Genomic DNA, 57,671 nt, shown 5'->3' on the forward strand with positions numbered 1-57,671 from the left:
GACGTCATCGGTCGTGATGCGGCCCCGCACGTCGCTACCTGTCGTGTCCGGGGGTGATATGACCGGGATGCCGGAAGCAGTCGGTGGTGTGATCATTCACCATCCCCACGGCCTGCATGAAGGCATAGCAAATGGTCGGCCCCACGAACTTGAACCCCCGCGCCCGCAGCGCCTTGCTCATCGCCTCGGAGGCAGGGGTGCGGGCGGGCACTTCGGCCAGCGAGCGCCAGACATTGACCCGGGGTTCGCCGCCGACGAACTGCCACAGCCACTCGACCGGATCCACCCCTTCCGCCTCGAGCGCCAGCCATGCCCGCGCGTTGCTGACCGCCGCCTCGATCTTGGCACGGTTGCGGATGATACCGGGATCGGACATCAGTGCGGCGCGCTTCGCGTCGTCCCAGCGCACGATCAGGGCCGGGTCGAAGCCATCGAACACCTCCCGGTAGCGCGCACGTTTTCTCAGCACCGTGATCCACGACAGGCCGGCCTGGGCCCCGTCGAGCACCAGCGCCTCGAACAGCGCGCGCGCGTCGCGCACCGGAACGCCCCATTCGCGATCGTGATAGTCGATATACAGCGGATCGTCCGACACCCAGGCACAACGCGTGTTCATGACAGATCTCCCAGCGCCGCGGCGAGCATCGGCGCCACGCTCACTGCATTGCTCGGATGGGCGATGCAATCGGTACTCCACACTGCGCCGACGCCGGCCCCCAGTACGGTCTGCAGGGCCCCCTCGGCGAACAGCGCATGGGTGACCGCCACATCGACCGATGCGGCACCGGCTGCCAGCAAGCGTTCGGCCGCGCGCGCCAGGGTCTGCCCGCTGCTCGCCACATCGTCGATCAGCACCACCTCGCGTCCGGCCACCGCCAGCTCCGGCAGGGCGATGTCGACCTCCCGATCGCCATGGCGCTGCTTGGCGCACACCGCATACTCGAAGCCGTGCCGTGCGGCGGCAGCGGCCACCCACTGCGCCGCCTCGGCGTCGGGCCCGATCAGCACCGCACCCGGACGGCGCGCGGCAATGAACTCGGCGAGCAGGGGCGCCGCCGACAGCGCGATCGCGTGCTGCGCCGGAACGGCATCGGACAGTCGGGTCACGCGGTGCAGGTGCGGATCCACGGTGATCACCGCATCGAACAAGGACGCGAGAAAACGGCCGATCACCCGTTGGCTGACCGCTTCACCCGGCGCAAACGCCATGTCCTGCCGCATGTAGGCCAGATAGGGCGCAACGAGGCCGAGGCGCCGCGCCCCCAGGGTGCGCGCCGTGTGTGCGACCAGCAGCAGCTCGACCAGTTTCTCGTCGGGCGCATTGAGCCCGCGCAACAGCACCACCCGCGCGGGCAGCGCCGGCGGCAGCTGCAGCTTGAGCTCACCATCGGGAAAACGATGACGCTGCACCAACACCGCGCCCATCCCCGCCGCATCGGCAATCCGCCGGGCGAGCCGTTGCTCGTCCTCGAAGTACAACAGCAAACCATCCATGCTCGGAACCCCCTTAACGGCGCGGACTGCCGTCCGCCAAACCGCTGCCGCGACCATCCCGTTGCGGACGCACGGGGCACAGCGGGCCGGATCGGCACCCGGCGCCCCGTCCATCCAGAATGCCTAGCCTACACCCGCGCGCTCGCGCGAGCACGGTGCGGGCGCGGCCGCCATCGACGAGCGCGATGCGATTCGGGCTCGCACTGCCCCGCCGCATCGCGTAGCATCGCAGCCCTCTCCCGTCGCACCATTGCTCACCATGCGTCTTGCGCCCGCCCGCGCCTGCGGAATCGATTTTGGCACCTCCAACTCCACCGTCGGCTGGCTGCGCCCCGGTGCCGCCACCCTGCTCGCGCTCGAGGGCGACAGGCCGACCCTGCCTTCGGCGGTGTTCTTCAACGCCGACGAAGACACCACCTGCTTCGGCCGCGAGGCGCTCGCCGAATACCTCGACGGCTACGAGGGGCGCCTGATGCGCGCGCTCAAGAGCCTGCTCGGCAGCAGCCTGATCGACGGCCATACCGAAGTCCACGGCCGCGCCTTGCCTTTCCGCCAGCTCCTGGCCAGCTTCATCGGCGAACTCAAGCTGCGCGCCGAGACTCGGGCCGGACGCCCGTTCGATCATGCGGTGTTCGGTCGCCCGGTGCACTTCGTCGATGATAACGACGAATCCGACCGCAAGGCGCAGGACACCCTGGAGGCGATCGCACGGCAGGTGGGCTTTCGCGAGGTGAGCTTCGAGTTCGAGCCGATCGGCGCCGCACTGCATTACGAGAACTCGCTCGAGCGCGAGGAGCTGGTGCTGGTCGCGGACATCGGCGGCGGCACCGCCGACTTCTCGCTGGTACGCCTGTCGCCGGAGCGCGCCCAGGCCGAGGATCGCCGCGAAGACCTGCTCGGCAACGCCGGGGTGCATATCGGCGGCACCGACTTCGACCGCGCGCTCAGCCTCGAATGCGTGATGCCGCTGCTCGGCTATCGCGGGAAAATGAAGAACGGCGCCGAGATCCCGTCGAGCATCTTCTTTCAGCTCGCCACCTGGCACACGATCAATTTTGCCTACAGCCGGCAGGTCAGCGCCGACCTGCAGCACATCTATCGCGACGCGACCGCACGCGAGGAACTCGATCGCCTGTCACGCCTGATCAGCCGCCGCGAGGGGCACTGGCTGGCGCTGCAGGTCGAACAGGCGAAGATCGATCTGTCGGCAAGCGCCGAGGCCACCCTGCTGCTGGACAGGCTGGAACCCGGCCTGAGTCACGCCATCACCCGCGAGGCCTTCACCCTCGCCACCCGTGTGCTGGTCGACCGGGTCGCCGCGACCGTGAGCACCCTCCTCGACCAGTCGGGGGTGGCGCGGGATCGAGTCGATACGGTGTACTTCACCGGCGGTGCGAGCGGCGTGGCGCAATTGCGCACGCGCATCGCTGCCGAGCTGCCGCAGGCACGCAGTGTGGAAGGAGATCTGTACGGGAGCATCGGGGCCGGGCTGGCGGTCCAGGCGGCACGGCGCTACGGCTGAACCGGGCTGGCACCCGGCCACGGCATCTCCGGTGGCAGCGCCCCGGAGATGCCGCGTTTCTCAAGCGCCGGTCGCCGCTGCAGGCAGCGCAATCATGTTGTCGGTGCTGTACTGATAATCGTGGAACACATGTTCGGCCGACAGGATCTGGTAGCTGCCGTCCGCGCTCCTGTGCGTGGTGTCCTTGAGCCGGTAGGTGTAGTGGCCACAGGTCCAGCAGTCGAAGTTGCGCATGTGGGTGCACAGGCAGGTCTTGTCCCACACCCGGATCTTGGCCGCATCGGGGTGCTCCGCCACTTCGCGGTTGTAGGCATCGATGTACTGGCAGTTGCCCTTGGCGTCGAGCAGATAGCCGAAGGCTTCGCAATTCGGACGGATGCCGCTGCCGATCGCCGGGCTGTTCTTGAGCATGCGCATCGGGTAGCCGGTGGGGGAAATGCCGTTGACCTCGATGTCTTCAGCACTGGCCTTGAAATACTCCTGCTGAGCCTCCTCGGGCAGGCCGCATTCGTGGGTCACGGTAAACCGGGTCGCGACCTGGACGGCTGCCGCGCCGTTCTCGAGGAACCTGACCGCATCGGTGCCGGTGAAGATGCCGCCGGCCGGAATCAGCGGGATGTCGAGGTGCTCGGCCCGCAGCCAGGCGTGGATCTCGGCCACGATGGTGGCGAGGTCATACTGCGCCCAGTCCATGCCGAAGCCGAGGTGGCCGCCGGCCAGCGGGCCTTCGACCACGACGTAGTCGGGCATACGGCCGGTGCGGGCGTTCTTCTTGAGAAACAGCTGCAGCGCGCGCAGCGAGGACACGATGATGCCCAGCTTGACGTCATTGAAGCGCGGATGATCCTGAATCAGCGCAAACGAGCCCAGGTGCAGACCCGCTGCCAGCGTGATGCCGTCGATACCATGATCCATCGCCGCCAGCAGCCGTGCCCGCAGGGTGTCCTTGGGGCTGTTCATGGTCAGTTTTTCCATGCAGTTGATGAACACCAGACCAGGGCCGCGCTTGGCCTCCATGGTCCTGCCCACATGCATGGCGGTGGCCTCGGCCAGCAGGCCGAGATCGAACTGCACCACCGACTTGTCGGAATTGGCGACGTTGAACTTGTACTGCTTGAGCTTGTTCTTGACGAACTTGGTGTTGAAGCGCCGGTCGGAAACGGTCGGCACCATCGCATCGGAAATGTGACCGATGCCACCAAGGCGCGCGGCCTCGAGGGAGAGCTCGGCGGTCGAAATGTCGACGCCCATGCCGCCTACCATGATCGGCACCAGTTCGTGGGAACCGAGCCGCAGGCGAAAATCATCCACACGCTTCATTACTTGGGTGTCCGTTTTGACGCAGTTCGCCATTATCGCCCAGCCGCGCCGCCGATGGCAGCGTGCACAGCGCGCAAGAAGCAAAAGATGCACGAAAACGAGGCATGGACGCCATCCATCGCGTCATCCGTCAGCGATCGCTGCGGACCGTCCTGGTCACCACGGGCCTGCAGCCGATCCTGGACGCAACGGAACCGGACTTCCCGCCGTCGCGCCGGCCAAGGCCGTCCGGACCGTCTGACTCAAGCGCAATCATGCCGATACGTCACGCGACGCGGCATTGTGTTCGAAGAATGATGTCCTGTGCCGGCAATTGACGAAGAAGCTGTTGCCCGCCGGGAAGCTCACTCCACCGTCACACTTTTCGCCAGGTTCCGCGGCTTGTCGACATCGGTGCCCTTCACCAGCGCGGCGTGATACGACAACAGTTGCAGCGGAATCACGTGCAGCACCGGCGACAGCATGCCGTAGTGCTCCGGCAGGTGCAGGATGTGCACGCCTTCGGACTCGGGGATTTCACTGCCGGCATCGGCGAACACGTAGAGCTCGCCACCGCGGGCGCGGACTTCCTGCAGGTTGGACTTGAGCTTTTCCAGCAGCTCGTCGGCCGGCGACACCGCGATCACCGGCATGTCCTTGTCCACCAGCGCCAGCGGCCCGTGCTTGAGTTCGCCGGCGGCGTAGGCTTCGGCATGGATGTAGGAGATTTCCTTGAGCTTGAGCGCCCCTTCCATCGCGATCGGCCAGTGGCGACCGCGCCCGAGAAAGAGCGCATGTTCCTTGCTCGCAAAGCGCTGCGCCCAGCGCTCGATCTCCGGCTCCAGTTCGAGCACCTTCTGCACCGCCACCGGCAGGTGGCGCAAGGCGATGAGATGGCGGTTCTCTTCGGCTTCCGGCAAGCGGCCATTGATCTTCGCCAGCGCCAGGGTCAGCAGCGCGAGCGCGGCGAGCTGGGTGGTGAAAGCCTTGGTCGATGCGACCCCGATCTCGGGACCGGCGCGGGTGACGAAGCGCAGTGCCGCCTCGCGCACGATGGCCGATTCGGGCACGTTGCAGATCGCCAGTGTGCGCTCCATGCCGAGCGCCTTGGCGTGCTTCAGTGCCGCCAGGGTGTCGGCGGTTTCACCCGACTGGGAGATGACCACTACCAGGGTTTCGCTGTCCGGGACCGATTCGCGATACCGGTACTCGCTGGCGATTTCGACCGTACACGGGATCTTCGCCACCGACTCAAGCCAGTAGCGCGCCACCAGCCCGGCGTGAAAGCTGGTGCCGCAGGCGAGCACCAGCACCCGCTTGACGCCGTCGAACACTTCGGCGGCGCGGGCACCGAAGTGCAGCGGCGTGATCGAGCCGCCGCCGGCGATCAGCTCGAGCGTGTTGCCCAGCGCCTGCGGCTGCTCGAAGATTTCCTTCTGCATGTAGTGTCGATACTGGCCGAGTTCGACCGCATCGGCCGACAGACTGGAGATATGCACTTCGCGCTCGACCGGCGAGCCGTCGGGGAGCATCACGCGGTAGCTGTCGCGACGCAGCTCGGCCAGATCGCCGTCCTCCAGATACACCACCTTGCGCGTGACCTGCAGCAGTGCGGCGGTATCGGACGCCGCATACATGCCGTCGTCACCGATGCCGAGCAACAGCGGCGAGCCGCGGCGGGCCACGATGATGCGCAGCGGATCGGCCTCCGAGACCACGCCGATGGCGTAGGCCCCGACCAGCTCGTTGGTCGCAAGCCGGACGGCTTCGAACAGATCGGGCGTCGACGCGAGTTTGTGATGGATCAGATGGGCGATCGCCTCGGTGTCGGTTTCGGACGAGAACACGTAGCCGCGCGCCTCGAGCGCGAGCTTGATCGACGCGAAGTTCTCGATGATGCCGTTGTGCACCACCGCCAGCCCCGCCGAGATGTGCGGGTGGGCGTTGCGTTCGGACGGCACGCCATGGGTGGCCCAGCGCGTGTGGGCGATCCCGACGTTGGCCGCCAGTTTGCGCGCATCGGCCAGCGCAGCGAGTTCGGCGACCCGTCCGGCCGCGCGCAGGCGCGTCAGCTCACCCGCCAACACGGCGATACCGGCCGAATCGTAACCACGGTACTCGAGCTTGCGCAGGCCTTCGAGCAACATGGGCACGACGTTGTTGGTGGCGATTGCAGTAACGATTCCGCACATGGCGCTGATCCTCAGGGCGTTGGCCGACAGCGGGGCTGTCGAACGGTTTATTTGTTCTTGACCGGTTTCTTCCAGCCGGCAATGCTGAACTGCCTCGCGCGCGACACGGTGAGCTGTTCGGGCGGCGCATCCTTGGTGAGCGTGGTTCCGGCACCGAGCGTGGCCCCGCGCCCGACCCGCACCGGCGCCACCAGCTGGGTATCGGAACCGATGAAGACGTCGTCCTCGATCACCGTGCGGAACTTGTTGGCGCCGTCGTAGTTGCAGGTGATGGTGCCCGCGCCGATATTGACCCGCCGCCCCACGTCGGCGTCGCCCACATAGGCGAGGTGATTGGCCTTGGAGTGGTCAGCGATGACGCTATTCTTGATCTCGACGAAATTGCCGACATGCACGTCCGCACCGAGGACGGTGCCGGGACGGGTTCGGGCATAGGGGCCGATGACGCAGTCGGCACCCATGGTGGTGCTGTCGAGATGCGAGAACGGGGCCACGCGGGTACCCGCGCCGATACGGGTATCGCGGATCACGCAGTTGGCGCCGATACGCACGCCGTCGGCAAGCTCCACGCGGCCTTCGAACACGCAATTGACGTCGATCTCGACGTCGCAGCCGCACACCAGCTCGCCGCGCACATCGATGCGCGCCGGGTCGATCAGGGTCACGCCCTCGTCGAGCAGGCGGCGGGCGATGGCGGCCTGATGCACGCGCTCGAGTTCGGCCAGCTGCGGCTTGCTGTTCACCCCGAGCGTCTCGGTCACCGCGTCCGGCTGCACGGAGACGATTTCGATATCCTCGGCCACCGCCATGCCGATGATGTCGGTCAGGTAATACTCGCCCTGGGCGTTGTCGTTGCCGAGCCGGCCCAGCCAATCACGCAGACGGACGACCGGTGCCACCAGAATGCCGGTGTTGACCTCGCGCACCTTGCGCTCGTTCGCGCTGGCGTCCTTTTCCTCGACGATGCGGACCACCCGCCCCGCCGCATCGCGCAGGATGCGGCCGTAACCGGTGGGGTCGTCCAGCTCCACGGTGAGCAGCGCCAGCCGGCGCTCCGCGGCTGCCGCCACCAGCCGGGTCAGGGTCGGCACGCCGATCAGCGGGACATCGCCGTAGAGCACCAGCGCCAGCGCACCGTCGCTCAGGTGTGGCAGCGCCTGCTGCACCGCATGGCCGGTGCCCAGCTGCGGCTCCTGCCGCGCCCAGGCCAGATCGGGGGCATCGAGCCGCTCGCGCACGACTTCGCCGCCATGGCCATAGACCACGCAGATGCGCCTTGCGTCGAGTGCACGGGCCGCCGTCAACACATGGGTCAACATCGGCTTGCCGGCAATCGGCTGCAGCACCTTGGGCAGGGCCGAACGCATGCGCTTGCCTTGACCGGCGGCGAGAATCACGACTTCCATGGGAAATTCCGGGAACTTGGTCGGGCCGATTCTAACATGTGGCATGGATCCGCTCCGTGACCTCCTCCATGTTGCGGATGCGATACGGCACGGTGCAGCACCGCGCGGTCCGCCCCCAGGATCCAACTTTAGTCACACACCTGAGGCTAGAATGCTCATGCTGCAACGCAACTCATACCAAGGGCCAGACATGGAACACACCGTTCATTCGCTCATTCAGAACCGTGTCTTCGACGAGATTCAGGTCGGTGACTTTGCACAGCTCGTGCGCACCTTGCGCCCCGAGGATATCCACCTGTTCGCGGCGATGTCCGGCGACGTCAATCCGACCCACGTCGACCCCGAATTCGCGCGTTCGAGCCAGTTTCGCGAAGTCGTCGGCCACAGCATGTGGGGCAGTACGCTGATCTCCACCGTGCTCGGGACCGAATTCCCCGGGCCCGGCACGGTGTATGTGTCGCAGGGCTTGAACTTCTGGCGCCCGATCACCATCGGCGACACGCTGACCATCTCCGTCACCTGCCGGGAAAAGTACGAGCACAATCACCACATCGTATTCGACTGCCTGGCGGTCAACCAGGACGGGCTCAAGGTCATCGACGGCAGTGCCGAAGTTGCCGCCCCGACCGAAAAGATCTCGCGCCCGCGCGTGGTGCTGCCCGAGGTCACGATTTCCGACCGCGAATTGCGTTACCGCCATCTGCTGTCCGTCACCGCCGGCCTGTCGCCGATCCCGATCGCGGTCGCCCATCCGTGCGATGCCGAATCGCTGCGGGGCCCGATCCAGGCTGCGCATGCGGGGCTGGTCGATCCGATCCTGGTCGGTCCGGAAGCCAAGATCCGGGCGCTGGCGGAGGAGCTCGGTCTCGATCTGAAGGGTTTTCGCATCGTCGACGTGCCGCACAGCCACGCCGCGGCCGAAACCGCGGTCGCCCTGTGTCGCGACGGCGGCATCGAGGCGCTGATGAAAGGTTCGCTGCACACCGACGAACTGATGAGCGCGGTGGTATCCAAAACCAGCGGCCTGCGCACTGCCCGCCGGATCAGCCATGTGTTTCTCGCCGACGTACCGACCTATCCGCACCCGCTGATGATCACCGACGCCGCGATCAACATTCTGCCGACGCTGGAAGACAAGGTCGACATCATCCAGAACGCGATCGAACTCGGTCACATGCTCGGACTCGCCGAACCGAAAGTCGCGATCCTGGCCGCGGTGGAGACGGTGAATTCGAAGATGCGCTCGACCATCGACGCTGCCGCGCTGTGCAAGATGGCCGATCGCCGGCAGATTACCGGCGGCCTGCTCGATGGTCCGCTCGCATTCGACAATGCGGTGTCGCTGGTTGCGGCCAAGACCAAAGGCATCCGGTCGGCGGTCGCCGGCAATGCCGACATTCTGGTGGTGCCGGACCTCGAATCCGGGAACATGGTCGCCAAACAGCTGGAGTATCTCGCCGATGCGCTGATGGCCGGGGTCGTGCTCGGTGCGCGGGTGCCGATCGTGCTGACCAGCCGTGCCGACACCGCCGAAACCCGCGCCGCCTCGTGCGCAATCGCGCAGCTCATGGCCCACCGCAAGCGCGAGGCATCCAAACTATGAAGTCTGTTCTTGTGCTCAACGCGGGCTCCTCGAGCCTGAAATTCGCGCTGTTCGCGCTGGAGCCGACGCTCGCCGCCACGCCGGCGCTATCGGGCCAGATCGACGGCATCGGCGCCACGCCGGAGCTGACCGCCAAGGATGCGAACGGCGAGCGCCACCATGAGCCGGTCGCCACCCGGGGCGACACGGGCGAACAGCATCGCGATGCCCTGACCCACCTGTTCCGTTGGCTTGGCGCCCACAACCCGGAGCTCGAAATCGCCGCCGCCGGCCACCGGGTGGTGCATGGCGGCGATCTGTACAGCGCCCCGGTCAAGCTGAGCGAGGCGCTGCTGCGCGAACTCGACACCTTCGTTCCGCTCGCGCCCCTGCATCAGCCCCACAATCTGCGCGCGGTACGGGCGGTCGCCACGCTGATGCCGAACATCCCGCAGGTCGGCTGCTTCGACACCGCGTTCCACCGCACCCAGCCCGCCGTCGCCCAGGCGTTCGCGTTGCCGCGGGCAATCACCGCCGAAGGGATCAAGCGCTACGGCTTTCATGGACTTTCCTACGATTACGTGGCGCGCAAGTTGCCCGACATCATCGGCGAGCGCGCCCATGGCGCGGTCGTCATCGCCCACCTCGGCAACGGTGCCTCGATGTGCGCCCTGCGCAACGGCAAGAGCGTGGCGTCCACGATGGGCTTCACTGCGGTCGAAGGCCTGATGATGGGCACCCGCACCGGCACGCTCGATCCCGGTGTCATGCTGTACCTGATGGAACAGAAGGGCATGGGCGTGAAAGCGCTCACCCACCTGCTGTACAAGGAGTCCGGCCTGCTCGGCGTGTCCGGCATCAGCCAGGACATGCGCACGCTGCTCGCCTCGCATGCGCCGGAAGCGAAGGAGGCCGTCGACCTGTTCTGCTACCGCATCGCCCGCGAACTCGGATCGCTGGCGGCAGCGGCCGGCGGCCTCGACGCCCTCGTGTTCACCGGCGGAATCGGCGAACACGCCGCACAGGTCCGGGAAAAGGTCGCGGCGTTGTCGGGCTGGATCGGCGTTGGCATCGACAGCGACGCCAACGCCGCACACGCCGCGCGGATCGACAGCCCGGACAGCCGGGTTGCGGTCGCGGTGGTGCCGACCAACGAGGAAGGCATGATCGCGCGCTACACGGTCGAAGTCCTCGCCCTCTGACCAGCATTCAGCCGGTCAGCGCATCGAACAGCAGCTTGACGCCCGCGAGTCCGAGCATGGCGGTCGAGAAAAAGAAGAAGGGCCGCTCGGGAATGCGTGCCAGCAGGCGCATTCCCAGCCATACCCCGAGCGGCACCAGTGGCAAGAGCACTGCCGACATCAGCAGTGTGTCGCGGCTGAACAGATCGAGCTGCAGATAGAAGGGCAGCTTGGCCAGGTTGATCGCGGCGAAGAAGAATACCGAGGTCGCCACGAAGCGCTCCCTGGGCAGGCCACGGCCAAGGAGATAGATCAGCAGGGGTGGTCCGCCGGCGTGCGACAGCGTGCTGGTAAAGCCTGCGCCAGCGCCGCATACCCCAGCCCAGACGCGCGGCACGGTCGTTCCGGCGGCCGGCGCGGCTCTTCCCCGGCGCAGCAGACGATCCGCCGCAAACAGTACCGAGATCAAGCCCAACGCACCCAGCACCATCCGGTCGGACATCACGCCGAAGGCCAGCGCGCCCAGCGCGATGCCGAGCAGGGCGGCCGGGATCAGGATCTTCAGCTCGTCCCAAGCGGCCTTCCCCCGCCACGCGCGGATGCCGACCATGTCCATCGCGATCAGGATGGGCAGCACCACCGCCACCGCGTCGCGCGGCGGAATCCACATCGACATGAAAGGCACCGCCAACCCGCCGAGCGATCCACCGAGACCGGATTTGGAAATACCGGTCAGCAAGATGGCAATGGCGGTCACGATCCAGCCGCCGACATCCATTTCCATGCACCGCCCCCTGAAAAATCAAGGGCGACCCGAAGGTCGCCCTTGCCAAATCTGCGGCCGACTTCAGTCAGCCGCGGCTGATTGCGCCTAGCGCGGAAGAACGCTCGATCCCATCAGGAACAGGTCGACCTCGCGCGCAGCCTGGCGCCCCTCGCGAATCGCCCAGACCACCAGCGACTGGCCGCGACGCACGTCGCCGGCGGCGAACACCTTGTCCACGTTGGTGGCGTAACAACCTTCACCTTCGGTGGTCGCCCTGGCATTGCCTCGTGCGTCCTTGTCGACACCGAAGTTCTCCAGCACGCCGCCAACCGGATTGGTGAAACCCATGGCAAGGAACACGCGTTCAGCGGGGAAAATCTCCTCGCTGCCGGGCACCTCGGACATCCGTCCGCCCTTCCACTCGAGACGAACGGTACGCACGCCGGTCAGCTTGCCGTTCTCGCCAACGAACTCCTTGGTGCCGATCGCGTATTCGCGCTGCGTGTCGCCCTCGACATGCGAGGAGGAGGTGCGCAGCTTGATCGGCCAGTACGGCCAGGTCAACGCCTTGTTCTCGTGCTCGGGCGGCTGCGGCATGACTTCGAACTGAGTCACCGACTTCGCCCCATGACGATAACTGGTGCCGACACAGTCGGACCCGGTGTCGCCACCGCCGATCACCACCACGTCGCAGCCGGCGGCGGAAATCGGGTTGGATGCGCCACCCGCGACCTGCTTGTTCTGCGGAATCAGGAACTCGAGGGCAAAGTGCACCCCGTCCAGCTCACGCCCCGGCACCGGCAGATCGCGCGGCACTTCCGAGCCGCCTGCGAGCACGACGGCATCGAAGTCCTGCTTGAGCTGATCCGCCGTCACCACTTCCTTGGCATCGCAAATGATGCCGGCGGGCATCGCCCCGGTTCCGACCAGCACGCCGGTGCGGAAACTGACGCCTTCGGCGACCATCTGTTCCATCCGACGGTCGATCAGGTTCTTTTCCATCTTGAAGTCGGGAATGCCGTAACGCAACAGACCGCCGATACGGTCGTTCTTCTCGAACACGGTCACATCATGACCGGCACGCGCCAGTTGTTGTGCTGCTGCGAGACCGGCCGGGCCGGAACCAACCACCGCGACCTTCTTGCCGGTCCGCACGGCGGCCGGCTGCGGCAGCACCCAGCCCTCTTCCCAGGCCTTGTCGATGATCGCATGCTCGATCGACTTGATCCCGACCGGGTCGGAGTTGATGTTGAGTGTGCACGCCGCCTCACAAGGCGCCGGACAGATACGGCCGGTGAACTCGGGGAAGTTGTTGGTGGAGTGCAGCACCTCGATGGCCTGCTTCCACTGTCCGCGATAGACCAGATCGTTCCAGTCCGGAATGATGTTGTTGACCGGGCAACCACTGTTACAGAACGGAATGCCGCAGTCCATGCAGCGTGCCCCCTGCACCGCGGCCTGCTCGTCGGAGAGACGGAGGATGAACTCTCGGTAGCTCTTCAGGCGCTGCGGTACGGGCTCGTACGCCTCCGACAGACGCTGATATTCCAGAAATCCGGTGGGCTTGCCCATTTTTACGCGGCCTCCAGTTGCTGCTGACGCTGCTCGGCCATCTCGGCGAGCGCACGACGATATTCATGTGGCATCACCTTGGCGAACTTGGTCCGCCAGATGCTCCAGTGGTCGAGGATCTCCCGGGCGCGAAGGCTGCCGGTGAACCGGGCATGGCGCTCGATCAGGCCCTTGATGATGAGCTCGTCGCCCATCGTCAGGTGGTCGATATCCACCCGGCCGAGACCTTCGAGATCATCTCCCGATTCGGAACCCTTGCGCGCCTCGAACTCTTCGGGCAGCGGCTCGAGCGACACCTGCGCCATATTGCACCGCTGCTCGAAGGTGCCATCCTCGTCGAGCACATAGGCCACGCCTCCGGACATGCCGGCGGCAAAATTGCGGCCGGTCTGCCCCAGCACGACCACCGTGCCGCCAGTCATGTACTCGCAGCCGTGGTCGCCGACACCCTCGACCACCGCGGTGGCCCCGGAGTTACGCACCGCAAAACGTTCGCCGCCGACGCCAGCCAGATAGACCTCACCTTCGGTCGCACCGTAGAGCACGGTATTGCCGATGATGATGTTGTCCGAGCTTGCGCCGCGGAACTCGGCCTGCGGGCGCACGATGATGCGACCGCCCGACAGGCCCTTGCCGACATAGTCGTTGCCCTCGCCGACCAGCTCGAGGGTCACGCCGCGGGCGAGGAAAGCGCCGAAGGCCTGCCCCGCCGTACCGGTCAGGCGGACGTGGATGGTGTCGTCGGGCAGACCCGCGTGACCGTACTTCTCCGCCACCCGGCCAGACAGCATCGCCCCCACGGTACGGTTGATGTTGCGTACCGGCAGGTCGATGGAGACGCGTTCGCCCTTGTCGAGCGCAGGCCCGGCAAGCGCGACGAGTTGATTGTCGAGCGCCTTCTCGAGGCCGTGATCCTGCGTTTCGGTATGCAGGCGCGGCACGCTGGCCGGCACATTGGGACGATAGAAGATGCGCGAGTAATCGAGCCCCTTCGCCTTCCAGTGCTCGAGGCCCTTCTTGATGTCGAGCAGGTCGGCACGGCCGATGAGGTCGTCGAACTTGCGGATGCCCACCTGCGCCATCAGCTCGCGGACCTCTTCGGCAATGAAGAAGAAGAAGTTCACCACATGCTCGGGCTGGCCGGTGAAGCGCTTGCGCAATACCGGATCCTGGGTGGCGACCCCCACCGGACAGGTGTTGAGATGGCACTTGCGCATCATGATGCAGCCTTCGACGACCAGCGGTGCGGTCGCGAAACCGAACTCGTCGGCGCCGAGCAGTGCGCCGATCACCACGTCGCGGCCGGTCTTGATCTGCCCGTCGACCTGCAGCCGGATACGGCTGCGCAGGCGGTTCAGCACCAGGGTCTGCTGGGTCTCGGCGAGACCCAGCTCCCACGGCGAACCGGCATGCTTGATCGACGACCACGGCGAGGCACCGGTGCCGCCGTCATGGCCGGCGATCACGATATGGTCGGCCTTGGCCTTGGCCACCCCCGCCGCAACGGTACCGACACCGATCTCGGACACCAGCTTGACCGAGATGTCGGCGCGCGAATTGGCGTTCTTGAGGTCGTGGATCAGTTGCGCCAGATCCTCGATCGAGTAGATGTCGTGGTGCGGCGGCGGCGAGATCAGGCCGACCCCCGGCACCGAATGACGCAGGTAGCCGATGTACTCGGACACCTTGTGCCCGGGCAACTGGCCGCCCTCGCCCGGCTTGGCGCCCTGGGCCATCTTGATCTGGATCTGGTCGGCATTGACCAGATACTCGGTGGTGACGCCGAAGCGCCCCGACGCGACCTGCTTGATCGACGAGCGCAGGGAGTCGCCCGCCGACAGGTCGAGGTCGCGTTCGATGCGGCTCTCGCCGATGATCTGCGACAGCTTCATCGCCTTGGTGATCGCCTTGAACCGCATCGGGTCCTCGCCGCCCTCACCGGTATTGGACTTGCCGCCGATCCGGTTCATTGCAATCGCGAGCGTGGTGTGCGCTTCGGTCGAGATCGAGCCGAGCGACATTGCGCCGGTGGCGAAGCGTTTGACGATCTCCTTGGCCGACTCGACCTCGTCGAGCGCCACCGGCGCACCGGCGGGCTTGATCTCGAAGAGGCCGCGCAGGGTCATGTGGCGCTTGCTCTGATCGTTGATGATCCTGGCGTATTCCTTGAAGCTGTCGTACTGACCCGAACGGGTCGAATGCTGCAGCTTGGCGATCGCGTCCGGCGTCCACATGTGCTCTTCGCCACGGATCCGATAGGCGTATTCGCCCCCTGCATCGAGCATGTTGGCCAGCACCGGATCGGCACTGAAGGCCCGGGCATGGAGGAGGATTGCCTCTTCCATGACCTGAAACACGCTGATGCCCTCGATCTGGCTGGTGGTGCCGGTGAAGTACTTGTCGATGCATGCCTGCTGCAGCCCGACCGCCTCGAAAATCTGCGCACCGGTGTAGGACATGTAGGTCGAGATGCCCATCTTGGACATCACCTTCATCAAGCCTTTGCCGACACCCTTTACGAAATGCTTGATGTACTTGGCCCCGGTCTCTTCATTGCCGGCCAGTTGCTGCAGGGTCTCAAGGGCGAGGTAGGGGTGAACGGCCTCGGCACCATAGCCCGCCAGCACGGCGAAGTGATGGGTTTCGCGGGCGGTGCCGGTCTCGACCACCAGTCCGGCGCGGGTCCGCAGGCCCTTGGCCACCAGATGCTGATGGATCGCGGACAGCGCGAGCAGGGCCGGAATGGCGACCCGTTCGGCCGCGACCTTGCGGTCGGACACGATCAGGATGTTGTTACCCTCGTGCACCGCATTCTCGGCTTCGGCGCACAGCGAGGCCAGGCGGGCTTCGACGCCCTCCTTGCCCCATTCCACCGGGTAGCAGATATCGAGTTCGGCCGAACGGAACTTGTTCTTGGTAAAGCGCGCGATGTTGCGGATCTTGGCCATGTCGCCAAAATCCAGCACCGGCTGCGTCACTTCGAGACGGAACGGCGGGTTGATCTCGTTGATTTCGAGCAGGTTGGGCTTGGGTCCGATGAAGGACACCAGCGACATCACCAGCTGCTCGCGGATCGGGTCGATCGGCGGGTTGGTGACCTGGGCGAAGAGCTGACGGAAGTAGTTGTAGAGCGGCTTTTCCTTGGTCGACAACACCGCCAGCGGCGAGTCGTTGCCCATCGAGCCGGTGCCTTCCTCGCCGGTCTTGCCCATCGGCTCGAGGATGAACTTGATGTCCTCCTGCGTGTAGCCGAACGCCTGCTGACGGTCGAGCATGCTCGCCACACAATCGGGCGCAGCCGCATCGGCCGGCACTTCGAGGCTGTCGAGCTTGATGTTGATGCGTGACAGCCAGTCGGTGTAGGGCTTGACCGACGCGAGGTTGTCCTTGAGCTCCTTGTCGTCAATGATGCGGCCCTGCTCCATGTCGATCAGGAACATCTTGCCCGGCTGCAGACGCCACTTCTTGACGATCTTGCTGTCGGCGATCGGAAGCACGCCGGACTCGGACGCCATCACCACGAGGTCGTCGTCGGTCACCAGATAGCGCGCCGGGCGCAGACCGTTACGGTCGAGGGTGGCGCCGATCTGACGGCCGTCGGTGAATGCCACCGCCGCCGGACCGTCCCACGGCTCCATCATCGCCGCGTGGTACTCGTAGAATGCGCGCCGCTTCTCGTCCATGTGGGCGTGCGACTCCCAGGCCTCGGGAATCATCATCATGACCGCATGGGCCATCGAATAGCCGCTCATCACCAGCAGTTCGAGTGCATTGTCGAACGCGGCGGAGTCGGACTGACCGGGGTAGATCAGCGGCCAGATCTTCTCGAGATCGGCGCCCAGCAGCGGCGACGACACGCCCTTTTCGCGTGCGCGCATCCAGTTGTAGTTGCCGCGCACGGTGTTGATTTCGCCGTTGTGGGCGATGTAGCGGAACGGGTGCGCGAGGTTCCACTTCGGAAAGGTGTTGGTCGAGAACCGCTGGTGCACCAGCGACAGCGCCGAGGTCGCACGCGGGTCGACGAGATCGCGGAAGTAGACGCCTACCTGGGTGGCGAGCAGCAGGCCCTTGTAGTTCACGGTGCGAGCCGACATGGAAACCATGTAGAACTCCTGCCCGTGCTTGAGGTTGAGTGCGTTGATCGCGTTCGCGGCACGGCGACGGGCAACGTAGAGCTTGCGCTCGAGCGCCTCCGTCACCATCACGTCCGGACCGCGGCCGATGAAAACCTGGCGGATTACCGGTTCCTTGGCCTTGACCGTGGGCGACATCGGCATGTCGGCATTGACCGGCACGTCGCGCCAGCCGAGCACGACCTGGCCTTCGGCACGCACGGCACGCTCGATCTCTTCCTCACAGGCGAGACGCGAAGCGGCCTCCTTGGGCATGAACAGCATGCCCACGCCGTACTCGCCGGGCGCGGGCAGGGTCACGCCCTGCGCTGCCATCTCTTCGCGATAGAGCTGGTCCGGAATCTGGATCAGGATGCCTGCGCCGTCGCCCTGCAGCGGATCGGCCCCGACCGCACCCCGGTGATCCAGATTTTTCAGGATCTCGAGGCCCTGCAGAATGATGTCGTGAGTCTTCTTACCCTTGATGTGGGCAATGAAACCCACGCCACAGGCATCATGTTCGTTCGCGGGATCATACAGACCCTGCTTCTGGGGGAGATCCATCTCGTTCGTCCTCGAAACAACATGTTCGCCGGGAAGTTGCCGGCGCAGTTCGGGCGACTCCCGTCGCCTTTCAAACCCGCACACGTAAACCGTGCGGACACAAAAAAGCCGGGCGCGCGTGCACCCCGGCTTGTACGATCGGCTTTCGGTCACCGGATCGCTACGAACACATTAAGCGGATGTCCGAATATACGCTGGCAAAACGCTCGGTTCAAGACTTTTTTGCACTGCGGTAAACCCATGACAAATCAATGGATTTCGCCTACCGCAAACAGCCGCCGATGTTCCTTCATCGCATAGCGGTCCGTCATGCCGGCGATGTAGTCGGCGATCGCCCTGGCCTTGTCTTCGCGTGCCTTCGACTGGTACTGGGGCGGAAGCAACCTGGGATCGGCCATGAAGGCCTCGAACAGGTCGCCGATGATGCGTCGCGCCTTGTCGGTCATGCGCAGCACCTGATAGTGCCAGTACAGATTCTCACGCAGAAAGCCCTTCAGCTCGCTCAGGCGCGGCAATTGCGCGTCCGAATAGGACACCAGCCGGGGGGCGCGATGCACATCGTCCAGGGTGCGGACGCCGGCATCGACGATGTTCGAGCGCGTCTGCCCGATCAGGTCGAGCGCCATGGTGTTGACCATGAGACGGACCGTTTCGTGGATCAGCTTGCGTCCGCCAAGGCCAGGCCATTTCGCCTCGACCGCGCGCCGGTGATCGGCGAAGATCGCCACCGCATCGAGTTGCTCGAGCGTGATCAGGCCGGAGCGCAGCCCATCATCGACGTCGTGATTGTTGTACGCGATCTCGTCGGCGAGATTGGCCAGCTGGGCCTCGATCGAAGGTTGAGTGCCATCGAGAAATCGCTGCCCGAGTTCGCCGAGCTGCTCGGCATGCCCACGGGAGCAGTGCTTGAGAATACCTTCGCGGGTCTCGTAAGTCAGATTGAGACCATCGAACGCAGCGTAGTGCTCCTCCAGCTGATCGACCGTGCGCAACGACTGCAGGTTGTGCTCGAAGCCGCCGAACGCCTTCATGCAGGCATTGAGGGCTTCCTGTCCGGCATGACCGAAGGGGGTGTGACCGAGGTCATGCGCCAGCGCAATCGCTTCGGCAAGGTCCTCGTTCAAGCCCAGCGCACGGGCAATGCTGCGCGTGAGCTGGGCGACTTCGATACTGTGGGTGAGCCGCGTGCGAAACAGGTCGCCCTCGTGATTCACGAAGACCTGAGTCTTGTATTCGAGGCGGCGAAAGGCGGTGGAATGAATGATCCGGTCGCGGTCGCGCTGAAACTCGCTACGCCCGTCGGGCGGCGGCTCCGGGTGCCGACGCCCGCGCGAATTGGCCTCGCAGGCGGCGTAGCTTGCCAATCCGGCCAGGGCACTCACGCGCACCGCGCCTCGATCGCGGCGGCGATGTCCGCCGCCGGTGCGTCGCCCCACAATACCGCATGTCCCGGCCTGCGCAGCAGCACCAGGCGCAGCTGCCCGGCCTCGACCTTCTTGTCGTGCGCCATCAGCTCGAGATAGCGCGCGACCCCCAGAGCCGGCCCGGTAACGGGCAGACCCGCGCGCTGGAACAGGGCCTCGATCCGGGCCACCTCGGCGTCGCCCAGCCAGCCCAGGCGCCGTGACAGCTCTGCCGCCATCATGGTGCCGGCGGCAACCGCTTCGCCATGCAACCACTGTCCGTAGCCCATGCCAGTCTCGATCGCATGGCCGAAGGTATGCCCCAGGTTGAGCAAGGCACGCTCGCCCTGCTCGGTCTCGTCGGCGGCCACCACCTCAGCCTTGTTGCGGCACGAGCGTTCGATCGCACCGGCCAGCGCGTCCGGCTCGCGTGCCATCAGCCGCTCGAGATTGTCCTCGAGCCACACCAGGAACTCCGAATCGCGGATCAGGCCGTACTTGATCACTTCGGCAAGGCCGGCCGCCAATTCGCGCGGCGACAGGGTGTTCAGTGTTGAAGTATCGGCCAGGACGAGGCGCGGCTGGTAGAAAGCGCCGATCATGTTCTTGCCCAGCGGATGGTTGATCGCGGTCTTGCCGCCGACCGACGAATCGACCTGTGCCAGCAGTGTAGTCGGCACCTGGATGAAGGGCATGCCGCGCTGGTAGGAGGCGGCGGCAAACCCGCCCATGTCGCCGACCACCCCGCCCCCGAGCGCGATCAGGGTGGTGGACCGCTCGCAACGGGTGCCCAGAAGCGCATCGAACACCAGGTTCAGCGTTTGCCAATCCTTGTTCGCTTCGCCGTCCGGCAATACCACCGGCGTCACCGCCACGCCGTGCGTCTCCAGGCCCGACTGCAGCCGCTCGAGATACAAGGGACCGACCACGTCATTGGTCACGATCGCGACACGACGTGTCTTCAGATGGGGGAGGATCAGGTCGGGCTGATCGAGCAGGTTCGGGCCGATATGAATCGGGTAGGCGCGCGCGCCAAGGGCGACGGTCAGTGTTCGCATGAAGTCTTGTCCAATGAGGCCAGTGCCCGTTCGATCTGACGCACCATCGCGCCGGGATTGCCGCGTCCACCATCGACGACGACATCGGCCACCTCACGGTAGAGCGGATCTCGTTCCAGATAGAGCTCCTGAATCCGCTGTCGCGGGTTCTCGACCCGCAGCAGGGGCCGGTTGCGGTCGTGGCGGGTGCGCTCCCACAGGATCTGTGGCGGCACGTTCAAGTACACGACGATGCCGCGACTGGAGAGGACCGCACGATTGCCCGGATCCAGGACCACCCCGCCACCGGTCGCAAGCACCAGATCGGCCTCACGGGTCAGTTCGTCCAGCGCCTGGGACTCGCGCCGCCGAAACCCGGCCTCGCCCTCGATCTCGAAGATGGTCGGAATCGTGACCCCGGTGCGCGCCACGATCTCATGGTCGCAATCGGCGAAGCGCATCCTCCGGCGCCTTGCCAGCTCACGGCCTACAGTCGTTTTTCCGGCACCCATCATGCCGATCAGTATCAGACAAGTCACACGAATATCGCCGGGGTCCACAAAAGCACGGGGCGAGGACTCCCCCTGGAGTCCTCGCCCCCGATTGTAACAGCAGCGGGAAGGGCTTATTTGAGCGTCAGCGAATCGGCGACGATACGCGGCGTGATGAAGACCAGCAACTCGCTTCTGTCGTTGATGGTGTTGGTCTTACGGAACAATGCCCCGAGGAATGGTATTTCACCGAGCACCGGCACGCGCGCAATGTTCGTGCTCTGCTCTTCCTCGTAGATACCGCCGATCACAACCGTTCCGCCGTTCTCCACCAGGACTTCACTCTTCAGATTCTTGGTATTGATTGAAGGCACGGAAAAGCGGGGGTCAAAAATCGGCGAGTCTTTGTTCACCAGCACCTGGAGCTGGATTCTCCCGTCGGGAGTGATCTGCGGCTTGACCTTGAGCGAAAGCACCGCCTTCTTGAACGACACACTGGTCGCCCCGGAGCTCGTGGCTTCCTGGTACGGAATCTCGGTACCCTGCTCGATCGACGCCTCCACCTGATTGGCCGTCAACACCCGCGGACTGGAGATGACCCGCCCACGCTCATCGGACTCAAGCGCGGACAGTTCGAGGTTCAGGAACCGGGTCGCCGAACGGTTGAACAGGCTCAGGTTCAAAGTGGAAAAGGTTGCCGCGGGAACCAGGCCGCCGGACGAGACCAAGCCGGGATTGAAGGTGTTGGCCGTGTTCCCCAGTGACGATGATCCGAAGCCGATCTGCGCGCCGTCGCCGAGATTCTTCACGCGATTGTCGCCATATCCGAGTCGCACCCCGAGATCGCGGGCGAAGTCCTTGTTCGCCTCCACGATCCGCGCCTCGATCAAGACCTGACGCGGCGGAATATCGATTTCGGTGATGAGGCGGCGCAGCGACTGCAGCCGGGAGCCGACATCGGTGACGAATACCTTGTTGCTGCGATCGTCGACCACCACGCTGCCGCGCTTGGACAGCATCGTCTGGTCCTTGCTCTTGAGGAAATCGAAGATCTCCTTGGCCTTGTGATAATTGATCTGGAAGCTTTCGGTCTGCAGTTGCTCGAGATCGCTGATCTGCGCCTTGGCCTCGAGCTGAAGCTTTTCGCGTGCCGCAAGCTCGTCACCCGGTGCAATCCAGATCACGTTGCCACTCTTGCGCATGTCGAGGCCCTTGGCCTGCAGGATGATGTCCAGCGCCTGGTCCCACGGCACGTCCTTGAGTCGCAGCGTCAGGGTACCCTGCACCGAATCCGACGTGATGATGTTGAAATCGGTGAAGTCGGCAATGACCTGCAAGACCGAACGCACATCGATGTTCTGGAAATTGAGCGAGAGCTTCTCGCCCTGGTACTGTCCGCGCGAGCCCTGTACCAGCTTGTTCGGATCCTCGATGATGCGCTTGACCTCGAGCACGAACTGGTCGTCGCTCTGGTAGGCGTTGTGTTCCCACAACCCATTGGGGGTGACCACCAGGCGGACGTTGTCACCCAACTGCTGGGCGACCATGCCGGTCACCGGCGTGGCAAAGTCGGTCACGTCCGATTTGCGGCGAAGATGCTCGGGCAGCGAGGTCTTCAGAAAATCGACGACCAGATTGCCACCCTGCTGGCGAATGTCGATTCCCGTTTCCGCACTCGAAAGCTGCACGACAACGCGCCCCTCGCCTTCCTTGCCACGCCGGAAATTGATGTCGCGGATGCTCTTGCCACCGCTGAGCGCCGGCTTTGTATCGGCAAAGTTGGCATAGGCCTGGGCGCCGGGTGTCGGGGTCGCCTGAGCACTGATCGGGGTCAGCGAAATGATCACGTTGCGACCGTCGATCCGGGTGTCGTACGGCGTCATTTTGACCAGATTGAGCACCAGCCGGGTACGGTTTCCCGCCTGCACGATGTTGGCACTGCGCAGATCACCCTGTTCGATGGCCTGCACATTGCGGCCGAGCCCATTGTCCGTTGCCGGAAAATCGAAAGCGATCCGCGCCGGATTGGCCACGCTGAAACTGGCGGGAGGCGCAGCAAGCGGCTCCTTAAGCGTCAGCCGGACGAAGAGCGCCCCTCCCTGCTCCGCAACTTCCAGGGCCTCGATGCGATTCGCCGCCGTTTGCACCTGCCCCTGGTCCTGAGCCCACGCCGAGACCGCGGGCACCACGGCGATCATGATGGCTGCGAGCAGCACTGTTCCGATTCTGTTTTTCATTTGCCGGCCTCCTGCCGCTCCTGCAACTGCAGCGAACTGGTGCGCTCGACCCAGTCACCGTTCACGTCTTCCACCAATTCACGAAGGGATACCGCGGACTCGGTGATCGCGGTGACCACGCCGTAATCCTGCCCGATATAGTTGCCCACCCTGATCTGATACAGCGCCTTGTCCGCCTGTATCAGCGCATGCGAGGCCTTGCCCTGGGTCAATATCCCCACCATGCGCAAGGATTCGAGCGGATACGACTCCAGCGGCTCACGCCGACGGTCGGGGTCGGGCCTCAGCCCTCCACCCCCCATCTTTCGCTCGGGCTCGATGCGTGCGGCCCTGAACGGCTCGACCAGCGCCGCGGCGTCATAGTCCACGACCGGAAAAGGCTTGATCTCGGGCAGCGGCTTCACCACGCCACGCATGCCTGCGGTCTGCTCTGCCATCCAGGCCTGAATATCTTCCTGATCGTCCGCACACCCTGCGAGCGCAGCACAACAGACGAGAACCAGCAGTTTTGTCATCGCTTGGCCCCCTGTGCAGCCTTGCGCTGTTGCGACAACTCGTCCTCATCGAGATAACGGTAGGTGACCGCCTTGGCATCGAGTTTGAGGCGGCCGTCGGCCCCTGAATCCAGCGCAATGTTGTTCAATGTGACGATACGCGGCATGCGCGCCACGTCGCTGGCGAATTCGCCGAGATCGTGATAGCTCCCGGTAATCCGGACGTCGATCGGCATCTCGGCGTAAAATTCCTTGATCTGATCGCTCCCCGGCTTGAACAGCTCGAACTGCAGACCTCGCCCGAGGCCTGCCTGGTTAATGTCCGACAGCAGGGAATCCATCTCCGCTCGATTGGGCAACTGCTTGAGCAGGGCCCCGAACTGGCGATCGATCTCGGCGAGCTGGCGCCTGTGCTCCTCGAGATTGACGGCCAGACGCTTCTTGCTCACCCAATCCTGTCGCAACTGCTGCTCCTCGGCCTGGCGCTGCTCGAGCACCACAGCCTGCTCGCTCCAGTCGAACCACCACGCCAGGACCAACGTCGCAGCCAGGAGACCGATGAACACGACGACACGGGGTGCAAGCGGCCAGACGCCGGGATCGTTCGGATCCAACCCCCTGAAATCGTTCTGGAAACGCTGGAAGTCGAAACTGCGCACCTCGGCGAGAACACCCTTTGGTTTCATCGTCCGCCTCCCTGCCCCGCCGGAACTTCATCTGCCGTGGCACGTTCGATACCGATATTCAGCGTGAATTCGCTCACCCTTCGACCATTCACCGTCGCCGCTTTCGCCTCGACCAGCCCCGGGTTCTGGAGGAAGGGAGATTCGTCGAGGCTGCGCATCAGGTTCGATACGCGTGCGTTCGACTGGGCGTAGCCGACCAGCGTGACCTGTTGCGGGGTCTGCTTGACCGATTTGAGATAGACCCCATCGGGCATCCGTCGCGCCAGTTCGTTGAACAGGTGCACCGTCTCGGCGCGGCTGCCTTGCAACGATTCGATCACCTGCTTGCGTGCCAGCAGGGCCTCGATCTGCTGACGCAGCAGGCGGATCTCCGCGATCTCGGCGTCCAGCTTGGCGATCTCTGCGGTCAGGTAGGCGTTCTTGCTTTCCTGATCCTCGATGTACTCGGCATAGATGGTATGCACGAGCAGGGCGATTGCCAAGCCAAGCACGATCATCGCGCCGGAGATGGTAAAAAACTGTTGCCGCCGTTCCTTGCGTTTTTCTGCCCGGTGGGGCAGCAGGTTGATCCGGATCATGCGTCGAATCTCCGCAAGGCCAACCCACACGCCACCATCAACGAGGGCGCGTCGGCCAGCAGGTTCTTGGGGCGGACCTTCGAAGACAGGGTCATGCCCGCAAAGGGATTGGCAACCATGGTTTCGACCTGGGTCCGGCCCCCCACGACGTCCGCCAGACCAGGCATGACAGCGCATCCGCCCGCAAGCACCAGATGGTCAACCTGGTTGTACTGAGTCGAGGTGAAGAAGAACTGCAAGGCGCGTGAAACTTCGAGCGCCAGACTATCCATGAACGGACGCAGCAACTCGCGGCCATAGTCCTCGGGCAGGCTGCCCGAGCGTTTGGCCGCCTCCGCCTCCTCCACGCTCATGCCATATTGGCGCGCGATGTCCTGGGTGAGCTGATAGCCGCCGAAGGCCTGCTCACGGGAATACACCTGCTGGCCGTCACGCAGCACCGACACGTTCATCGCCGACGCACCGATATCGACCAGGGCCACGACCTTGCCTGCGCCGCTGCCCGGCAGCTGCCGGCTGACGAGCTCGAAAGCCGATTCGACCGCGAGCGACTCCACGTCCAGCACCACAGCCTTGAGTCCGCACGATTGCGCCACCGCAACGCGGTCCTCGACTTTTTCCTTGCGCGAGGCCGCGATCAGCACTTCGACGTCGCCCGGGCTACCCGGCGCCGGACCGACCACCTGGAAGTCCAGATTGACCTCGTCGAGCGCAAACGGAATGTACTGATTGGCCTCGGACTCGACCTGAAGTTCCATTTCCTGCTCGCGCAGTCCATCCTGAAGAATGATCTTCTTGGTGATGACCGCGGAAGCAGGCAGGGCCATGGCGACGTTCTTCACACCGGGGCCGAAGCGTCGGACCAGTCGCCTGACACCTTCGGTGACCGCGTCCAGGTTGGCGATGTTCCCATCGACCACCGCATCGCGCGGGAGGGCTTCGATCGCGTAACGTTCCACGCGAAAGCCCCCTTTCTCACTTTCGGCGAGCTCCACCATCTTCACCGATGATGAAGAGATATCCAGCCCTGCAAGCTGGCGCGCCTTCGAACCGAACATCGAGAAGTCAATCACAAAGAAAACCCTTAAATTTCTTCATGTTAGGCGCCATTGCTGAATAAGGCTCTCAAATCGTAACAACAAGCGCGCAGAGTGTAAAGCAAATGCATCAAAATGCATCAGCCACCGTTATACGGCAATCGCTCCAGTTTTCACCTTATATAATGCGCAACTGTTCACATTTTCCGGACAAAAGATGCGCTGGGTCCTCTATCCGATTGCCGCGCTCACCGCGCTCGTGACACTCGGGCTCGCCACGCTGGCGGCAATCTCCATCCTGGCCTGGCCCAACCTGCCGTCACTCGATGCGCTCACCGACTACCGTCCGCGCATTCCATTGCGCGTCTACACCGCGGATGGCCACCTGATCAGCGAGTTCGGCGAGGAGCGCCGCTCGGTGGTCAAGATTGGCGATGTTCCGCTCACGCTCAGACAGGCGATCCTCGCCGCCGAAGACGAACGCTTCTATGAGCATCCCGGCATCGACCCGATCGGCATCGCCCGCGCCGCGCTTGCCAACCTCACCTCGGGCGGGCGCGGCCAGGGCGCGTCGACGATCACCATGCAGGTCGCGCGCAACTTCTTCCTGTCGAGGGAAAAGACCTACAACCGCAAATTGTACGAAATCCTGCTCGCTCTCAAGATCGAACGCAACCTCCCCAAGGACCAGATCCTCGAGCTCTACATCAACCAGATCTACCTCGGTCAGCGCGCGTATGGCTTCTCTGCCGCTGCACGTGCCTATTTCGGCAAGCCGCTCACCGAGATCACGCTTGCCGAAGCGGCGATGCTGGCAGGGCTTCCGAAGGCGCCCTCCGCCTACAATCCGATCGTCAATCCGGCCCGTGCCACCTTGCGCCAGCACTATGTGCTGCGACGCATGGTCGAGGCCCGCTTCATCGATGACGCGGCCTATCGCCAGGCACTTGCGGAACCAATGCGCCCCCGGCCCGGAAGCGTCGCCCGCAACGGCAGCGATGACAGCCCCTCGCTTCACGGCGATTATGTTGCGGAAATGGCGCGTCAGATTGCGGTCGAGCAGTTCGGCGAGCAGGCGTACCAGCTCGGTATCCGGATTGTGACCACGATCAATCGTGCCGACCAGGAAGCCGCCTATGCCGCGCTGCGCAAAGGCGTCATGGACTACGACCGCCGTCACGGCTACCGTGGTCCGGAGCGATTCGTCGAACTGGCCCCGGGCGAGGTGGATGATGAGGTGCTGGAGGACGCCCTGGTTGACGCCAACGATCATGACGACCTCCTGGCCGCCGTCGTTCTCGCCGCGTCCAGCGCCGAAGTCAAAGTGTTCCGGCGCGGCCAGGCCTACACCATCTCGGGCGATGGACTGCGCTTTGCAAAACCGATGCTCGCCGACAAGGCACCGCAGACGCGGCGCATCCGGCGCGGAGCGATCGTGCGCATTCGCGATACCGGCGACAAGGGCTGGGAGATCGTCCAACTGCCCGACGTGCAGGCCGCGCTGGTTTCCATCGACGCCAACACCGGAGCCGTCCGCGCACTGGTCGGAGGTTTCGACTTCAATCGCAACAAGTTCAATCATGTCACGCAGGCGCAGCGCCAGCCTGGCTCCAGCTTCAAGCCCTTCATCTACTCCGCCGGTCTCGAGCGCGGCTACAGCCCCGGCACGCTGGTCGAAGACTCGCCACTCTACTTCCCCGCCGGCGTCACTGGCGGGCAGGCATGGGAGCCGAAGAATTACGACGGCAAGTTCGACGGGATGATGACGCTGCGCGATGCGCTGGCACGATCCAAGAACATGGTTTCGATCCGGCTGCTGCAGAACATCACCCCCGACTATGCGCAGGATTACCTTGGCCGCTTCGGCTTCGACACCGCACGCCATCCGCCCTACCTGACCATGGCGCTGGGCGCCGGATCGGTCACCCCCTGGGAGATGGCCTCGGGCTATGCGGTATTTGCCAACGGCGGCTACCGCGTCGACCCCTATGTGGTGAAGGAGATCTACGACGGCAGCGGCAAACTGATTGCACGGATCGACCCTCCGGTGGCCGGCGCAAGCGCGCCGCGCGTGATCGACCCGCGCAACGCATGGCTGATGGATTCGATGATGCAGGACGTGGTTCGGCGCGGCACCGCAACCCGCGCGCGCAGCCTCAACCGCAGTGACCTCGCCGGCAAGACCGGCACCACCAACGATTACCTGGACGCCTGGTTCTGCGGCTATAACCCCGAGGTGGTGGCCGTTGCCTGGGTCGGTTTTTCGCAACCGAAGAACATGGGTCGCGGGGAAACCGGCGGCGCGGCGGCACTGCCGATCTGGATCAACTACATGCGAACCGCACTGAAGGACGTACCGGAGTCCACCCTGGCGCGACCCGAAGGCTTGCGCAGCGCCCCGGTTGCGGACGGCAGCCGGGAAGACTTCCACTACGCCGAGAACAGCGCTCCCGAACTGATGGAACAACCGAACTGGCTCGAGCAGCTGTTCGGCGTCGTCTCACCGGCGCAGGAAGCCCCGGAGGAGGCCATCCCCACGGCACCACCTGTACCGAGGCCGGTACCACAGATGCAGGCCCCCGCACCGGTCATCGACCGCATGCCGACGCCGGTACGGCGCTGATCAGGCCTCGGGTTCCAGACTCACCGCCACACCCGCCTGCTCGCCGACCACGCGCGACAGCAGTGCATAGAGTTCGGCGCCATCACGGCCCGCGATCCATTTCCCGCCCTCGGGCCGGAAATGGAATCCACCCGATTTTGCTGCCACCCAGATTTCGCGCGCGGCCGAATGGCGATTGATAATGAGCTTGCTGCCGTTGTCGAACTCGACCTCGAGCACGCCGCCCTGCTTGAGCTCGAGATCGAGGTCCAGCCCACATGCTTCCAGCGCCGCCTCGATACGTGCCAGTTCGGCTTCCGCCAGAGCATTGAATACCGATTCTTCCATGCCGACTCCTTCTGTTAGCATTCCGTCTTTTATCGAAGAACGGCCATGCGAGCGATGATTCCCGCGGTAGCGCTGATTGGCGTACTGCTCCTGTCCGCCTGCGGCATCAAGGGGCCGCTCTACCTCCCCCAGAAACCCCAGGCGCCCCGTCCCGCCGATAGCGGCCAGACGACGGACAATCATAACAAACCCGATTCCCCACCCGAGTCGCTTCCGAACCCGATCCAATGAGCACAGCCTTTCCGATTCCGACCCTGCACCGCAGCGAGGGCGAGCTGACGCTGGAGGGCGTGCCCCTGTCCGCGATTGCCGAACAGTTCGGCACCCCGACCTACGTCTATTCCCGCGCCGCGCTCAGCGACGCCTTTGCCGCCTATCGCAGCGCGCTCGGAAACCGATCCGCACTGGTCTGCTACGCCGTGAAGGCCAACTCCAACCTGGGCGTGCTGTCGGTCTTTGCCGCACTCGGCGCCGGATTCGACATCGTGTCCGGCGGCGAACTGGCGCGTGTCATTGCCGCCGGCGGCGACCCGGCCAAGGTGGTGTTCTCCGGCGTGGGCAAGACCCGGAGCGAGATGCGGCAGGCGCTCGCAGCAGGCATCCGCTGTTTCAATGTCGAATCCGCCGCCGAACTCGAACGCCTGAACGAAGTGGCCGGCCAACTCGGCAAACGGGCTCCGATCGCGCTGCGGGTCAATCCGGATGTCGATCCGAAGACGCACCCTTACATTTCCACCGGTCTCAAGAGCAACAAGTTCGGGGTGGCATTCACTGAAGCGCTGGACCTCTATCGGCGCGCGGCCGGCCTGCCCCATCTGCAGATCAGCGGCATCGCCTGCCATATCGGCTCCCAGTTGCTCGACCCTGCACCGATGGCCGAAGCGGCTGCCAAGGTCCTCGAACTGGTCGACCGCCTCGCGGCCGAGGGGATCCGGCTCGATCATATCGATCTCGGCGGTGGCCTCGGTATCCGCTACCGGGACGAAACCCCGCCCGCAGTGGCCGACTATCTCGCGCCGCTGCTCGAAGTCTTCAACGGTCGCCGCGAAGAGCTGTGCTTCGAACCGGGACGCTCGCTGGTTGGAAACGCCGGCCTGCTGCTGACCCGGATCGAATACATCAAGCCGGGCGAGGACAAGAACTTCGCCATCGTCGATGCGGCGATGAACGATCTCGCCCGCCCGGCGCTGTATGACGCCTACCATGAGGCGGTTACCGTTGCGGAACGGGATCTGCCTGCCCGGCGCTACGAGATCGTCGGCCCGATCTGCGAGAGCGGTGATTTTCTCGCTCGCGACCGCAGCCTGGCCATTGCCGAGGGCGACCTCCTCGCCCTGCTCTCCGCCGGCGCCTACGGCATGACCATGAGCTCGAACTACAACACGCGGGGCCGCGCCGCGGAGGTCATGGTCGATGGCGGGAACACGCATCTCGTCCGCGAGCGCGAGGCGATCGAATCGCTCTACGCGCTGGAGAAGCCGCTCGTCTGAGCGGCGGAGCACCATGCGGCGGACGATCGATTCAGCGTCCCGCGCCCGGGTCGAGCCGTTCCGACTCTTCATACAGCGCACGACCGAAGGCCTTCCAGACCTCGCCGCCCTGTGTATGCACACCGATCTGGGCACTTTGCCGCATCGTGTCGAGCATCATCTCGGCAAGGGCGAACAATTCGCCCCTGCCGCGCTGTTGCCTGTCCGCGCTGCGCAGCATCTCCAGACGGCAGGCCGTGGTGCAGGTCAAGGCTTCATGCGCGAGGCTGCGCATGGCTGCCGGATCCTGCCAGTCCACACCGATCATCAGCCCGCGCTTGAAGATTTCGCGCTCGAGTTCAAGTGCCGTGCGTGCATAGTGCCCAAATCCACTCATCGTGATGCATTCCGGTAGGAGCAGTGATCGATTGCCCGGAGGCGTTTCCCCTGGGACATCGGCATGCGATCTGGTGCCCGCGCGCCCTGCAATGCTGCATTCTAGCCGGACAGCTTTTTTTCCATGCCATTTGCAGTGCTCACGCTCCGGTACCGCCCCGTGCCATTGACCACCATCGCCATCCGGCGGTTGATCGTGCGGATCTTCGTCCTGCTGCTCGCCACCAGCGCGAACGGGGCGGGTGCAAACGGTCCACCCGCGCTCCCGCCGGCTGTCGGCCTGGCGCTCGGGCAGGCGAACATTCCGCTCGAGGCGGTCGCGATCTGGGTCCAGCCGGTGGATGCCGAGCGACCGACGCTGACCCTCAACGCCGGGGTGCCGATGAATCCGGCCTCGGTGATGAAGCTCGTGACCGCCTTCGCCGCATTCGAGCGCCTCGGCCCTACCCACACCTGGCAGACCCGTTTCGCCACCACCGCGCCGGTGCACGAGGGCCGGCTGCTGGGGGACCTTCACCTGATCGGCGGAGGCGACCCGGTCCTGTCATACGAACGCTTATGGAAGCTGCTGCGGCGCCTGCGTGCGCTCGGTATCGAAGCAATCATGGGCGATATCGTGCTTGACGGCTCGGCACTCGACCTGCCCGCTCACGATCCCGAACTGTTCGACGGCCGCGGGCTGCGTCCCTACAACAGTGGCCCCCATGGCCTGCTGCTGCACTACAACACGCTGCAGCTGGCCCTGTTTCCCGGGCTGAGCGCCAACGACCGGGTCACGATCGCTGCCGAGCCCCCGCTCGCCGGGGTGGTCATCGACAACCGGCTCATCACCTCGGAGGCGCCGTGCACGGTCTGGTATCGCGACCTCGAGGCCCATCTCGAACCCGGACGTCATCTGGTGCTGAGCGGCAGCTTACCGGCCAGCTGCGGAGCGCGCCTGTGGAGCGCGGCACCGCTACTGCCCGCGGAGTTCGGTACCGCCCTGGTCGAAGGACTGTGGCGGGAGGTCGGCGGACACTTGCACGGCACGGTGCGCACCGGACTCGCACCCGCGGACGCACGCACGATACTGGTGGACGACTCGCCGCCGCTGGCCGACGTCGTCCGCGACATGAACAAATGGTCGAGCAACGTGATCGCCCGCCAGTTGCTCGCGACGCTGGGCGCGACCCGCGTCGGGGTGGCGACCGACATGGTGGCCGCAGGTGCGGAGGTTGCCCTCACCCAACTCGTCATGGGTGGTATCGACACCGCCGGACTGGTGATCGAAAACGGCGCCGGACTGTCGCGCATCGAGCGCATTCGCGCCGACAGCCTCGGCCAGTTGCTGATTGCCGCATGGAAACGACCCTGGATGCCGGAGTTCATCGCCGCGCTGCCGATCGCCGGCGAGGACGGCACGGCACGCCGCCGTCTGGCCGACAGCCCCGCGCGCGGGCGGGCGCACATCAAGACCGGCACGCTCAATGGCGTGCGTGCGATGGCCGGTTACGTGCTCGATCGCGACGGGCGACGCCACGCCGTGGCGATGCTGATCAACCATCCGCTCGCACCCGATACCGCGGCGGCGCAGGACGCCCTGCTCGAGTGGGTGTGGGCGGGCGGACGCTGATCAGTCCATCGGCAAAGTGCGGCGCTGGAGCAGCGTCCACCAGCCGCGCACCACACGATAGAGCACCCACAGGCCGACGGCGAGAATGGCCGCGATCGCTACCGGGATGCCGATCAGGGTCACGACCATCAGCCCGGCGATCGCAATCCACAGCACGGCGAACCAGAAGGTGCGGATCTGCCAGCGAAAGTGGCTCTCCAGCCAGGTGCCGCGTACCGCCGACTGGTTCCAGTAGTTGAGCACCACCGCGGCGATCGAGGGCAGGCTGGCGACGAAGCTGAACACGATGGTCGCCGACCCGACCAGCGCCGAGAACACGGCGAAGGCATGCAGGGCGTAGATCAGGTGGGTCAGCGTCACCATGTTCTCGGACGGCTGGCCGGCCTGCAGCGGGGCGGGTACGGAATCGGGATAAGCCATTTCGGGGTGCTCCTGTCGAGATTTCGATAACAGGCGGCGGGGACGCCATGGGGCCGGTTTCAGCCGGGTGCGGTGCCGGAACCGTGCTTACAGTCCGAGTTCGCCCCACATCGCATCGATCTTGTGCTTCACCGCCTCGTCCATGACGATCGGACGCCCCCATTCGCGATTGGTTTCACCCGCCCATTTGTTGGTCGCATCCAGCCCCATCTTGCTCCCGAGCCCGGCCACCGGCGAAGCGAAATCCAGGTAGTCGATCGGGGTGTTGTCCACCAGCGTGGTGTCGCGGGTCGCGTCCATGCGCGTGGTCAGGGCCCAGATCACTTCCTTCCAGTCGCGGATGTTCACGTCGTCATCGACCACGATGATGAACTTGGTGTACATGAACTGGCGCAAGAAACTCCAGATCCCGAACATCACCCGCTTGGCGTGACCCGGGTACTGCTTGCGGATGCTGACCACCGCCAGGCGGTACGAGCAGCCCTCAGGCGGGAGGTAGAAATCGGTGATCTCGGGAAACTGCTTCTGCAGCAGCGGCACGAACACTTCGTTCAGCGCGAGGCCGAGCATGGCCGGCTCGTCGGGCGGCTTGCCGGTGTAGGTCGAGTGGTAGATCGGGTCGCGCCGCATGGTGATGCGCTCGATCGTGAACACCGGGAAGTCCGACACCTCGTTGTAATAGCCGGTGTGGTCGCCGTAGGGCCCTTCGGGCGCCGTGTCATCGGGCTGGATCACGCCCTCGAGCACGATCTCGGCCGAGGCCGGCACCTGAAGATCGGAGCCGAGGCAGCTCACCAGCTCGGTCCTGGCCCCACGCAGCAGGCCGGCGAACTGATACTCCGAGATTGCATCCGGCACTGGCGTGACCGCGCCGAGGATGGTCGCCGGGTCGCAGCCCAGCACCACCGTCACCGGGAAGGGCTCGCCCGGATGGGCGCGCTGGTGCTCGAGAAAATCGAGCGCGCCGCCGCGGTGCGCCAGCCAGCGCATGATCACCCGGTTCGGCCCGATCACCTGCTGGCGGTAGATGCCCAGGTTTTGGCGCTTCTTGTGCGGCCCGCGGGTCACCACCAGCCCCCAGGTGATCAGCGGCGCCGCGTCGCCCGGCCAGCAATGCTGGATCGGCAGCTTCGCCAGGTCGACGTCGGCGCCCTCCCATACCACCTGCTGGCAGGGGGCGGAGCGGACTTCCTTCGGTGCCATATTGAGCACCTGCTTCAACACCGGCCACTTTTCCCACGCATCCTTCAAGCCCTTGGGCGGCTCCGGCTCCTTGAGGAAGGCGAGCAGCTTGCCCACCTCGCGCAGCGCCTGCTGCCAGTCGCCCGACTCGCCCATGCCGTAGGCCACCCGCTGCGGCGTGCCGAACAGGTTGGCCAGCACCGGGATCGCCTGCGCCACGCCTTTCGTCACCGGCTTCTCGAACAGCAGCGCCGGGCCGCCGGCGCGCAGCACGCGATCGGCAATCTCGGTCATCTCCAGGTGGGTGTCGACGGGAACGGCGATGCGCTTGAGCTCGCCGCGGGCTTCGAGCTGGGTGATGAAGTCGCGCAGATCGTGGTATTTCATGCATCCCTCAACGGTGGGCGTTGATCGCGTCGCGGGTTTCCCGCGCCACGCGCCGCGCCTCGGCAGCGAAGTCCTCGCCCTTGCCCGCATACAGGATCGCACGCGAGGAGTTGATCATCAGCCCGCTGCCGTCCCCGGTCCGTCCGGCCGCCATGGTCGCGGCGATATCGCCGCCCTGGGCACCGATGCCTGGCACCAGCAGCGGCATGTCGCCGGTGAGCGCACGCACGCGGGCGATCTCGGCCGGGAAGGTGGCGCCCACCACCAGGCCACAGTTGCCGCTGGCGTTCCAGTCGTCGGCGACCAGGCGGGCGACGCGCTCGTAGAGTTTTTCCCCGCCGCCGGGGCCGCCGACCTCGAGGAACTGCAGGTCCGATCCGCCCGGGTTGGAGGTCCGGCACAGCAGGATCACGCCCTTGTCGGGGTAGGCCAGGTAGGGATCGACCGAATCGCGTCCCATGTAGGGATTGACCGTGATCGCGTCCGCCCCGAAGCGCTCGAAGGCCTCGACCGCGTACTGCTCGGCGGTGCTGCCGATGTCGCCGCGCTTGGCGTCGAGCACGACCGGGGTCGCGGGATGGCGCGCATGGATGTGTTCGATCAGGGCCTCGAGCTGGTCCTCGGCGCGGCGCGCGGCGAAGTAGGCGATCTGCGGTTTGAAGCAGCACACGAGGTCGGCGGTGGCATCGACGATGTCGCGACAGAACTCGAAGATCGCATCCGGGCGATCCTGCAGATGAGCCGGAAACTTCGCCGGATCAGGGTCGAGGCCGACGCACAGCAGGGTGTTGCGCTGCTGCCAGGCAGCCTTGAGGGCGGTCATGAAGTGCATGATGGGTTCCAGTGACACGCCGGATCAGAGCCGGCGCAGCAGATCGTCGATGAAGATGCCGGCGAAGATGACCGCACCCAGCCAGTTATTGTGGCGGAAGGCCTTGAAGCAGTTGGCACGATCGCGCCCGCGGATGAGCAGGAAATGATAGCCGGCCACTGCGGCGGCGCCGAGCAGCCCCAGGTGGAAGACGGGGCCCCGCCCGGTTGCCATGCCCACCGCGGCCAGCAGACCGAGCGCGCACGCATAGCACAGCATCACCGCCGCGACGTCGAAACGGCCGAAGGTGATGGCCGAGGTCTTGATCCCGATCTTGAGGTCGTCCGGCCGGTCCACCATGGCGTACTCGGTGTCGTAAGCGACCGCCCAGAAGATGTTGGCGAGCAGCATCGCCCACCCCACCGGCGGCACCTCGCCCACGACCGCGGCAAAGCCCATCGGAATGCCGAACCCGAAGGCGATGCCGAGGTAGGCCTGGGGGATGGCGAAGAAGCGCTTGGTGTATGGATAACTCGCGGCCAGAAAAAGAGCCGGCACCGACAACCAGATCACCAGCGGATCGAGCGGCAGGATCAGCGCGAAGGCGAGCAGCGACAGGCCACCGGCCAGCAGCAGCGCTTCCCTGGTGCTCACCGCCCCGGTCGCCAGCGGACGGTTGCGGGTGCGCTCGACATGACCGTCGAAGTCGCGGTCGGCGTAGTCGTTGATCACGCAGCCCGCCGAGCGCATCAGCAGCGTGCCGAGCGCAAAGATGAACAGGATGTGCAGCGGCGGCACGCCGTCGGCCGCGATCCACAGCGCCCACAGCGTCGGCCACAGCAGCAGCAGGGTGCCGATCGGCTTGTCGAGCCGCATCAGGCGAGCGTAAAGGGGGAGTCGGTCGGACAGCATCATGGGCGCAACGTCGGATTCGGGTGCAGGCCGCATCTTACCGGATCAAGCCCGCAACAGGCCTTCACGACCGCCCATCCAGCGTGCCATCAGGCGCTCGACCGCCACCGGATCGTTTGCCAGCAAGGTCTCGGCAAGCTCGCGTGCGGGCTCGATCAGATCGGCGTCATCGTCCAGGCTGGCGTAACGCAGCAACGGCACGCCGCTCTGGCGGGCGCCGACGAACTCGCCCGGACCACGGATGTGCAGATCCTCACGCGCGATCACGAAGCCGTCGGTGTTCTCGTAGATCACCTTCAGCCGCGCGCGACCGTTCTCCGACAAGGGCCGGGCGTAGATCAGGATGCATACCGACTCGGCACTGCCGCGCCCTACCCGCCCGCGCAACTGGTGCAACTGGGCGAGACCGAAGCGCTCGGCGTGCTCGATCACCATCAGGCTGGCGTTGGGCACGTCGACCCCGACCTCGATCACCGTGGTCGCCACCAGCACCTGCAGTTCGCCGGCGACGAAGGCCGCCATCGCAGCCGCTTTCTCGTCGGCCTTGAGCCGCCCGTGGATCAGACCGACGCGCAGCTCGGGCAAGGCCGCCGACAGGGTCTCGAAGGTCTCGACCGCGGTCTGCAGTTGCAGCGCCTCCGACTCCTCGATCAGCGGACACACCCAGTAGGCCTGGCGCCCGGCGAGGCAGGCGTCGCGCACACGGCCGATCACTTCGTCGCGCCGTGCGTCCGACACCAGCCGGGTACGGATCGGCGTGCGCCCCGGCGGCAACTCGTCGAGCACCGACACATCGAGATCGGCGTAATGCGTCATCGCCAGCGTGCGCGGGATCGGCGTGGCCGACATCATCAGCATGTGCGGGCGCAATCCGACCTGCCCCTTCTCGCGCAGCGCGAGACGCTGGCGCACCCCGAAGCGGTGCTGCTCGTCGACCACCGCAAGCGCCAGTCGCGGCAGGACGACCGGATCCTCGATCAGCGCATGGGTGCCCACCGCGAGCAGCACCGCGCCGCTGCGCAGGCGTTCGAGCTCGGCCTCGCGTGCGCGCTTCCTGCGGCCGCCCGAGAGCCATGCGATCTCGATCCCGACCGGTGCCAGCCACGCCGCGAGCTTGCGGTAATGCTGCTCGGCCAGGATCTCGGTGGGCGCCATCAGTGCGGCCTGAAACCCGTTCTCGGCCGCCTGCAGCATCGCCAGCGCGGCGACGATGGTCTTGCCGCTGCCGACATCGCCCTGCAGCAGGCGCTGCATCGGATGTGCCGCCGCGAGGTCGGCCCCGATCTCGGCCACCGCGCGACGCTGTGCGCCGGTCAGCCCGAACGGGAGCTGCTCGAGCAGGGCCCGGGTCAGCACCGCACGCGCCGGCAGACTCGCCGCACCCTTGGCGCGACGGGCGTTGTAGGCACGCCGCAAGGACAGCTGCTGGACCAGCAACTCCTCGAACTTGATCCGCCGCCATCCCGGATGTTGGCGACTCTCCAGCGCAGCGGGGTCGGCATCCGGAGCCGGATGATGCAAGGCGCGCACCGCGTCGGCGAATCCCGGCAGACCAAGACGGGCGCACACTGCCGGCGGCAGCGGATCGTCCAGGATGAGAGTTTGCAACGCGCGATCGATCAGTTTGCGCAGGGTGGCCTGGCCGACCCCGGCGGTGGTCGGATAGACCGGCGTCAGTGCGTCGGGCAGGCCTTCGCCGGCGTCGACGACGCGCACCCGCGGATGCACCATCTCGTCGCCGAAGAAGCCGCCGCGCACCTCGCCGAACAGGCGCACGCGCCGGCCGATCGTCAGCTGCTTCTGCTGCGATGGGTAAAAATTGAGCCAGCGCGCAACCAGGGTGCCCGAGCCGTCGGTGACCCGCGCGACCAGTTGCCGGCGCGGACGCAGGGTGACCTCGCACGCCTTCACTTCGCCCTCGATCTGGGCCGGAAAACCATGCCGCGCGACGGCAATCGGCGTCAGCCGGGTTTCGTCCTCGTAACGCAGCGGCAGATGGAGCACGAGGTCCTCCGGCCGATGGAGGTCGATCTTCGCCAACTGCGCGGCAAGCTGACCGCCGACGCCCGGCCAGCCGCGGGCCGGCGCACGCTGCGCATCCGCCTCGCTCAACTCAAACGCTCAGCCGAGCACGAGAATCGCATCGGCCTCGACCACGGCACCACGCGGCAGCTCCTTGACCCCGACCGCGGCACGCGCCGGATAGGGCTCCACGAAGTAGCGCGACATGACTTCATTGACCTTGGCGAAATTGGCCAGGTCGGTCAGGTAGATGGTCAGCTTGACCGCATCGGCGAGCGAACCGCCGGCAGCCTCGGCCACGGCCTTGAGGTTCTCGAACACCTGCACGGTCTGCGCTTCGAAGCCCTCGACCATCTGCATCGACGCCGGATCGAGTCCGATCTGGCCGGAACAATAGACCGTGCTACCGGCTTTCACCGCCTGCGAATAGGTGCCGATGGCGGCCGGCGCACTGGGGGTGGAAACGATGCTGCGGCTCATGGACAGATTCCTGAAAATAAGAAGACGGAGCGAATTTTAACCCGCCCCGCCCGCTGGCACCGCGGCCGTTTGGTTCCTCGTGCCGCTCTTCAGCCCTGCGCGCGCAGGATGATGTCGCAGCCGAGCTTGTTGATGACCTTCTGCAGCCCACGCCGTGCCCCGACGTTGATCACCAGCGGCGCCATGAAGTTGGCCCGCAGGCCGGCGGTGGCGGGGTCCTCGCCCTCCTTGCGCACGATGATCGCCACCAGCGCATCTTCCGGACGATCCAGTTGAAGGGCGGCGACTTCGTCGTCGGACAACGGAAATTCGTAGGTGATGCCGAATTGCTCCGGCCCGGTCAGCGAAAACGAAACATCCGGGTCATCCACACTATGCAGCTGGAATACCGTGGTCTCGCGCCCTTCCTCATGCACCAGCACAAAACGATGGCAATGCTCGAACCCGGGCAGACCTGCCGGGAACTCGATCACCTTGTCATCGGACACATCCACGACACCCAGCACCGGACTTTCGATTTTCATGTTCTGCTCTCCCCCTGATTGAACTTATCGATCATTTCCCGGACCGCCCAGCGGCGCGCGCCGTACGCGGCGGCACCACGAAACCGACCGCGCCGGTCTCGCGGCGAAGCCGGACCCGGGCGGCTTCGGCTGCCCCCTTGTCGGCAAACGGTCCGACGACCACCCGCCCCTCGACCCGGACCGGCAAGCCACGCGCCGCGAGATCGGCACGCAACGCCTCCGCGTTCTCCAGCGCCCCGAATACCCCCAGTTGAACCAGATAGCCATCCGGCGGTGCGGGTGCGGGTGCGGGTGCGGGCTGCGCCGCGACAGCGGCAGGGGTCGGCATGGAGGCCGCGCCTGTCACCGTGCCGTCCGCTGGCACACTGTTCGGCGCTACGTCCGGCGGCGCAGCTTCCGCGGGCGCGGCGGCGGGCGCGGTCGGTTCAGTCTGCGCGACAGCGGCAGCAGACGATGTCGCGATCCCGGCATCGGCGCGGCCGGCATCTTCGACCACGGTGGCTGGTGGCGACTGCGATTCCGCGCGGACCGGCGCCTCGGCCGCAAGCCCGGCAACGGGCTTGCGTTCTGCGCCCGGCTCATGCCCCTGCTCGACCATCAGCACACCGATCAGCAACAACAGCGCCGCCGCCACGGCCAGTCCTGCCCGTCGCAAGGCGCGCTTGCGTTCGAGCTTCACCGCATCGAGTTGTCCCGCGCTCATGCGCCGCCCTCACCCGCCGCACGCGCGGCCAACGAGACCACGAGTTCGGCCTCGGCGCGGGTAATGCCGCAGCGGGTCGAGATCTCCTCCACCGACAGTCCGCGCCGCGCCAGCACCAGTGCCTCACTGTACTCCGGCGAAGCGCTCTGCTCGACCGCTTCCGCGGCTGCTGTCCGCGCCGGCGCGATCTCACCCAGGTGTTGAACCATCTCATGCAGCGCGCCGATCTCCTCTTGCTGCACATCGAGGGCCGCACGCACGGCACCCAACTCACGACGCAGGCGCTGCAGTTCCAGCTCGAACGCAAACAGATCGGGGCCCGCGGTCAGGGATTCGGGCGGCCGTGGCGCTGGCGCAGCGTCCGCGGAGGGTATCGGCGCATAGTCGAAACCGCCCTCATCGTCGTCGCGCCCGTCGTCCGTGTCGGCAGTCGGGAGCGCCGGCTGCTCCGCCGCAAGCACCGGCGTGGGTTCGACCGGATTGCTCCCGATCGTTCTTCGACCGGCCGTCAGCGAGCGCAGGATCTGCCAGCCGCCGTACAGCAGCAGCACCGCGATCAATGCCCATACGAGTTGCCGGATTCCCATGATCTATTGCCGCCACACGGCTGTTGCCGGATAAAGAATGAATCGAAGCGCTGGCGGCAAGCGGGCATCGGCCCGGAACCGCAGGATGGAATTGGACCGATAATACTGGCCACGACTGCTCAGGACAAACCCGAATGGATTTCGACCCCCTGCTGATCCTGTTCTGGCTCAAGAAGCTGGTCTCGGTATTCATCCTGCCCCCCCTGCTACCCTTCATGCTGATCCTTGCCGGCTTGCTGCTTGCCGGTCGCCGACCGCTGCCGGGCAAGGGGCTGGCATGGGCAGGACTCCTCGCCGGGGTGCTGCTGATCACGCCGGCATCGGTGGGCTGGCTGCTCACCCCGCTGGAGCCGCGCCAGGCGCTGGATCCGGCGGCCGCCGCGCAGGCCCAGGCGATCGTGATCCTCGGCGGCGGCCGGCTGCACGACGCCCCCGAGTACGGTGGCGACACGGTCAATCGCTTCACCCTCGAACGCCTGCGTTACGGGGCCCGGCTGGCACGGCGGAGCGGTCTGCCGGTACTGGTCAGCGGTGGCGCCCCGAGCGGCGAACTGCCGGAAGCGGTCATCATGAAGGCCGTGCTGGAAGAGGATTTCGGGGTTGCGGTCCGGTGGACCGAAACGGAATCGCTGGACACCCGGCAGAACGCCCGCCATTCGGCCGCCCGGCTCCGGACCGCGGGCATCTCGCATGTGGTGCTGGTCACCCATGCCGCACACATGCGGCGCGCGCAGTCCGAATTCGAAGCCCACGGCCTGACCGTGATCGCGGCCCCAACTGCCTGGCATGGGCCCCGCCCGGGCGGCGGTGACGAGGTCTGGCCGGCAATGCCGAGCGCCGCCGCGGCCTACGCCGGGTGGTATGCGGTGCACGAATGGCTGGGCTTGCTGGCGTACCGCTTGACGCGCTGACGCCCCGGGGCAAGCCGAACCTCCTTGCCACCACCCCGGACCGCGCTCACTGGCCCTTGAAGACGGCCTTGCGCTTTTCGAGGAAGGCGGCGACGCCTTCCGCAAAGTCGGCGCTCCCGCCACAGCGGCCGAAGGCCTCGGCTTCGCTTTGCAGCTGGGATTCGAGCTGGTTGGCGTGCGATGCGGCCAACAGGCGCTTGATCTCGCCATAGGTCTGGAGCGGACCGCCCTGCAAACGGGCGACGAGCTTCGCGGTTTCGCCATCGAGTTCGGCGGGCGCCACGCTGCGCGTCACCAGGCCAAGGCGCAGTGCTTCTGCGGCGTCGAAACGCTCGGCCAGCAACAGCAACTCGGCCGCCTTGCGCTGGCCGACGACGCGCGGCAGGAAATAGGAGGCACCGCCATCTCCGGAGAGGCCGATGGAGGCATATGCGGTGGTGAACACGGCGTTCTCCGCACACAGCACGAGATCGCAACCGAGCATCAGCGACAGGCCGAACCCTGCACATGCACCACGGACCTTGGCGATCACCGGCTGGTCGAGCCGCTGCAGGTTCTCCACCGTGGGGTTGATGTACTGCTCGATCATTGCGCGAAAGGTGACGCGCCGTGCCTCGGGCGACAGATGAAGATTGCGGCCGAAGTCCTTCAGATCCCCCCCGGCCATGAAGTGGTCACCGGCGCCCACGACCACCACCACCGAAAAGTCCTTGCGCACCCCGAGTTCGCGAACCGCAGCGGAAAGGTCCTGCATCATCTCGACCGACAGCGCGTTCAATGCGTCGGGGCGATTCAGGGTCAGCGTGGCGACACCATCGGTGATGTCGAGCAAAACGGTTCCTGTCATGCTGTGTTCCTCTTTGCTGTTGCGGACAACCGGCCACTGCCTCTGTTGTCCGGTATCGACAGGTTAGCGCGGAAGCGCAAAATGAAAAATGCCCGCCTGCCTGTATCGTCAGGCAAGCGGGCATTTGCATGGCTGCGGCCGCAGCGCAAAGGCGGCCGCGACGGCAATCAGCCGCCGAAGTCGTCGAGCATGATGTTCTCGCGCTCGACCCCGAGATCCAGCAGCATCTTGATCACCGCCGAATTCATCATCGGCGGGCCGCACATGTAGAACTCGCAGTCTTCGGGGGCCGGATGGTCCTTGAGGTAATGCTCGTACAACACGTTGTGGATGAAGCCGGTGTAACCAGTCCAGTTGTCCTCGGGCAGCGGATCGGACAGCGCCAGGTGCCAGGTGAAATTGGGATTCTCCGCCGCCAGCTTGTCGAACTCCTCGACGTAGAAGGCCTCGCGCATCGAGCGGGCGCCGTACCAGAAACTGATCTTGCGTTTGCTCGACAATCGCTTCAGCTGGTCGAAGATGTGCGAACGCATCGGCGCCATGCCCGCGCCGCCGCCGATGAACACCATCTCGTTGTCGGTGTCGCGGGCGAAGAACTCGCCGAAAGGACCGTACACGGTGACCTTGTCGCCCGCCTTGAGATTGAACACCCAGCTCGACATCTTGCCCGGCGGAATGTCGTCACGACCCGGCGGAGGCGAGGCGACGCGGATGTTGAATTTCACCACGCCGTGCTCTTCCGGGTAGTTCGCCATCGAGTAGGCGCGGATCACGGTCTCGTCGACCTTCGACACGAAGCGCCACATGTTGAACTTGTCCCAGTCGCCGCGGTATTCGGGCTGGATGTCGAAATCCTTGTACTTCACCGTGTGCGGCGGGCACTCGAGCTGCACGTAACCGCCGGCGCGGAATTCGACGTTCTCGCCTGCGGGCAGGCGCAGCGTGAGTTCCTTGATGAAGGTGGCGACGTTGGGGTTGGACTCCACCGTGCATTCCCACTTCTTCACCCCGAAGACCTCTTCCGGGACTTCGATCTTCATGTCCTGCTTGACCGGGGTCTGGCATGACAGGCGCCAACCTTCCTTGGCCTGGCGCTTGGTGAAATGCGACTCCTCGGTCGGCAGCATCTCGCCGCCGCCGGCCTCGACCACGCACTTGCACTGCGCGCAGGTGCCGCCGCCACCGCACGCGGACGACAGGAAGATGTCGTTGTTGGCCAGCGTCTGCAGCAGCTTGCCACCGGCCGGAACGGTGATGTTGCGTTCGTTGTTGATGTTGATGGTGACGTCGCCGCTCGACACCAGTTTGGAGCGGGCAGCGAGGATGAACACCGACAGCGCGAGCACGATCGCCGTGAACATGCCAATCGCAAGGGCGATTTCCTGAATATTCATGTCTGCGCCCCCTTTACAGCTGCACGCCGGAGAACGACATGAAGCCCAGCGACATCAGCCCGATGGTGATGAAGGTGATGCCCAGGCCCTGCAGCCCTTCGGGCACGTCGCTGTACTTGAGCTTCTCGCGGATGCCGGCCAGCAGCGCGATCGCCAGCGCCCACGACGCCCCGGAGGCCACGCCATACACGGTACTCTCGGCCAGGTTGTAGTCGCGCTCGACCATGAACAGCGAGCCGGCCATGATCGCGCAATTCACCGTGATCAGCGGCAGGAACACGCCGAGCGCGTTGTAGAGGCTGGGCACGTACTTGTCGAGCAGCATTTCGAGGATCTGCACGATCGCCGCGATCACGCCGATATACGACAGCAGGCCGAGGAAAGACAGGTCCACCTCGGGCATGCCGGCCCACGCGAGCGCACCGTCGCGCAGCAACCAGGTGTAGATCAGGTTGTTGGCCGGCACGGTGATGGTCTGCACCACGATGACCGCGATGCCGAGACCGATCGCGGTTTCCACCTTCTTCGAGATCGCGATGAAGGTGCACATGCCGAGGAAGAAGGACAGCGCCATGTTCTCAATGAACACGGCCCGGACGAAGAGGCTGATCAGGTGCTCCATGTCAGTAGGCCTCCTTGTTGATCACCTGCGGCGCCATGCGGAAGGTGGGTTGCTCGACCTGCTCCGCCTTCCAGGTCCGCAGTCCCCAGATGATCAGGCCGATCAGGAAGAAGGCCGACGGCGGCAGCAGCAGCAGGCCATTGGGCAAGTACCAGCCGCCGTCCTTGGTCAGGGCGAGAATCTCGACGCCGAAGAGTTTGCCCGCACCGAACAGTTCGCGGATCACGCCGAGCACAAGCAACATTGCGCTATAGCCCAGCCCGTTGCCGATGCCGTCCATGAACGACAGGAAGGGTGGATTCTGCATCGCGAAGGCTTCGGCGCGTCCCATCACGATGCAGTTGGTGATGATCAGACCGACGAACACCGAGAGTTGCTTGGCCAGGCTGAACGCATAGGCGCGCAGGATCTGGTCGACCACGATCACCAGCGAGGCGATGATCACCATCTGCACGATCATCCGGATCGAGCTCGGGATCTGGCTGCGGATCATCGAGATGAACATGCTCGAGAACGCGGTCACCAGGGTCAGCGCAATCGACATCACCACCGCGGTCTTGAGGTTGGAGGTGACGGCAAGCGCCGAACAGATGCCGAGGATCTGCAGCCCGATCGGGTTGTTGTGGAAGATCGGGTTGAACAGGACTTCTTTTACCGTGGGTTGCGACATGATCAGACCCCCTGGGTACGCAGTTTGGCGAGATAGGGACCGAAGCCCTGCTCACCGAGCCAGAATTGCAGCAGCTTGTCGACACCATTGCTGGTCAGGGTGGCGCCAGCCAGCGCATCGACCTGATGGGCAGCGGCCGGATTCGACGGGTCGACGCCGCCCTTGACGATGCGGATCGCCGGCTTGCCGGCCTCGTCGAACAGGGTCTTGCCCGGCCACAGGGCCTTCCACTTCGGATTGTCGACCTCGCCGCCGAGCCCCGGGGTCTCCGCATGCTGGTAGAAGCCGAAACCGACCACGGTGTTGAGATCGCCCTTGATCGCCATGAAGCCGTGCAGCGTGGACCACAGGCCGTAACCGCGCACCGGCAGAATCAGCGACTCGAGCTTGCCGTCCTGCTCCACCATGTACACCGTGGTGTAACGCTCACGGCGCTTGATCAGGGCAATGTCCTCGTTACCGGCCAGCTCCTCGGAGAGCTTTGGATCCCGGGCTGCCTTGAGCGGATCGAAGTTCGCCGGATCGTAGGCATCCGTATAGGCACCGGTCTCCAGGTCCACCACCTTGGCACTGATCCGGCTGGCGAACAGGTCCTTGACCTCGCGCGCCGACATGTCGGCACTGCCCAGGCCGGCAATGGCCAGGATGCTGCGCTGCTTGTCGAGCTGGCGGTTCTCGATCTGCACCGGCTTGAGCGAAACCGCCGCACCGGCGACGAACACCGAACTCACCAGACTGACCGCCAGCGCCACGAACAGCGTGCGGCTCGTCGATTCTTTCTTACTGGACATGGCGTGCCAACCTCCGCTTGATATTGGCTGCGACCACGAAATGGTCGATCAGCGGGGCACACAGGTTGGCGAACAGGATCGCCAGCATCATGCCCTCGGGGAAGGCCGGGTTCACCACCCGGATCAGCACCACCATGATGCCGATGAGCGCGCCGAACACCCACTTGCCGGTGTCGGTCATGGCCGCCGACACCGGGTCGGTGGCCATGAACATCAAGCCGAAGGCGAAGCCTCCGACCACCATGTGCCAGTACCACGGCATCGCGAACATGGCGTTGGTGTCGGAGCCGATGCCGTTGAACACCAGGCTCATGCCGATCAGGCCCAGCATCACCCCGGCCACGATGCGCCACGAGGCGATCTTCATGATCAGCAGCACTGCGCCGCCGATGAAGATGGCGAGCGTGCTGGTCTCGCCGATCGAGCCCTGCATGAAACCAAGGAAGGCGTCCATCCAGGTCAGGCCGCCGGCGACGATCTGCTCCACCCCGCCGGCCGCGGCCTGCGACAGCGCGGTGGCACCGGTGTAGCCGTCGACCGCGGTCCACACCGCGTCGCCCGACATCTGTGCCGGATAGGCAAAGAACATGAAGGCACGCCCGGTGAGCGCGGGGTTGAGAAAGTTCTTGCCGGTGCCGCCGAACACTTCCTTGCCGATCACCACGCCAAAGCTGATCCCGAGCGCAACCTGCCACAACGGGACCGACGGCGGGCAGATCAGCGCGAACAGCACCGAGGTGACGAAGAAGCCCTCATTGACCTCGTGGCGGCGAATCGAGGCAAACAAGACCTCCCAGAACCCGCCGACGACGAAGGTCACCAGGTAGATCGGCAGGAAGTAGGCCGCGCCGTGGACCATGTTGTCCCACACACTCCCCGGGTCGAAACCGGCAAACAGCGGGATCAGCGCCAGGCGCCAGTTGTCCTGGGCCGCGAGCAGCTCCGGATTGGCCGCATAGATGGTATTGGCCTGGCTACCGATGTTCCACATGCCGAAGAACAGCGCAGGAAAGGTGCACAGCCACACCGTGATCATCATGCGCTTGAGGTCGAAGCCGTCGCGGACATGGGCGGTGGTGCGGGTGACGCTGGCCGGGCGGTAAAGCGCGGTATCGACCGCTTCGTAGAGGGCATACCACTTCTCGTGCTTGCCACCTTTCTCGAAGTGGTGCTCGATGCTATCGAGATATGAACGCAGGCCCATGCTCAGCCCTCCTTTTCGATGCGTGTCAGGTTATCCCGCAGGATGGGGCCGTACTCGTACTTGCCGGCACACACGTAAGTGCACAACGCCAGATCTTCCTCGTCGAGTTCCAGGGCGCCGAGCTTCTGCGCCATGTCGGTGTCGCCGACGATCAGATAGCGCAGCAACTGGGTCGGCAGGATGTCGAGCGGCATGACCTCTTCGTAGTTACCGACCGGCACCATCGCGCGCGGGCTGCCGTTGGTGGTCGTGGTGAAGTCGAACTGGCGGCCGCCGAACAGCTTGGACGCATAGATATTGAGCACCGAGTGCTTGTTCACTCCGGCACGCAGGTAATGCAGGAACTCGCGCTCGTTGCCCTCCTGCAGACAGGACACCTGCAGATGGTAGCGGCCGAGATAGGCACAGGCGCCGCGCGCCGTGCGCCCGCCGAACACCGATCCGGAGATCACCCGGACCTTGCGCCCGACCGCGAGTTCGCCCGCGGTGAGTTCGTCCAGGTTGGCCCCGAGCAGGGTGCGCACCAGGCGCGGCTTGTCGACCATCGGTCCGGCGAGGGCCACGATACGCTCGCCCCACAGGCGGCCGGTCGCAAACAGCTTGCCGACCGCGATCACGTCCTGGTAGTTCAGGTACCAGACCGACTTGTGCGCATCGACCGGGTCGAGGAAGTGGATGTGCGTTCCCGGCAGTCCGGCCGGATGCGGGCCGCCGAAGGTCTCGACGGTGACGTTGGCGAGCCCCGCGCCCGGCACCTTCGCGCCTTCGGCGTGGCACAGGAAGACCCGCGCCAGACGGGCGAGCACCTTGAGGCCGCGAGCGAAGTCTTCGGCATACTCGGCGATGATCACCGCCGGATCGGCCGCCAGCGGGTGGGTATCGACCGCGGTGACGAAGATCGACGACGGGGTGGCGTCGACCGCGGGCACCTTGCTGTAGGGTCGGGTGCGCAGCGCAGCCCACAGGCCCGATTTCAGCAGGTTCTCGCGCACCTGCTCGGGCGCCAGGGTATCGAGTTGGGCGTCGGTGTAGCGGGCAAAGTCGATGGCGTCGTCGCCCTCGACATCGATGACTACCGACTGCAGCACGCGTTGTTCGCCGCGGTGGATGGCGCCGACCACACCTGCCGCCGGCGCGGTGAAGTCCACACCCGGCGTCTTCTTGTCGGAAAACAGCACCTGCCCCTGCCTGACCCGGTCGCCCACCTGCACCGCCATCGTCGGCTTCATGCCGTGATAGTCGAAGCCGATGACGGCCACGCTGCGTACCGGCCGTCCGGTCTCGATACGCTGCTCGGGTGCGCCGGTGACCGGCAGGTCGAGTCCGCGTTTGATTCGTATCATGCGTCTATCGCCCAATCACTCGTGAGAATGGTAGAGGCACTGCGACCCGCAAGACCCGCTGTTTTCGGGCTGCGGACAGAAACCCCGGATATACAAACCTGAGAATTATAAGAGATAGTTACCAGCCGATCACTTGCGGTAATCCGCCATAGGCCAGATTTCTTCTTGCATCAGCTTTTCCTGAAATGCAAATCGGGTGGCCGGCTTCCCGAACCACCCGATCTGACTGGATTTTGCTCCTCAACACATAAGCACTATTGAAGTGGCGTTTTTGCACCACTGGCCCAGCGCACGCGGACGCTCACACGCGCTCGAACACCCCCGCCGCGCCCATGCCGGTCCCGATGCACATGCTGATCATGCCGTAGCGCAGGGTCGGATCGCGCTGCATTGCCGCCATCAGCGTCGCGGTACGGATCGCACCGGTCGCGCCGAGCGGATGCCCGAGCGCAATCGCACCGCCCAGTGGATTGATCCGGGCCGGGTCGAGTCCGAGCTGGCGCGCCACGGCAAGTGCCTGCGCCGCAAAGGCTTCGTTGAGTTCGATCCAGCCCACCGCGTCCTGCGCCACGCCGGCCAGTCCGAGCGCACGCGGAATCGCCTCGACCGGACCGATACCCATGACCTGCGGCGGCACGCCGGCCACCGCAAAACTGCGGAAGCGGGCGATCGGGGTGGCGTTGTAGCGCTTGAGCGCCGTCTCGCTCATCAGCACCACCGCACCGGCACCATCGGACATTTGCGAGCTGTTACCGGCCGTCACCGAACCGCGCGCCGCAAACACCGGCTTCAGCTTTGCCAGCCCTTCGGGGGAGGCATCGGCACGGGGACCTTCGTCGTGCTCGACGATGCGCTCGGTGATGCGCACCGTGCCGCCCTCGCCCGGGACATGGGATTTCACCGTGTAGGGCATTATCTCGGCGGCGAACTGGCCACCCGCGATCGCGGCGCAGGCGCGGCGGTGCGATTCGACCGCGAAGGCGTCCTGGTCCTCGCGGCTCACCTTCCACTGCGTCGCCACCTTCTCGGCGGTCAGGCCCATGCCATAGGCGATGCCGACGTTTTCGGCCCTGGCGAAAATCTCCGGATTGAGGCTGATCTTGTTACCCATGATCTGCGGCATCGCGCTCATGCTCTCGGTGCCGGCGGCGATCATCACCTCGGCCTCGCCGAGGCGGATGCGGTTGGCGGCATCGGCCACCGCCTGCAGGCCGGAGGCGCAGAAACGGTTGATGGTGATACCGGGCACGCGGTCGGGCAGCCCCGCAAGCAGCAGCCCGATGCGCGCCACGTTCATGCCCTGCTCGGCCTCCGGCATCGCGCAGCCGGTGATGACGTCGCCGATTTCGTTCGGATCGAGGTCCGGCACCCTGCCCACGACCTCGCGCAGCACCTTCGCCAGCATGTCGTCCGGACGCACATGGCGGAAGGCGCCGTTGCGCCGCCCCACCGGGGTACGTACCGCGGCGACGATGTAGGCGTCCTGTATCTGTTTGCTCATGTCCATGTCCCCATCAGTTCCGCAGCGGCTTGCCCGTCTCGAGCATGTGCGCGATCCGCTGCTGCGTTTTCTCGGTCTTCAGCAGTTCCACGAACTGCGCCCGCTCCACATCGAGAATCCACTGTTCGCTCACCCGCGCATTGGTTTCCACCTCGCCGCCACAGAGCGCCGTCGCCGCCGCCTTGGCCACGCGATAGTCGTGTGCCGAGATGAAGCCGCCTTCGGCCATATTCACCAGCATCATCTCGCAGGTTGCGATGCCATTGCGTCCGGCCACGGTCACCGCCGGATGCTGCAACGACGGCCGCCAGCCGGCCTCGAACAGCGCGCGGGCGCGGCGGATGGCAACATACGGCAGTTCGTGGGCGTGGAACACGATGTCATCCGCGGCCTTGCCGAATCCGAGCTGTACCGCCTCGATGCCGCTCTTGGCCACGGTCGCCATGGCGATGGTCTGGAACGCGGTCTGGATGTAGGGAAACACGTCCCCCCCGGCTGCACGCCGGGCCAGCGCATCGGCCTGCAGCGCGAACTCCTTGCTGCCGCCACCGGCGGGGATCAGTCCCACGCCCACCTCGACCAGGCCGACATAACTCTCCAGCGCCAGCACCCGGTGCGCCGCGTGCATCGCAAACTCGCAACCGCCACCCAGCGCCATGCCCTGCACTGCGGCCACCACCGGCACCTGGGCATGCTTGATCGCCATCGACGTGTGCTGGAACTTGGCCACCATGCGCTCGAGCAGATCGAACTGCCCGGCGCGGCAGGCCGCGCCCACCTGTTGCAGGTTGGCGCCCACCGCAAACGGCGCTTCGTGCCAGATCACCAGTCCGTCGAGATCGGTCTCGGCGCGCGCGATCGCCTCGAGCATGCCGTCCATGACTTCTTCACCGATCGCATGCATTTTCGACACGATCGACACGATACCGATGCGCGCGTCCTGATCCGGCCGCCGCCACAGCCGCACCCCGGCGTTTTCCCACAGGGTTTCGCCACGGTCGGCGCGGGCCTCGCCGAGTACCCGGTCGGGATAGAGCTGGCGCCCATACACCGGCAAGGTCGAACGCGGTTTCAGCGCCGCATCGGCCACACTGAACGAGCCGGCCGGCGCATGCACGCCGTCACGCTCGAGCACCCACGCCGGCAGCGGCACCGTGGCCATCGCATGGCCGTGATCGATATCCTCCTTCACCATTGCCGCGATCTCGCGCCAGCCTGCCGACTGCCAGGTCTCGAACGGCCCCTGTGCCCAGCCGAAGCCCCAGCGCATCGCCAGATCGACGTCGCGCGCGTTGTCGGCGATCGCGCCCAGATGGACGGCGCAGTAGTGGAATACATCGCGGAAGATCGACCACAGGAACTGCGCCTGCGGATGCGGATGGGCGGCGAGCTGGGCGAACTTCTCGACCGGATCCCTGAGCTTGAGGATGTCCTCGACATCGGGAAAGATCTCGCCCCCGCTTTCGCGATAGTCCTGATGCGCCAGGTCCAGCACCAGGATCCGCTTGCCATCCTTGCGGTAGATGCCGGCACGGGTCTTCTGCCCGAGGGCGCCCTTGGCAATCAGCGCCTGCAGCCAGTCGGGCGATTTGAAATGCGGATGCCAGGGATCTTGCGACAGGGTCGCCTGCATGGTGCCGACCACATGCGCCAGGGTATCGAGGCCGACCACGTCGGCGGTGCGGAAGGTCGCACTCTTGGGCCGCCCGATCAGCGGGCCGGTGAGCAGGTCCACCTCGTCGAAACTCAGGCCGAGCCGCGCGGTGTGGTGCATCACCGCGAGGATCGAGAACACCCCGATGCGGTTGGCGACGAAGTTGGGGGTGTCCTTCGCGCGCACGATGCTCTTGCCCAGCCGGGTGGTGAGCCAGGCCTCGAGCGCATCGAGCATGGCCGCATCGGTGTCGGCGGTCGGGATCAGTTCCACCAGCGCCATATAGCGCGGCGGATTGAAGAAATGGATCCCGCAGAAACGGCTGCGCAGCGCCGCCGGCATGCCCTCGGCGAGCGCATTGATCGGCAGGCCGGAGGTGTTGGATGCGAACACCGCGCCCGGTTTCAGATGGGGGGCGACCTTTGCATACAGATCGAGCTTCCACTCCATCTTCTCGGCGATGGCCTCGATCACCAGATCGCATTCGCCGAGGCGGCCGAGGTCGCTGCCGTAGTTGGCCGCTTCGATGTACTGGGCACGATCTTTCGCCGCGAACGGTGCCGGATCGAGTTTCTTCAGGCTGCCCAGCGCCTTGTTGACGATGCCGTTCGGCTCGCCCTCCCTGGCCGGCAGATCGAACAGGATCACCGGCACGTCGGCATTGGCGCAATGGGCAGCGATCTGGGCGCCCATCACGCCGGCGCCGAGCACGGCAACCTTGCGGATGATGAAATTACTCACGCGGTTCTCCTTGTTACTGCGGGCGGCGCCCGGTCGTGCCGGACGTCGCGTTGCTCATGGCCCGATCGCGACCGCGGTGGAGGCTTCCCGCCACCGGCGCTCCCGACCGGGCGCGGCTCAGAACGCCAGCGAATACTGGGCGCCGAGAATCCATACGCTGGAGTCGTACTCGCCCGTCACCCGGCCACGACCGTCCGCGGCCTGGTTATTGTCGATCTTGGTCTTGGGAACGTAGATGTAGGCGGCGCCCAGGTCCACGGTCGACCCTTTGGCGAGCTTCCACTGTCCCCCCACGGTGAACCAGGTACGGTCGTTGTCGGGCAGTGCGGTCAGCCGACGCTCCTTGTCGCGGACCGGGGTCTGATCGTAGGCCACGCCGAATTTCAGTTTCCAGGCATCGTTGAGCTGGTAGTTGGTTCCGAGCGCCACCCGCCAGGTGTCGCGGAACTCCGCATCGAGGGTCTGGACCGTAACGCCGGTCAGCAGCCCGGAGGTGCGGACGATGTCAACCTCCTTGATCTTGCTCCAGCCGGTCCACGACACATCGCCAAGCAGTTCCCAGCGGTTGTCGAGCCTGTGCACGGCGCTCAGGATCAGCGTATCGGGCAGCTCCACGCGGGCTTCGGCCTTGCCGGTGGTCAGCGCCGCATTGGCACCGGCGGCGGGCCCCTTGACCTTGAGATCGCCTTCGAGATCATGCTCGATCGAGGAGCGATACGAGACCCCCACCCGGGTAGCATCCGACAACTTGAACAGCGCGCCGACGTTCCAGCCCCAGGCATCGGAGTCGGCATCGAGGATCGCGTGCGTCATCGACAGCGGGGCCGACACCACGGCCGCGATCCGGTCGTACTCGGCCTCCATTCGTTGCCAGTTCAGGCCGGCACCGATCGAAACCACGTCATTGACCCGCCACGCGATCGACGGATTGATGTTGTACGTCTTGATCTCGAACTTGATCGAGTGGGCGGCCCCCACCCAGTCATCGTCGTACTCGGTGATCAGCCCGAACGGGGCGCCGAGCCCGACGCCGACATAGAGATCCTTGTTCAGCGCCCACGACAGATAGCCGTTCGGAATGAACGCCCACGATCCGGCATCCTGGGTGTCGCCAGCGAGAAAGCCGGTCGCGGTCGACCCCTTGTCGTCGTACTTGAAGCTGGGCCGCACCGCCGACGCGCCGACCGACATCTCCCGCGCCTGGAGCTGCGTCATGCCCGCCGGGTTGAAGAAGATCGTACTGGCGTTCTCCGCCACCGCGGCGGAACCCGCATAGGCGTTGCCGATGCCGCTCGCATTCTGTTCGAGCAACTGGAAGCCGGCGGCGGACGCCGAGCCTGCACCCAGGGTCAGCGTGCCGAGCGCCAGTAGATGCGTCAGTCTGGTTTTCTGCATTTGAATCGTCTCCTCATCAGTCTTATCGGTACCTGCTCTGTAACCCCCGGACGCCGCCATCGCGAAATGTCCGGGTTGGGTCGTAGCGCCTGCACGGTCAGGTGCTACGCCTCACTCGGCCGGAATCGGCCGCTTCCTGCCCTTATCGTCCAGCGCCACATAGGTCAGCCGGGCTTCGGTCACTTTCACGACCACCGGGTTTTCCGGGTCGCGTTCGGCATACACCTCCACATCGACGGTCACCGAGGTGCGGCCGAGCGACACCACTTCAGCATAGAAACTGACGAGGTCGCCCACCGACACCGGCTGCTTGAACACGAAGGAATTGACCGCCACCGTCGCCACCCGCGACTTGGCACGGCGATGGGCGGGAATCGCGCCGGCGATATCCACCATCGCCATGATCCAGCCACCGAATACGTCGCCGGCGGGATTGAGGTCGGACGGCATCGGCATCACCCGCAGGGCGGGCTGGCGGCCTTCAGGCAGGGAGGTGTAAAAATCGGAACTGGATGTCATGACTCGATCCTATTGAACGGGGGCCAGCACACGATCGCCACGCGTCGAGGCCGTGCCTATCGGGGCTTTCCCCAAGTGCTGCTGGTAGTGCAGCGGCCCCCCGGTCCATGGCGCGAACCCGGTGCCGAATATCACACCCGCATCGGCCAGGTCGGCATCGGTCACCACGCCCTCATCGACGCAGCGCCGGGCCGCCGCGAACAGCGGGGCCACGATGCGATCGACCAGCCCGGCGGGTGCCGGAGCCGATTTCGCGCGCTCCGGCTTGTCCGCCGACCAGCGGTAATACCCCTCGCCCGTCTTCTTGCCGAGCTTGCCGGCGGCCACCAGCGCCAGCAGACGCGGCGGCGGCGCGGCCCCCGCACCGGCGAGGGCCTTGCCCGCCGCCACGGCGATATCGAGTCCGACGGTATCGACCAGTTCCACCGGCCCCATCGGCATGCCGAAGGCGACCAGCGCGGCATCCACGGTTTCCGGTGCAATGCCCTCCTCGACGCAACGCAGGGCTTCGAGCATGTAGGGGCCGAGCACGGCATTGACCAGAAAACCGGGGGCGCTCTTCACCGGCAAGGGCAGTTTGTCGATATGGCGAACGAAGGCGGCGGCACGCTGCAGCGCGACGGCGTCCGAGGCCTCGCCCTGGACCACCTCGACCAGCGGCATCACCGCCACCGGATTGAAGAAATGGATGCCGACCAGGCGCGCCGGATCGGCCAGGCCGGTCGCAATGTCTTCCAGTCTGAGGCTGGAGGTATTGCTCGCCAGCACCGCATCCGGCCGTGCGCGACGTTCCAGATCGGCAAACAGCGCACGCTTGGCCTCGATGCTCTCGAAGATCGCCTCGATGATGACGTCGGCGCGCGCCGCGCCATGCCCCCGCGGATCGGGGATCAGGCGGTCGAGGGCGAAACGCACCTGACGGCGGTCGCCCTTCAGGCGGCGGTCGAAGAGCTTCGCCGCGCGCGCGATCGCCGGTGCGATGCGTTCCACGCCCTGGTCCTGCAGGGTCACGGTCAGGCCGCGCAGCGCGCACACCGCGGCGATGTCGCCGCCCATGACACCGGCACCGACCACATGCACATGGCGCGGGATGAAATCGCCGGCCTTGCCGAAGCCCTTGAGCCGCTCCTGCAACTGATAGACGCGCAACAGATTCTTGGTGGTCGGCGAAGCGACGATGGCCTCGAGCGACGATGGGTGCCCGGTCGGCACCGCCAGCGCGTCACCACCGAAATGCGCCCAGATGTCGATGATGGCGTAGGGCGCCGGATAGTGCTCGCGCCGCGCCCGGCCGGCCACCTGTTTGCGCGCCCTGCCTGCGACCAAGGACCGCAGCGGCCCATTCATCAGCCTGACCATCCATGGCAAGGCGGCGCCGGCGCTGGCGGACCGCAGCCGCATGCGGGCCGCGTTCTCCATGACCCGCGGCGGTACGCAGTCATCGGCCAGCCCGATCCGTTTCGCCTTCTTCGCATCGACCGACTTCCCGGTCAGCATCAGGTCCAGCGCCAGCATCGGGCCCACGCGCTCAGGCAGGCGCTTCATGCCGCCCCAGCCGGGCACGATGCCGAGCATGACTTCGGGCAGTGCGAGTTTGGTGCCCGGCTCGTCGACCACGATGCGGTAGCGGCAGGCGAGCGCCAGCTCCAGCCCGCCGCCGAGGCAATGCCCGCGGATCAGCGCCAGGGTCGGGTAGCGCACCGCAGCCAGGCGCTCGAACAGGTCCCAGCCGCGCTTGACCAGCTGACGTGCCGCCGCGGCCGAATCGAGCCGGGTGAACTCGTCGATATCGGCACCGGCGATGAAACCCGCCGCCTTGGCCGAAGCGATCACCAGCCCGGCCGGCGGTTGCACGTCGAGCGCATCGAGCACCTGCCCCAGTTCCTGCACGACCTCGGCCGACAAGGTGTTGGTCGAACTTTCCGCCTTGTCGAAATCCAGCCAGGCGAGGCCGTCGGCGTCGCGTCGCAGACGCCAGTGCGTATAGCCAACCCGTTCCACCCCGCTCATTGCAGCGCCTCCACCAGCATCGCCCCGCCCTGTCCGCCACCGATGCAGATGCTCGCGACTCCGTGCCGTCCTCCGGTGCGACGCAGCACCTGGAGCAGATGGAGCACGATGCGTGCGCCGCTCGCACCCACCGGATGGCCGAGCGCCACCGCGCCGCCATCGACATTGAGCCGGTCGGCAGCGGGTGCGCCGGGCGCATGATCGATACCGAGATGGGTGCGGACGTAGTCGTCATCGCCGAAGGCACGCTGGCACGCGATCACCTGCGCGGCAAAGGCCTCGTTGAGCTCCCACGCATCGAGCCCTGCAGGGGCGAGGCCGTGGCGCTGCAGCATCGGCAGCGCGGCGTGCACCGGACCGAGGCCCATCTGCTCGGGCGCCAGTCCGGCCCACTCGCTATCCACGATCCGACCGAGCGGGGTCAGGCCGAAGCGCTCGACCGCGTCGGCCGAGGCCAGCACCAGCCACGCCGCGCCATCGGTGATCTGCGAACTGTTGCCGGCGGTGACGCGGCCGTACGGCTTGTCGAAGAAGGGCTTCAGTTTGGCCAGCCCGGCCATCGACGCATCCCGCCGCACACCGTCGTCGTCCTTGTATACGGTGCCGTCGCGGTCGATCAGCGGCACGATCTCGGCATCGAAGTGGCCTGCGTCCTGCGCCGCGGCGACGCGACGGTGGCTCTCCACCGCGTACGCGTCCATCTCCTCGCGGCTGATGCCGAACTTCCACGCCAGGTTCTCGGCGGTCTGCCCCATCAGCTGGCCGACGATCGGGTCGGTCAGGCCCTTCATGATCCCGATCACCGGCGCCAGGTGGCCGAGGCGGAAGCGTCGCAGCGCGGCGAAACGCTCGCCGCTGGTTCGTGCCGCGTACCAGCCCGAAAGCCAGCGCACCATCGCCTCGGAGAACAGCAGCGGCGCCCGCGACAGCGCGTCGACGCCACCGGCCAGCACCAGTTGCGAACGCCCGGCGCGGATATTGACCAAGGCCGAGTCGAGCGCCTGCATGCCGCTGGCGCAGTTGCGCATCACCGTCCATCCCGGCACCGTGAGCCCGCAGCCCATCCGCAACGCCACCACACGACCGATGTTCACCTCGTCGGGCGAGGGGCTGGCGCAGCCGAGGATGACCTCGTCGAGCTGGTCGGGTGCGAAGCCTTGGCGGGCGAGCAGTGCGGTGCCGGCCGCGGTGGCGAGATCGGCCGCGGCGAAGGGCCCCGGTGCATTGCGCGCCTTCAGGAAGGGCGTGCGGGCGCCGTCGATGATGAAGACGTCGCTGGTCACGCCGCCGCCTTCAGCGTCGGGGTGTCGCACTGTGCGGCCTTCAACCCGAAATCGAACGGAAAGTCGTCCACCCGGATCACCTTGTCGCGGAGCTCGCCGCGGCGCTGCAGGACCGCGAATTCCTCGGCGCTGATCACCCCGGCCTCATGTGCCTGCACCCACAGCGCATCGACGCCGCCGCCGACCAGCAGGCCGGGCTTGAAACGACCGTTGCGCTGCGCCCTCTTGACCTTGGCCTCGATCGGTTCGGCCTCGACCGTCGCCAACAGCGCAGCCTCCAGCGCACCGAGCGGTTCTTCGAGATCCGCGGGCAGATAGACGTCGGCGGTCAGCCGGTCGCGGGTGGCCGAGGGCTCGATCAGCGTCCGGGCAACCTCATGACCGAGCTGGTCGGACGGCACGAAATAAGGCCGCCCGAGCGGGAACACCACCAGCCGGCGCAGGATCGTCGCGAAGAAGCGGTTGGGGAAGTTCGCGATCACGCCTTCGAAGGCGTTCTGCGCGCGGAACATGCAATCCCAGATCGCCCAATGCATCAGCGGCGAATCGGCCTGCTGCCGGCCCTCGGACTCGTAGCGCTTGAGGGTCGCGGTGGCGAGATACATCAGTGACAGGATGTCGCCCAGGCGTGCGGACAGCTTCTCCTTGCGCTTCAGGGCCCCACCCATGGTCCCCATC

49 protein-coding genes (1 of these 49 only partly in view) are annotated in these 57,671 nt (G+C 65.6%); 8 read left to right on the top strand and 41 right to left on the bottom strand.

Annotation, left to right across the window (positions count from 1 at the left end; translation table 11 throughout):
• Positions 1–34 precede the first annotated feature (34 nt).
• Both AC3A35_RS22200 and AC3A35_RS22205 read right to left on the bottom strand, forming a co-directional pair.
• On the bottom strand, positions 35–616 hold the full coding sequence (locus tag AC3A35_RS22200) for a DNA-3-methyladenine glycosylase I (protein WP_487438582.1): 582 nt from the start codon (positions 614–616) through the stop codon (positions 35–37).
• Positions 613–1,494, bottom strand: coding sequence for a ribose-phosphate diphosphokinase (locus tag AC3A35_RS22205; RefSeq protein ID WP_487438584.1), 882 nt, complete (start codon positions 1,492–1,494; stop codon positions 613–615). Before AC3A35_RS22205 ends, AC3A35_RS22200 begins: the two co-directional genes overlap by 4 nt.
• 259 nt (positions 1,495–1,753) lie before the next feature.
• Between AC3A35_RS22205 and AC3A35_RS22210 the strand changes: the two genes are divergently transcribed.
• Positions 1,754–3,016: an Hsp70 family protein gene (locus AC3A35_RS22210; RefSeq protein WP_487438585.1), complete on the top strand. Its 1,263-nt coding sequence runs from the start codon at positions 1,754–1,756 to the stop codon at positions 3,014–3,016.
• Positions 3,017–3,076: 60 nt separating this feature from the next.
• Here the strand turns inward: AC3A35_RS22210 and AC3A35_RS22215 are convergent, their stop codons facing one another.
• From AC3A35_RS22215 to glmU, 3 genes are all read right to left on the bottom strand, one after another.
• The gene (locus AC3A35_RS22215) at positions 3,077–4,336 is read right to left on the bottom strand and encodes a nitronate monooxygenase (RefSeq protein ID WP_487438586.1); all 1,260 of its coding nucleotides are present in this window, start codon (positions 4,334–4,336) and stop codon (positions 3,077–3,079) included.
• A gap of 344 nt (positions 4,337–4,680) precedes the next feature.
• Positions 4,681–6,507 (bottom strand): glutamine--fructose-6-phosphate transaminase (isomerizing), encoded by a 1,827-nt coding sequence (gene glmS, locus AC3A35_RS22220; protein ID WP_487438587.1) that lies wholly within the window; start codon positions 6,505–6,507, stop codon positions 4,681–4,683.
• Between the two features lie 47 nt (positions 6,508–6,554).
• Positions 6,555–7,913, bottom strand: coding sequence for a bifunctional UDP-N-acetylglucosamine diphosphorylase/glucosamine-1-phosphate N-acetyltransferase GlmU (gene glmU / locus AC3A35_RS22225; protein WP_487438588.1), 1,359 nt, complete (start codon positions 7,911–7,913; stop codon positions 6,555–6,557).
• 190 nt (positions 7,914–8,103) lie between these two features.
• On the opposite strand from glmU, the gene AC3A35_RS22230 reads away from it, so the two are divergent.
• Together AC3A35_RS22230 and AC3A35_RS22235 are read left to right on the top strand one after the other, a co-directional pair.
• Positions 8,104–9,516 carry a bifunctional enoyl-CoA hydratase/phosphate acetyltransferase gene (locus tag AC3A35_RS22230; RefSeq protein WP_487438589.1) on the top strand — a complete coding sequence of 471 codons (1,413 nt, stop codon included), beginning with the start codon at positions 8,104–8,106 and terminating at the stop codon, positions 9,514–9,516.
• The gene (locus AC3A35_RS22235) at positions 9,513–10,697 is read left to right on the top strand and encodes an acetate/propionate family kinase (RefSeq protein WP_487438590.1); all 1,185 of its coding nucleotides are present in this window, start codon (positions 9,513–9,515) and stop codon (positions 10,695–10,697) included. The genes AC3A35_RS22230 and AC3A35_RS22235 overlap by 4 nt, the downstream gene beginning before the upstream one ends.
• 7 nt (positions 10,698–10,704) lie before the next feature.
• Here AC3A35_RS22235 and AC3A35_RS22240 read toward each other — a convergent pair whose 3' ends face one another.
• The 11 genes from AC3A35_RS22240 to AC3A35_RS22290 form a co-directional block, all read right to left on the bottom strand.
• A complete protein-coding gene (locus AC3A35_RS22240) occupies positions 10,705–11,460 on the bottom strand; it encodes a sulfite exporter TauE/SafE family protein (RefSeq protein WP_487438591.1) in 756 nt (251 codons plus the stop codon).
• 87 nt (positions 11,461–11,547) lie between these two features.
• A complete protein-coding gene (locus tag AC3A35_RS22245) occupies positions 11,548–13,014 on the bottom strand; it encodes a glutamate synthase subunit beta (RefSeq protein WP_487438592.1) in 1,467 nt (488 codons plus the stop codon).
• Positions 13,015–13,016: 2 nt separating this feature from the next.
• Entirely contained in the window at positions 13,017–17,690 is a 4,674-nt protein-coding gene (locus AC3A35_RS22250; protein WP_487438593.1) for a glutamate synthase-related protein, read from the bottom strand.
• Between the two features lie 248 nt (positions 17,691–17,938).
• The gene (locus AC3A35_RS22255) at positions 17,939–19,063 is read right to left on the bottom strand and encodes a deoxyguanosinetriphosphate triphosphohydrolase (RefSeq protein ID WP_487438655.1); all 1,125 of its coding nucleotides are present in this window, start codon (positions 19,061–19,063) and stop codon (positions 17,939–17,941) included.
• A gap of 5 nt (positions 19,064–19,068) precedes the next feature.
• Positions 19,069–20,151, bottom strand: coding sequence for a 3-dehydroquinate synthase (aroB, locus tag AC3A35_RS22260; RefSeq protein WP_487438594.1), 1,083 nt, complete (start codon positions 20,149–20,151; stop codon positions 19,069–19,071).
• Positions 20,139–20,669, bottom strand: a complete 531-nt coding sequence (locus tag AC3A35_RS22265) for a shikimate kinase (protein ID WP_487438595.1) — start codon at positions 20,667–20,669, stop codon at positions 20,139–20,141. The genes aroB and AC3A35_RS22265 overlap by 13 nt, the downstream gene beginning before the upstream one ends.
• An 86-nt stretch (positions 20,670–20,755) precedes the next feature.
• Entirely contained in the window at positions 20,756–22,858 is a 2,103-nt protein-coding gene (locus AC3A35_RS22270; RefSeq protein WP_487438596.1) for a type IV pilus secretin PilQ, read from the bottom strand.
• A complete protein-coding gene (locus AC3A35_RS22275) occupies positions 22,855–23,373 on the bottom strand; it encodes a pilus assembly protein PilP (RefSeq protein WP_487438598.1) in 519 nt (172 codons plus the stop codon). Before AC3A35_RS22275 ends, AC3A35_RS22270 begins: the two co-directional genes overlap by 4 nt.
• On the bottom strand, positions 23,370–24,038 hold the full coding sequence (locus AC3A35_RS22280) for a type IV pilus inner membrane component PilO (RefSeq protein WP_487438599.1): 669 nt from the start codon (positions 24,036–24,038) through the stop codon (positions 23,370–23,372). Before AC3A35_RS22280 ends, AC3A35_RS22275 begins: the two co-directional genes overlap by 4 nt.
• A complete protein-coding gene (locus AC3A35_RS22285; RefSeq protein WP_487438600.1) occupies positions 24,035–24,616 on the bottom strand; it encodes a PilN domain-containing protein in 582 nt (193 codons plus the stop codon). The genes AC3A35_RS22280 and AC3A35_RS22285 overlap by 4 nt, the downstream gene beginning before the upstream one ends.
• The gene (locus tag AC3A35_RS22290) at positions 24,613–25,674 is read right to left on the bottom strand and encodes a pilus assembly protein PilM (RefSeq protein WP_487438602.1); all 1,062 of its coding nucleotides are present in this window, start codon (positions 25,672–25,674) and stop codon (positions 24,613–24,615) included. The genes AC3A35_RS22285 and AC3A35_RS22290 overlap by 4 nt, the downstream gene beginning before the upstream one ends.
• A gap of 196 nt (positions 25,675–25,870) precedes the next feature.
• Here AC3A35_RS22290 and AC3A35_RS22295 point away from each other — a divergent pair, with 196 nt between their 5' ends.
• The gene (locus tag AC3A35_RS22295; protein ID WP_487438603.1) at positions 25,871–28,276 is read left to right on the top strand and encodes a penicillin-binding protein 1A; all 2,406 of its coding nucleotides are present in this window, start codon (positions 25,871–25,873) and stop codon (positions 28,274–28,276) included.
• On the opposite strand, the gene cyaY is transcribed toward AC3A35_RS22295, so the two are convergent.
• Positions 28,277–28,603, bottom strand: a complete 327-nt coding sequence (cyaY, locus tag AC3A35_RS22300; RefSeq protein WP_487438605.1) for an iron donor protein CyaY — start codon at positions 28,601–28,603, stop codon at positions 28,277–28,279.
• 54 nt (positions 28,604–28,657) lie between these two features.
• Between cyaY and lptM the strand changes: the two genes are divergently transcribed.
• Positions 28,658–28,834 carry an LPS translocon maturation chaperone LptM gene (gene lptM / locus AC3A35_RS22305; RefSeq protein WP_487438656.1) on the top strand — a complete coding sequence of 59 codons (177 nt, stop codon included), beginning with the start codon at positions 28,658–28,660 and terminating at the stop codon, positions 28,832–28,834.
• Positions 28,831–30,093, top strand: a complete 1,263-nt coding sequence (gene lysA, locus AC3A35_RS22310) for a diaminopimelate decarboxylase (RefSeq protein WP_487438607.1) — start codon at positions 28,831–28,833, stop codon at positions 30,091–30,093. Before lptM ends, lysA begins: the two co-directional genes overlap by 4 nt.
• 31 nt (positions 30,094–30,124) lie before the next feature.
• Here lysA and AC3A35_RS22315 read toward each other — a convergent pair whose 3' ends face one another.
• Positions 30,125–30,469 (bottom strand): hypothetical protein, encoded by a 345-nt coding sequence (locus tag AC3A35_RS22315; RefSeq protein WP_487438609.1) that lies wholly within the window; start codon positions 30,467–30,469, stop codon positions 30,125–30,127.
• Positions 30,470–30,634: 165 nt separating this feature from the next.
• Between AC3A35_RS22315 and dacB the strand changes: the two genes are divergently transcribed.
• Positions 30,635–32,080 carry a D-alanyl-D-alanine carboxypeptidase/D-alanyl-D-alanine endopeptidase gene (dacB, locus tag AC3A35_RS22320; protein WP_487438657.1) on the top strand — a complete coding sequence of 482 codons (1,446 nt, stop codon included), beginning with the start codon at positions 30,635–30,637 and terminating at the stop codon, positions 32,078–32,080.
• On the opposite strand, the gene AC3A35_RS22325 is transcribed toward dacB, so the two are convergent.
• The 9 genes from AC3A35_RS22325 to AC3A35_RS22365 all read right to left on the bottom strand — a co-directional run bounded on the left by AC3A35_RS22325 (position 32,081) and on the right by AC3A35_RS22365 (position 40,108).
• The gene (locus tag AC3A35_RS22325; protein WP_487438610.1) at positions 32,081–32,500 is read right to left on the bottom strand and encodes a DUF4870 family protein; all 420 of its coding nucleotides are present in this window, start codon (positions 32,498–32,500) and stop codon (positions 32,081–32,083) included.
• An 87-nt stretch (positions 32,501–32,587) separates the two neighbouring features.
• Entirely contained in the window at positions 32,588–34,069 is a 1,482-nt protein-coding gene (ubiD, locus tag AC3A35_RS22330) for a 4-hydroxy-3-polyprenylbenzoate decarboxylase (protein ID WP_487438612.1), read from the bottom strand.
• Positions 34,070–34,076: 7 nt separating this feature from the next.
• The gene (pyrF, locus tag AC3A35_RS22335; RefSeq protein ID WP_487438613.1) at positions 34,077–34,901 is read right to left on the bottom strand and encodes an orotidine-5'-phosphate decarboxylase; all 825 of its coding nucleotides are present in this window, start codon (positions 34,899–34,901) and stop codon (positions 34,077–34,079) included.
• Between the two features lie 24 nt (positions 34,902–34,925).
• Positions 34,926–35,795, bottom strand: a complete 870-nt coding sequence (gene ubiA, locus AC3A35_RS22340) for a 4-hydroxybenzoate octaprenyltransferase (protein ID WP_487438614.1) — start codon at positions 35,793–35,795, stop codon at positions 34,926–34,928.
• Positions 35,796–35,837: 42 nt separating this feature from the next.
• The gene (recG, locus tag AC3A35_RS22345) at positions 35,838–37,904 is read right to left on the bottom strand and encodes an ATP-dependent DNA helicase RecG (protein WP_487438615.1); all 2,067 of its coding nucleotides are present in this window, start codon (positions 37,902–37,904) and stop codon (positions 35,838–35,840) included.
• A 9-nt stretch (positions 37,905–37,913) separates the two neighbouring features.
• Positions 37,914–38,294 carry a RidA family protein gene (locus AC3A35_RS22350; protein WP_487438617.1) on the bottom strand — a complete coding sequence of 127 codons (381 nt, stop codon included), beginning with the start codon at positions 38,292–38,294 and terminating at the stop codon, positions 37,914–37,916.
• An 89-nt stretch (positions 38,295–38,383) separates the two neighbouring features.
• Positions 38,384–38,818 (bottom strand): flagellar assembly protein FliW, encoded by a 435-nt coding sequence (gene fliW / locus AC3A35_RS22355; RefSeq protein WP_487438619.1) that lies wholly within the window; start codon positions 38,816–38,818, stop codon positions 38,384–38,386.
• A 31-nt stretch (positions 38,819–38,849) separates the two neighbouring features.
• Entirely contained in the window at positions 38,850–39,521 is a 672-nt protein-coding gene (locus tag AC3A35_RS22360) for an SPOR domain-containing protein (protein ID WP_487438621.1), read from the bottom strand.
• Positions 39,518–40,108 (bottom strand): DUF2802 domain-containing protein, encoded by a 591-nt coding sequence (locus AC3A35_RS22365; RefSeq protein WP_487438623.1) that lies wholly within the window; start codon positions 40,106–40,108, stop codon positions 39,518–39,520. Before AC3A35_RS22365 ends, AC3A35_RS22360 begins: the two co-directional genes overlap by 4 nt.
• A gap of 134 nt (positions 40,109–40,242) precedes the next feature.
• Here AC3A35_RS22365 and AC3A35_RS22370 point away from each other — a divergent pair, with 134 nt between their 5' ends.
• On the top strand, positions 40,243–41,019 hold the full coding sequence (locus AC3A35_RS22370; RefSeq protein ID WP_487438625.1) for a YdcF family protein: 777 nt from the start codon (positions 40,243–40,245) through the stop codon (positions 41,017–41,019).
• 46 nt (positions 41,020–41,065) lie between these two features.
• On the opposite strand, the gene AC3A35_RS22375 is transcribed toward AC3A35_RS22370, so the two are convergent.
• The 14 genes from AC3A35_RS22375 to AC3A35_RS22440 form a co-directional block, all read right to left on the bottom strand.
• Complete coding sequence (locus AC3A35_RS22375) at positions 41,066–41,866, bottom strand: enoyl-CoA hydratase/isomerase family protein (RefSeq protein ID WP_487438626.1); 801 nt, start codon at positions 41,864–41,866, stop codon at positions 41,066–41,068.
• Positions 41,867–42,033: 167 nt separating this feature from the next.
• Positions 42,034–43,260, bottom strand: coding sequence for an NADH:ubiquinone reductase (Na(+)-transporting) subunit F (gene nqrF, locus AC3A35_RS22380; protein WP_487438627.1), 1,227 nt, complete (start codon positions 43,258–43,260; stop codon positions 42,034–42,036).
• Between the two features lie 13 nt (positions 43,261–43,273).
• On the bottom strand, positions 43,274–43,882 hold the full coding sequence (nqrE, locus tag AC3A35_RS22385) for an NADH:ubiquinone reductase (Na(+)-transporting) subunit E (protein ID WP_487438628.1): 609 nt from the start codon (positions 43,880–43,882) through the stop codon (positions 43,274–43,276).
• A 1-nt stretch (position 43,883) separates the two neighbouring features.
• Positions 43,884–44,552, bottom strand: coding sequence for an NADH:ubiquinone reductase (Na(+)-transporting) subunit D (locus AC3A35_RS22390; protein WP_487438629.1), 669 nt, complete (start codon positions 44,550–44,552; stop codon positions 43,884–43,886).
• 2 nt (positions 44,553–44,554) lie between these two features.
• Positions 44,555–45,343: a Na(+)-translocating NADH-quinone reductase subunit C gene (locus tag AC3A35_RS22395; RefSeq protein WP_487438630.1), complete on the bottom strand. Its 789-nt coding sequence runs from the start codon at positions 45,341–45,343 to the stop codon at positions 44,555–44,557.
• Complete coding sequence (locus tag AC3A35_RS22400) at positions 45,333–46,547, bottom strand: NADH:ubiquinone reductase (Na(+)-transporting) subunit B (protein WP_487438631.1); 1,215 nt, start codon at positions 46,545–46,547, stop codon at positions 45,333–45,335. The genes AC3A35_RS22395 and AC3A35_RS22400 overlap by 11 nt, the downstream gene beginning before the upstream one ends.
• A gap of 2 nt (positions 46,548–46,549) precedes the next feature.
• A complete protein-coding gene (locus tag AC3A35_RS22405) occupies positions 46,550–47,890 on the bottom strand; it encodes a Na(+)-translocating NADH-quinone reductase subunit A (protein WP_487438632.1) in 1,341 nt (446 codons plus the stop codon).
• Between the two features lie 301 nt (positions 47,891–48,191).
• Entirely contained in the window at positions 48,192–49,391 is a 1,200-nt protein-coding gene (locus AC3A35_RS22410) for an acetyl-CoA C-acyltransferase (RefSeq protein WP_487438633.1), read from the bottom strand.
• A 13-nt stretch (positions 49,392–49,404) separates the two neighbouring features.
• Positions 49,405–51,786, bottom strand: coding sequence for a 3-hydroxyacyl-CoA dehydrogenase/enoyl-CoA hydratase family protein (locus AC3A35_RS22415; RefSeq protein ID WP_487438634.1), 2,382 nt, complete (start codon positions 51,784–51,786; stop codon positions 49,405–49,407).
• A gap of 117 nt (positions 51,787–51,903) precedes the next feature.
• Complete coding sequence (locus AC3A35_RS22420; RefSeq protein WP_487438635.1) at positions 51,904–53,181, bottom strand: OmpP1/FadL family transporter; 1,278 nt, start codon at positions 53,179–53,181, stop codon at positions 51,904–51,906.
• A 111-nt stretch (positions 53,182–53,292) separates the two neighbouring features.
• Complete coding sequence (locus AC3A35_RS22425) at positions 53,293–53,700, bottom strand: acyl-CoA thioesterase (RefSeq protein ID WP_487438636.1); 408 nt, start codon at positions 53,698–53,700, stop codon at positions 53,293–53,295.
• A 9-nt stretch (positions 53,701–53,709) separates the two neighbouring features.
• Complete coding sequence (locus AC3A35_RS22430; RefSeq protein WP_487438637.1) at positions 53,710–55,710, bottom strand: 3-hydroxyacyl-CoA dehydrogenase NAD-binding domain-containing protein; 2,001 nt, start codon at positions 55,708–55,710, stop codon at positions 53,710–53,712.
• Positions 55,707–56,993 carry an acetyl-CoA C-acetyltransferase gene (locus tag AC3A35_RS22435; RefSeq protein WP_487438639.1) on the bottom strand — a complete coding sequence of 429 codons (1,287 nt, stop codon included), beginning with the start codon at positions 56,991–56,993 and terminating at the stop codon, positions 55,707–55,709. Before AC3A35_RS22435 ends, AC3A35_RS22430 begins: the two co-directional genes overlap by 4 nt.
• Positions 56,990–57,671 carry the 3' portion of an acyl-CoA dehydrogenase gene (locus AC3A35_RS22440; RefSeq protein ID WP_487438641.1) on the bottom strand. The gene runs 1,793 nt beyond the window's last position, so the window shows 682 of its 2,475 coding nt (coding positions 1,794–2,475); its start codon lies off the right edge, out of view; its stop codon occupies positions 56,990–56,992. Before AC3A35_RS22440 ends, AC3A35_RS22435 begins: the two co-directional genes overlap by 4 nt.

It is taken from the genome of Azoarcus sp. Soil_N_20 (assembly GCF_057656155.1).

Bases quoted from the DNA above. Each gene is read 5' to 3' on its own strand.
- AC3A35_RS22230 (WP_487438589.1), top strand. From the start codon at position 8,104: ATGGAACACACCGTTCATTCGCTCATTCAGAACCGTGTCTTCGACGAG.
- AC3A35_RS22350 (WP_487438617.1), bottom strand. From the start codon at position 38,294: ATGAGCCGCAGCATCGTTTCCACCCCCAGTGCGCCGGCCGCCATCGGC.
- AC3A35_RS22210 (WP_487438585.1), top strand. From the start codon at position 1,754: ATGCGTCTTGCGCCCGCCCGCGCCTGCGGAATCGATTTTGGCACCTCC.
- nqrF (WP_487438627.1), bottom strand. From the start codon at position 43,260: ATGAATATTCAGGAAATCGCCCTTGCGATTGGCATGTTCACGGCGATC.
- AC3A35_RS22245 (WP_487438592.1), bottom strand. From the start codon at position 13,014: ATGGGCAAGCCCACCGGATTTCTGGAATATCAGCGTCTGTCGGAGGCG.
- AC3A35_RS22325 (WP_487438610.1), bottom strand. From the start codon at position 32,500: ATGGCTTATCCCGATTCCGTACCCGCCCCGCTGCAGGCCGGCCAGCCG.
- AC3A35_RS22315 (WP_487438609.1), bottom strand. From the start codon at position 30,469: ATGAGTGGATTTGGGCACTATGCACGCACGGCACTTGAACTCGAGCGC.
- AC3A35_RS22370 (WP_487438625.1), top strand. From the start codon at position 40,243: ATGGATTTCGACCCCCTGCTGATCCTGTTCTGGCTCAAGAAGCTGGTC.
- AC3A35_RS22280 (WP_487438599.1), bottom strand. From the start codon at position 24,038: ATGAAACCAAAGGGTGTTCTCGCCGAGGTGCGCAGTTTCGACTTCCAG.
- cyaY (WP_487438605.1), bottom strand. From the start codon at position 28,603: ATGGAAGAATCGGTATTCAATGCTCTGGCGGAAGCCGAACTGGCACGT.
- AC3A35_RS22235 (WP_487438590.1), top strand. From the start codon at position 9,513: ATGAAGTCTGTTCTTGTGCTCAACGCGGGCTCCTCGAGCCTGAAATTC.
- AC3A35_RS22405 (WP_487438632.1), bottom strand. From the start codon at position 47,890: ATGATACGAATCAAACGCGGACTCGACCTGCCGGTCACCGGCGCACCC.
- AC3A35_RS22215 (WP_487438586.1), bottom strand. From the start codon at position 4,336: ATGAAGCGTGTGGATGATTTTCGCCTGCGGCTCGGTTCCCACGAACTG.
- ubiA (WP_487438614.1), bottom strand. From the start codon at position 35,795: ATGATGCTGTCCGACCGACTCCCCCTTTACGCTCGCCTGATGCGGCTC.
- AC3A35_RS22205 (WP_487438584.1), bottom strand. From the start codon at position 1,494: ATGGATGGTTTGCTGTTGTACTTCGAGGACGAGCAACGGCTCGCCCGG.
- lysA (WP_487438607.1), top strand. From the start codon at position 28,831: ATGAGCACAGCCTTTCCGATTCCGACCCTGCACCGCAGCGAGGGCGAG.
- AC3A35_RS22425 (WP_487438636.1), bottom strand. From the start codon at position 53,700: ATGACATCCAGTTCCGATTTTTACACCTCCCTGCCTGAAGGCCGCCAG.
- AC3A35_RS22400 (WP_487438631.1), bottom strand. From the start codon at position 46,547: ATGGGCCTGCGTTCATATCTCGATAGCATCGAGCACCACTTCGAGAAA.
- ubiD (WP_487438612.1), bottom strand. From the start codon at position 34,069: ATGAAATACCACGATCTGCGCGACTTCATCACCCAGCTCGAAGCCCGC.
- AC3A35_RS22395 (WP_487438630.1), bottom strand. From the start codon at position 45,343: ATGTCCAGTAAGAAAGAATCGACGAGCCGCACGCTGTTCGTGGCGCTG.
- AC3A35_RS22410 (WP_487438633.1), bottom strand. From the start codon at position 49,391: ATGAGCAAACAGATACAGGACGCCTACATCGTCGCCGCGGTACGTACC.
- pyrF (WP_487438613.1), bottom strand. From the start codon at position 34,901: ATGCACTTCATGACCGCCCTCAAGGCTGCCTGGCAGCAGCGCAACACC.
- AC3A35_RS22250 (WP_487438593.1), bottom strand. From the start codon at position 17,690: ATGGATCTCCCCCAGAAGCAGGGTCTGTATGATCCCGCGAACGAACAT.
- AC3A35_RS22430 (WP_487438637.1), bottom strand. From the start codon at position 55,710: ATGAGCGGGGTGGAACGGGTTGGCTATACGCACTGGCGTCTGCGACGC.
- nqrE (WP_487438628.1), bottom strand. From the start codon at position 43,882: ATGGAGCACCTGATCAGCCTCTTCGTCCGGGCCGTGTTCATTGAGAAC.
- AC3A35_RS22295 (WP_487438603.1), top strand. From the start codon at position 25,871: ATGCGCTGGGTCCTCTATCCGATTGCCGCGCTCACCGCGCTCGTGACA.
- AC3A35_RS22360 (WP_487438621.1), bottom strand. From the start codon at position 39,521: ATGAGCGCGGGACAACTCGATGCGGTGAAGCTCGAACGCAAGCGCGCC.
- AC3A35_RS22420 (WP_487438635.1), bottom strand. From the start codon at position 53,181: ATGCAGAAAACCAGACTGACGCATCTACTGGCGCTCGGCACGCTGACC.
- AC3A35_RS22365 (WP_487438623.1), bottom strand. From the start codon at position 40,108: ATGGGAATCCGGCAACTCGTATGGGCATTGATCGCGGTGCTGCTGCTG.
- AC3A35_RS22200 (WP_487438582.1), bottom strand. From the start codon at position 616: ATGAACACGCGTTGTGCCTGGGTGTCGGACGATCCGCTGTATATCGAC.
- AC3A35_RS22240 (WP_487438591.1), bottom strand. From the start codon at position 11,460: ATGGAAATGGATGTCGGCGGCTGGATCGTGACCGCCATTGCCATCTTG.
- AC3A35_RS22270 (WP_487438596.1), bottom strand. From the start codon at position 22,858: ATGAAAAACAGAATCGGAACAGTGCTGCTCGCAGCCATCATGATCGCC.
- lptM (WP_487438656.1), top strand. From the start codon at position 28,658: ATGATTCCCGCGGTAGCGCTGATTGGCGTACTGCTCCTGTCCGCCTGC.
- aroB (WP_487438594.1), bottom strand. From the start codon at position 20,151: ATGCGAACACTGACCGTCGCCCTTGGCGCGCGCGCCTACCCGATTCAT.
- fliW (WP_487438619.1), bottom strand. From the start codon at position 38,818: ATGAAAATCGAAAGTCCGGTGCTGGGTGTCGTGGATGTGTCCGATGAC.
- AC3A35_RS22275 (WP_487438598.1), bottom strand. From the start codon at position 23,373: ATGACAAAACTGCTGGTTCTCGTCTGTTGTGCTGCGCTCGCAGGGTGT.
- glmS (WP_487438587.1), bottom strand. From the start codon at position 6,507: ATGTGCGGAATCGTTACTGCAATCGCCACCAACAACGTCGTGCCCATG.
- AC3A35_RS22375 (WP_487438626.1), bottom strand. From the start codon at position 41,866: ATGACAGGAACCGTTTTGCTCGACATCACCGATGGTGTCGCCACGCTG.
- AC3A35_RS22285 (WP_487438600.1), bottom strand. From the start codon at position 24,616: ATGATCCGGATCAACCTGCTGCCCCACCGGGCAGAAAAACGCAAGGAA.
- AC3A35_RS22390 (WP_487438629.1), bottom strand. From the start codon at position 44,552: ATGTCGCAACCCACGGTAAAAGAAGTCCTGTTCAACCCGATCTTCCAC.
- AC3A35_RS22290 (WP_487438602.1), bottom strand. From the start codon at position 25,674: ATGTTCGGTTCGAAGGCGCGCCAGCTTGCAGGGCTGGATATCTCTTCA.
- glmU (WP_487438588.1), bottom strand. From the start codon at position 7,913: ATGGAAGTCGTGATTCTCGCCGCCGGTCAAGGCAAGCGCATGCGTTCG.